52 protein-coding genes and 1 tRNA gene (1 of these 53 only partly in view) are annotated in these 55,625 nt (G+C 66.7%); 28 read left to right on the forward strand and 25 right to left on the reverse strand.

The annotated features are described in order from the left end of the window. Window positions 1-206: 206 nt before the first annotated feature. Both V5F84_RS06750 and rnhA read right to left on the reverse strand, forming a co-directional pair. Complete coding sequence (locus V5F84_RS06750) at window positions 207-971, reverse strand: ParB/RepB/Spo0J family partition protein (protein ID WP_394042192.1); 765 nt, start codon at window positions 969-971, stop codon at window positions 207-209. Beyond that, window positions 968-1,480: a ribonuclease HI gene (rnhA, locus tag V5F84_RS06755; RefSeq protein ID WP_394042191.1), complete on the reverse strand. Its 513-nt coding sequence runs from the start codon at window positions 1,478-1,480 to the stop codon at window positions 968-970. Before rnhA ends, V5F84_RS06750 begins: the two co-directional genes overlap by 4 nt. Window positions 1,481-1,988: 508 nt before the next feature. Here rnhA and V5F84_RS06760 point away from each other — a divergent pair. The 5 genes from V5F84_RS06760 (at window position 1,989) to V5F84_RS06780 (ending at window position 9,566) form a co-directional block, all read left to right on the forward strand. Then, window positions 1,989-3,824: a type I restriction-modification system subunit M gene (locus V5F84_RS06760; RefSeq protein ID WP_394042189.1), complete on the forward strand. Its 1,836-nt coding sequence runs from the start codon at window positions 1,989-1,991 to the stop codon at window positions 3,822-3,824. Continuing rightward, window positions 3,821-5,140: a restriction endonuclease subunit S gene (locus V5F84_RS06765; protein ID WP_394042188.1), complete on the forward strand. Its 1,320-nt coding sequence runs from the start codon at window positions 3,821-3,823 to the stop codon at window positions 5,138-5,140. Before V5F84_RS06760 ends, V5F84_RS06765 begins: the two co-directional genes overlap by 4 nt. Then, on the forward strand, window positions 5,137-6,048 hold the full coding sequence (locus tag V5F84_RS06770; RefSeq protein WP_394042187.1) for a GIY-YIG nuclease family protein: 912 nt from the start codon (window positions 5,137-5,139) through the stop codon (window positions 6,046-6,048). The genes V5F84_RS06765 and V5F84_RS06770 overlap by 4 nt, the downstream gene beginning before the upstream one ends. Before the next feature lie 75 nt (window positions 6,049-6,123). Next, window positions 6,124-6,414, forward strand: a complete 291-nt coding sequence (locus V5F84_RS06775; RefSeq protein ID WP_394042186.1) for a hypothetical protein — start codon at window positions 6,124-6,126, stop codon at window positions 6,412-6,414. A 23-nt stretch (window positions 6,415-6,437) separates the two neighbouring features. Next, the gene (locus V5F84_RS06780) at window positions 6,438-9,566 is read left to right on the forward strand and encodes a type I restriction endonuclease subunit R (RefSeq protein ID WP_394042185.1); all 3,129 of its coding nucleotides are present in this window, start codon (window positions 6,438-6,440) and stop codon (window positions 9,564-9,566) included. Window positions 9,567-9,971: 405 nt separating this feature from the next. On the opposite strand, the gene V5F84_RS06785 is transcribed toward V5F84_RS06780, so the two are convergent. Beyond that, window positions 9,972-11,603 (reverse strand): hypothetical protein, encoded by a 1,632-nt coding sequence (locus V5F84_RS06785; RefSeq protein WP_509277171.1) that lies wholly within the window; start codon window positions 11,601-11,603, stop codon window positions 9,972-9,974. Window positions 11,604-11,788: 185 nt separating this feature from the next. After that, window positions 11,789-11,863: transfer RNA gene (locus V5F84_RS06790), tRNA-Thr, on the reverse strand. 397 nt (window positions 11,864-12,260) lie between these two features. Here V5F84_RS06790 and V5F84_RS06795 point away from each other — a divergent pair. The 6 genes from V5F84_RS06795 to V5F84_RS06820 all read left to right on the forward strand — a co-directional run bounded on the left by V5F84_RS06795 (window position 12,261) and on the right by V5F84_RS06820 (window position 18,100). Then, on the forward strand, window positions 12,261-13,427 hold the full coding sequence (locus V5F84_RS06795) for an ABC transporter ATP-binding protein (RefSeq protein ID WP_394042183.1): 1,167 nt from the start codon (window positions 12,261-12,263) through the stop codon (window positions 13,425-13,427). Window positions 13,428-13,439: 12 nt separating this feature from the next. Beyond that, on the forward strand, window positions 13,440-14,357 hold the full coding sequence (locus V5F84_RS06800; protein WP_394042182.1) for an ABC transporter permease: 918 nt from the start codon (window positions 13,440-13,442) through the stop codon (window positions 14,355-14,357). Then, window positions 14,354-15,172, forward strand: coding sequence for an ABC transporter permease (locus V5F84_RS06805; RefSeq protein WP_394042180.1), 819 nt, complete (start codon window positions 14,354-14,356; stop codon window positions 15,170-15,172). Before V5F84_RS06800 ends, V5F84_RS06805 begins: the two co-directional genes overlap by 4 nt. A gap of 169 nt (window positions 15,173-15,341) precedes the next feature. Beyond that, complete coding sequence (locus V5F84_RS06810; RefSeq protein ID WP_394042178.1) at window positions 15,342-17,288, forward strand: acyltransferase family protein; 1,947 nt, start codon at window positions 15,342-15,344, stop codon at window positions 17,286-17,288. Between the two features lie 131 nt (window positions 17,289-17,419). Further along, window positions 17,420-17,668: a DUF6968 family protein gene (locus V5F84_RS06815; RefSeq protein WP_509277172.1), complete on the forward strand. Its 249-nt coding sequence runs from the start codon at window positions 17,420-17,422 to the stop codon at window positions 17,666-17,668. A 102-nt stretch (window positions 17,669-17,770) separates the two neighbouring features. Beyond that, the gene (locus tag V5F84_RS06820) at window positions 17,771-18,100 is read left to right on the forward strand and encodes a DUF6968 family protein (protein ID WP_394042446.1); all 330 of its coding nucleotides are present in this window, start codon (window positions 17,771-17,773) and stop codon (window positions 18,098-18,100) included. 37 nt (window positions 18,101-18,137) lie between these two features. On the opposite strand, the gene V5F84_RS06825 is transcribed toward V5F84_RS06820, so the two are convergent. The 4 genes from V5F84_RS06825 to V5F84_RS06840 form a co-directional block, all read right to left on the reverse strand. Continuing rightward, window positions 18,138-20,204: a hypothetical protein gene (locus V5F84_RS06825; protein ID WP_394042176.1), complete on the reverse strand. Its 2,067-nt coding sequence runs from the start codon at window positions 20,202-20,204 to the stop codon at window positions 18,138-18,140. A gap of 184 nt (window positions 20,205-20,388) precedes the next feature. Further along, window positions 20,389-23,265, reverse strand: coding sequence for a DUF4159 domain-containing protein (locus tag V5F84_RS06830; protein ID WP_394042175.1), 2,877 nt, complete (start codon window positions 23,263-23,265; stop codon window positions 20,389-20,391). Then, window positions 23,262-24,191 carry a DUF58 domain-containing protein gene (locus V5F84_RS06835; protein ID WP_394042173.1) on the reverse strand — a complete coding sequence of 310 codons (930 nt, stop codon included), beginning with the start codon at window positions 24,189-24,191 and terminating at the stop codon, window positions 23,262-23,264. Before V5F84_RS06835 ends, V5F84_RS06830 begins: the two co-directional genes overlap by 4 nt. 10 nt (window positions 24,192-24,201) lie before the next feature. After that, window positions 24,202-25,203 (reverse strand): AAA family ATPase, encoded by a 1,002-nt coding sequence (locus V5F84_RS06840; RefSeq protein WP_394042172.1) that lies wholly within the window; start codon window positions 25,201-25,203, stop codon window positions 24,202-24,204. 215 nt (window positions 25,204-25,418) lie between these two features. On the opposite strand from V5F84_RS06840, the gene V5F84_RS06845 reads away from it, so the two are divergent. The 4 genes from V5F84_RS06845 to V5F84_RS06860 are packed head-to-tail and all read left to right on the forward strand — an operon-like array spanning window position 25,419 to window position 28,172. Next, window positions 25,419-26,042 (forward strand): DUF1285 domain-containing protein, encoded by a 624-nt coding sequence (locus V5F84_RS06845; protein ID WP_394042171.1) that lies wholly within the window; start codon window positions 25,419-25,421, stop codon window positions 26,040-26,042. Further along, window positions 26,039-26,698: a CoA pyrophosphatase gene (locus V5F84_RS06850; protein WP_394042170.1), complete on the forward strand. Its 660-nt coding sequence runs from the start codon at window positions 26,039-26,041 to the stop codon at window positions 26,696-26,698. The genes V5F84_RS06845 and V5F84_RS06850 overlap by 4 nt, the downstream gene beginning before the upstream one ends. Next, the gene (locus V5F84_RS06855) at window positions 26,698-26,958 is read left to right on the forward strand and encodes a DUF6111 family protein (RefSeq protein WP_394042168.1); all 261 of its coding nucleotides are present in this window, start codon (window positions 26,698-26,700) and stop codon (window positions 26,956-26,958) included. Before V5F84_RS06850 ends, V5F84_RS06855 begins: the two co-directional genes overlap by 1 nt. Continuing rightward, window positions 26,955-28,172 carry a CCA tRNA nucleotidyltransferase gene (locus V5F84_RS06860; protein ID WP_394042167.1) on the forward strand — a complete coding sequence of 406 codons (1,218 nt, stop codon included), beginning with the start codon at window positions 26,955-26,957 and terminating at the stop codon, window positions 28,170-28,172. Before V5F84_RS06855 ends, V5F84_RS06860 begins: the two co-directional genes overlap by 4 nt. A gap of 100 nt (window positions 28,173-28,272) precedes the next feature. On the opposite strand, the gene V5F84_RS06865 is transcribed toward V5F84_RS06860, so the two are convergent. Together V5F84_RS06865 and hemF are read right to left on the reverse strand one after the other, a co-directional pair. Beyond that, window positions 28,273-28,485 carry a DUF2158 domain-containing protein gene (locus tag V5F84_RS06865; protein WP_394042166.1) on the reverse strand — a complete coding sequence of 71 codons (213 nt, stop codon included), beginning with the start codon at window positions 28,483-28,485 and terminating at the stop codon, window positions 28,273-28,275. A 90-nt stretch (window positions 28,486-28,575) separates the two neighbouring features. Next, window positions 28,576-29,460 carry an oxygen-dependent coproporphyrinogen oxidase gene (gene hemF / locus V5F84_RS06870; protein WP_394042165.1) on the reverse strand — a complete coding sequence of 295 codons (885 nt, stop codon included), beginning with the start codon at window positions 29,458-29,460 and terminating at the stop codon, window positions 28,576-28,578. 141 nt (window positions 29,461-29,601) lie between these two features. Between hemF and V5F84_RS06875 the strand changes: the two genes are divergently transcribed. After that, on the forward strand, window positions 29,602-30,843 hold the full coding sequence (locus V5F84_RS06875) for a hypothetical protein (RefSeq protein ID WP_394042164.1): 1,242 nt from the start codon (window positions 29,602-29,604) through the stop codon (window positions 30,841-30,843). Here the strand turns inward: V5F84_RS06875 and V5F84_RS06880 are convergent. The 11 genes from V5F84_RS06880 to V5F84_RS06930 all read right to left on the reverse strand — a co-directional run bounded on the left by V5F84_RS06880 (window position 30,746) and on the right by V5F84_RS06930 (window position 44,885). Continuing rightward, window positions 30,746-31,693 carry a LysR family transcriptional regulator gene (locus V5F84_RS06880; protein WP_394042163.1) on the reverse strand — a complete coding sequence of 316 codons (948 nt, stop codon included), beginning with the start codon at window positions 31,691-31,693 and terminating at the stop codon, window positions 30,746-30,748. The two genes, V5F84_RS06875 and V5F84_RS06880, sit on opposite strands and share 98 nt — an antisense overlap. A gap of 67 nt (window positions 31,694-31,760) precedes the next feature. After that, window positions 31,761-33,362, reverse strand: a complete 1,602-nt coding sequence (locus V5F84_RS06885) for a GMC family oxidoreductase (protein WP_394042161.1) — start codon at window positions 33,360-33,362, stop codon at window positions 31,761-31,763. 45 nt (window positions 33,363-33,407) lie between these two features. After that, a complete protein-coding gene (locus V5F84_RS06890; RefSeq protein WP_394042160.1) occupies window positions 33,408-34,817 on the reverse strand; it encodes an FAD-binding oxidoreductase in 1,410 nt (469 codons plus the stop codon). After that, the gene (locus V5F84_RS06895) at window positions 34,814-37,021 is read right to left on the reverse strand and encodes an alpha-ketoacid dehydrogenase subunit alpha/beta (RefSeq protein ID WP_394042159.1); all 2,208 of its coding nucleotides are present in this window, start codon (window positions 37,019-37,021) and stop codon (window positions 34,814-34,816) included. The genes V5F84_RS06890 and V5F84_RS06895 overlap by 4 nt, the downstream gene beginning before the upstream one ends. A gap of 51 nt (window positions 37,022-37,072) precedes the next feature. Continuing rightward, window positions 37,073-37,852: an SDR family NAD(P)-dependent oxidoreductase gene (locus V5F84_RS06900; protein WP_394042158.1), complete on the reverse strand. Its 780-nt coding sequence runs from the start codon at window positions 37,850-37,852 to the stop codon at window positions 37,073-37,075. Then, window positions 37,849-38,646, reverse strand: a complete 798-nt coding sequence (locus tag V5F84_RS06905) for a shikimate dehydrogenase family protein (protein ID WP_394042157.1) — start codon at window positions 38,644-38,646, stop codon at window positions 37,849-37,851. Before V5F84_RS06905 ends, V5F84_RS06900 begins: the two co-directional genes overlap by 4 nt. Before the next feature lies 1 nt (window position 38,647). Then, window positions 38,648-40,081: an aldehyde dehydrogenase family protein gene (locus V5F84_RS06910; RefSeq protein ID WP_394042156.1), complete on the reverse strand. Its 1,434-nt coding sequence runs from the start codon at window positions 40,079-40,081 to the stop codon at window positions 38,648-38,650. 18 nt (window positions 40,082-40,099) lie between these two features. Beyond that, window positions 40,100-40,804: an ABC transporter ATP-binding protein gene (locus tag V5F84_RS06915; RefSeq protein ID WP_394042155.1), complete on the reverse strand. Its 705-nt coding sequence runs from the start codon at window positions 40,802-40,804 to the stop codon at window positions 40,100-40,102. Next, window positions 40,788-42,623 (reverse strand): branched-chain amino acid ABC transporter ATP-binding protein/permease, encoded by a 1,836-nt coding sequence (locus V5F84_RS06920; RefSeq protein WP_394042154.1) that lies wholly within the window; start codon window positions 42,621-42,623, stop codon window positions 40,788-40,790. The genes V5F84_RS06915 and V5F84_RS06920 overlap by 17 nt, the downstream gene beginning before the upstream one ends. Before the next feature lie 4 nt (window positions 42,624-42,627). Further along, on the reverse strand, window positions 42,628-43,500 hold the full coding sequence (locus tag V5F84_RS06925) for a branched-chain amino acid ABC transporter permease (RefSeq protein WP_394042153.1): 873 nt from the start codon (window positions 43,498-43,500) through the stop codon (window positions 42,628-42,630). A 152-nt stretch (window positions 43,501-43,652) separates the two neighbouring features. Continuing rightward, window positions 43,653-44,885 (reverse strand): ABC transporter substrate-binding protein, encoded by a 1,233-nt coding sequence (locus V5F84_RS06930; RefSeq protein ID WP_394042152.1) that lies wholly within the window; start codon window positions 44,883-44,885, stop codon window positions 43,653-43,655. Window positions 44,886-45,054: 169 nt separating this feature from the next. Here V5F84_RS06930 and V5F84_RS06935 point away from each other — a divergent pair, with 169 nt between their 5' ends. From V5F84_RS06935 to V5F84_RS06950, 4 genes are all read left to right on the forward strand, one after another. Further along, entirely contained in the window at window positions 45,055-46,059 is a 1,005-nt protein-coding gene (locus tag V5F84_RS06935; RefSeq protein ID WP_394042151.1) for an NAD(P)H-quinone oxidoreductase, read from the forward strand. Window positions 46,060-46,130: 71 nt separating this feature from the next. Beyond that, window positions 46,131-46,838 (forward strand): 3-oxoacyl-ACP reductase FabG, encoded by a 708-nt coding sequence (locus tag V5F84_RS06940; RefSeq protein ID WP_509277200.1) that lies wholly within the window; start codon window positions 46,131-46,133, stop codon window positions 46,836-46,838. Window positions 46,839-46,932: 94 nt separating this feature from the next. Further along, a complete protein-coding gene (locus V5F84_RS06945; protein ID WP_394042149.1) occupies window positions 46,933-47,673 on the forward strand; it encodes an SDR family NAD(P)-dependent oxidoreductase in 741 nt (246 codons plus the stop codon). A gap of 192 nt (window positions 47,674-47,865) precedes the next feature. Next, complete coding sequence (locus tag V5F84_RS06950) at window positions 47,866-48,606, forward strand: FadR/GntR family transcriptional regulator (protein WP_394042148.1); 741 nt, start codon at window positions 47,866-47,868, stop codon at window positions 48,604-48,606. 60 nt (window positions 48,607-48,666) lie between these two features. Here V5F84_RS06950 and V5F84_RS06955 read toward each other — a convergent pair whose 3' ends face one another. Both V5F84_RS06955 and V5F84_RS06960 read right to left on the reverse strand, forming a co-directional pair. Then, window positions 48,667-49,068, reverse strand: coding sequence for a response regulator (locus V5F84_RS06955; protein WP_394042147.1), 402 nt, complete (start codon window positions 49,066-49,068; stop codon window positions 48,667-48,669). Window positions 49,069-49,151: 83 nt separating this feature from the next. Then, window positions 49,152-49,868 carry a Crp/Fnr family transcriptional regulator gene (locus tag V5F84_RS06960; RefSeq protein ID WP_394042146.1) on the reverse strand — a complete coding sequence of 239 codons (717 nt, stop codon included), beginning with the start codon at window positions 49,866-49,868 and terminating at the stop codon, window positions 49,152-49,154. 167 nt (window positions 49,869-50,035) lie between these two features. Here V5F84_RS06960 and V5F84_RS06965 point away from each other — a divergent pair, with 167 nt between their 5' ends. The 4 genes from V5F84_RS06965 (at window position 50,036) to V5F84_RS06980 (ending at window position 51,326) form a co-directional block, all read left to right on the forward strand. Further along, window positions 50,036-50,305, forward strand: coding sequence for a CsbD family protein (locus V5F84_RS06965; protein ID WP_394042145.1), 270 nt, complete (start codon window positions 50,036-50,038; stop codon window positions 50,303-50,305). Between the two features lie 134 nt (window positions 50,306-50,439). After that, on the forward strand, window positions 50,440-50,640 hold the full coding sequence (locus V5F84_RS06970) for a hypothetical protein (protein WP_394042144.1): 201 nt from the start codon (window positions 50,440-50,442) through the stop codon (window positions 50,638-50,640). A gap of 142 nt (window positions 50,641-50,782) precedes the next feature. Further along, window positions 50,783-51,004 carry a hypothetical protein gene (locus V5F84_RS06975; RefSeq protein ID WP_394042143.1) on the forward strand — a complete coding sequence of 74 codons (222 nt, stop codon included), beginning with the start codon at window positions 50,783-50,785 and terminating at the stop codon, window positions 51,002-51,004. A gap of 103 nt (window positions 51,005-51,107) precedes the next feature. Further along, a complete protein-coding gene (locus V5F84_RS06980) occupies window positions 51,108-51,326 on the forward strand; it encodes a hypothetical protein (RefSeq protein ID WP_394042142.1) in 219 nt (72 codons plus the stop codon). 115 nt (window positions 51,327-51,441) lie between these two features. Here V5F84_RS06980 and V5F84_RS06985 read toward each other — a convergent pair whose 3' ends face one another. Beyond that, complete coding sequence (locus tag V5F84_RS06985; RefSeq protein ID WP_394042141.1) at window positions 51,442-51,672, reverse strand: GCG_CRPN prefix-to-repeats domain-containing protein; 231 nt, start codon at window positions 51,670-51,672, stop codon at window positions 51,442-51,444. A 605-nt stretch (window positions 51,673-52,277) separates the two neighbouring features. On the opposite strand from V5F84_RS06985, the gene V5F84_RS06990 reads away from it, so the two are divergent. Next, on the forward strand, window positions 52,278-53,000 hold the full coding sequence (locus tag V5F84_RS06990) for a GntR family transcriptional regulator (protein WP_394042140.1): 723 nt from the start codon (window positions 52,278-52,280) through the stop codon (window positions 52,998-53,000). A 278-nt stretch (window positions 53,001-53,278) separates the two neighbouring features. On the opposite strand, the gene V5F84_RS06995 is transcribed toward V5F84_RS06990, so the two are convergent. Further along, window positions 53,279-54,406 carry an NAD(P)-binding domain-containing protein gene (locus V5F84_RS06995; protein ID WP_509277173.1) on the reverse strand — a complete coding sequence of 376 codons (1,128 nt, stop codon included), beginning with the start codon at window positions 54,404-54,406 and terminating at the stop codon, window positions 53,279-53,281. Between the two features lie 214 nt (window positions 54,407-54,620). Between V5F84_RS06995 and V5F84_RS07000 the strand changes: the two genes are divergently transcribed. The 3 genes from V5F84_RS07000 to V5F84_RS07010 form a co-directional block, all read left to right on the forward strand. Then, window positions 54,621-55,022: a (R)-mandelonitrile lyase gene (locus V5F84_RS07000; protein WP_394042138.1), complete on the forward strand. Its 402-nt coding sequence runs from the start codon at window positions 54,621-54,623 to the stop codon at window positions 55,020-55,022. Between the two features lie 63 nt (window positions 55,023-55,085). Then, window positions 55,086-55,502, forward strand: a complete 417-nt coding sequence (locus tag V5F84_RS07005; protein ID WP_394042137.1) for a hypothetical protein — start codon at window positions 55,086-55,088, stop codon at window positions 55,500-55,502. Further along, window positions 55,495-55,625 carry the 5' portion of an alpha/beta fold hydrolase gene (locus tag V5F84_RS07010; protein ID WP_394042136.1) on the forward strand. 712 nt of this gene lie beyond the right edge of the window, so only the first 131 of its 843 coding nucleotides appear in the window; the start codon lies at window positions 55,495-55,497; the stop codon falls past the right edge of the window. Before V5F84_RS07005 ends, V5F84_RS07010 begins: the two co-directional genes overlap by 8 nt.

Here is a 55,625-nt window from a genome sequence, read left to right on the forward strand (position 1 = left end):
CCGACCGGGGGGACGGGGGATGTACCGCGCGTTGGGTTCTATCGAGACGGCTTCACGGATTTCCGGCGAATTTGGCCGGGGTGGTGCGGGACGGCGCCGGTCAAGGCCAGTTCGGGGCAAATCCCGATGAGTTGTTGAGCTGCAAGGGCCGGCGGGCCATTCTGGTGTCTAAGGTGTTCAATTTGAACAGCCCGCCGGTAAGTCGTTCAGAAGTCGGGGTTTCCGTCCTCTTCGCTATTTTCTGTCGGCTCCCACGGCCTACCGTCCGGGATCTTGGCCTCGATCTCGCGAAGGTGCCGCAACAGCTCCCGGCGATCCTCCTCGTTCAGCGCCCGTGCCTCCGCCGCCGCTTGGTCCAAACTGGCCTTGGCGCGGGCAAGGGCGGTGATGGCCGGGATGCCTTGCGCTTCTCCGGCCTCCGCCCGCCCATTGTCCTCGCCCATGGCGCGGAACACAGAGGGAAAGTCCTGCTGCATCCAGTTCCTTATCGTTGTGTGGCCGACGCGATGGGCGTGATCCGTGGCGATCTCCCGGTACGATTTGAACCGCCGGCCATCCCTGTGCTGGCGGCTCCTGACATAGGCGCGGAAGACGGTGCGAACCTCGCGGGTCTTGAGGGGCTGGCCATGGGAGAGGTTCGCCCGCGCCGCCGCCCATTGCGCCTCTTCCTCGCTCATGTCGGTGACTTCGGCGCAGATGAAGGCCTCGCCGTTGAGCTTAGCGGCCTCCAGCCGGTGCCAGCCGTCCACGAGATAGAGGGCGCCGTTGATGCGGGCGACTTGGATGGGCGGCAGCGTGCCGCCGGTGCGCGTGACGGTGGCGTAGCTGCGCACGATGCCGGGATCGATCTGGGCGCGGACCTGCCAGTCCGAGCGGGTGACGATATCGGCGATGTCCAGGATGGTGGCGATGGGCGCGGGGGCGGCGGCCGGCGGTTGCGGGCCGTCGAGAAGATGAAGTTCGTCCGTCACCGCGCCGCCCCTTCCGTCCGACCGAAGGGGGCGGGTTCGAGGGGCGACGATACCGGCGGATGGGCGCGGAGTGCCAGCTTGGCCTTTTCCGCCTCCGCCCGTGCCAGATGATCGACGGTCTCGTTCATCGCGTCGCCGTCATGACCCCGAACCCACCGCACATCGGCGTTGGGCTTGGCGTCCTTGGCGGCATAGAGGAGGCGCCAGAGGTCGGGATTGGCGACGGGCTTGCCTTGGGCATTGCGCCAGTGCCGCCGCTCCCAGCCCTGCCGCCAGATATTGACGCCCTTCACGACATATTCGCTGTCGCAGAACAGCACGGACGGAACGTCGGCGGGCAAGGCCCCGAGTGCCGCAATGGCAGCCGTCAATTCCATCCGGTTGTTCGTGGTGTCGGCATCGGAGCCGGTGAGGGTTCGGGTGGTGCCGTCCTCACTGACGATCACCACCGCCCAGCCGCCGGGGCCGGGATTGCCGAGGCAAGAGCCGTCCGCATGGGCGATGATCATGCCAGCGCTCCCGTCATCTTGAGGAAGGTGGCGGCGACATAGGGGGCGAAGACCGCCACGGGGGGAAGGCTGCTGACGAAGAGCCAGGAGGTGAGGGCGTCTCGGATTTTTCGGCACAATGAGGCCGTGCCCCGCCGAGCAGCGGAGGCGCAAGAATGGATCATGGGTTTCCTCATGGGTTGGGTCGGTGCCCACAGCGCACGGCCGCCCGCGCCGAAGCCGAGGCAGGCGTGAACGGGGTGGTGGGGCTCAGGGGTGGAGGCGCAAAACCGGCCGGCAGCGCTGAAGGTGGCCGGTTAGGCGGGTGTGCAACAAAACCCGCCTGCCAGAGCCGTTGCCTGATAAGCTCTGGTGCCCCTTAAGCCCTGGTCATCCCGAGGACGCGGCGCACCGCACCGCCGCGTATCGGCGGGTGCATTTGGCTCCCGGTTCCCATATGGCGCGAACCTCGCCCCCTGTGCGATACCTAGCGGAACAAGTGCGTCGCGTGCCGTTCTGGGGGAAGTTCGTGAACCAACAAGCGCTGTCCAGCTTCATCTGGTCCGTGGCGGACCTCTTGCGCGGGGATTTCAAGCAGTCGGAATATGGCAAGATCATCCTGCCCTTCACCGTCCTGCGGCGGCTGGACTGCGTGCTGGCGCCCACCAAGGCGGACGTGCTTGCGGAATTCGAGTTGCGCAGCACGGCGGGGCTGAACCCGGCGCCGTTCCTGCTCAGAAAGGCGGGGCAGGGCTTCTACAACACCTCGCTGTTCGACATGAAGCGCCTCATGGGCGATCAGGACCATATCGCCGCGAACCTCTACGCCTATGTCCAGGGCTTCTCGCCCACCGTGCGGGACATATTCGAGCATTTCAGTTTCCAGCAGCAGATTGACCGGCTCGCCAAGGCGGGGCTGCTCTACCAGGTGGCGGAGAAGTTCGCCCATATCGACCTGCACCCGGACAAGGTCAGCAACAGCCAGATGGGGCTGGTGTTCGAGGAGCTGATCCGCAAGTTCGCGGAAATCTCCAACGAGACGGCGGGCGAGCACTTCACGCCGCGCGAGGTCATCCGCCTGATGGTGAATCTCCTGTTCGTTGAGGATGATGCCATCCTCTCCAAGCCCGGCGTGGTGCGCTCCATCTATGATCCCACGGCGGGCACCGGCGGCATGCTTTCGGTGGCCGGCGAGCATCTGGCGGAGCTGAACCCGAAAGCCCGCCTCACCATGTGGGGGCAGGAGCTGAACCCGGAATCCTACGCCATCTGCAAGGCGGATATGCTCATCAAGGGGCAGGATGCGGACCGGATCGCCTTCGGCAACACGTTCTCGGACGATGGCCACCCCCACGCCACCTTCGACTACATGCTGTCCAATCCGCCGTTCGGCGTGGAGTGGAAGAAGGTGGAAAAGGAAATTCGCAAGGAGCATGAGACGCAGGGCCATAACGGGCGGTTCGGCCCCGGCCTGCCGCGCGTCTCCGATGGCTCGCTCTTGTTCCTGCTGCACCTCATTTCGAAGATGCGCCCGGTGAAGGATGGCGGCAGCCGCTTCGCCATCGTGCTGAACGGCTCGCCCCTGTTCACCGGCGGGGCCGGGAGCGGGGAGAGCGAGATTCGCCGCCATGTGCTGGAGAATGATTTTGTGGAGGCCATCATCGGCCTGCCCACGGACATGTTCTACAACACCGGCATCTCCACTTATGTGTGGGTGCTCACCAACCGCAAGCCCGAGCACCGCAAGCGCAAGGTGCAGCTGATCGATGCGTCCAGCTTCTGGCAGAAGATGCGCAAAAGCCTGGGCTCCAAGCGCAAGGAGCTGAGCGACGACCATATCGCCACCATCACCCGCCTGTTTGGGGATTTCACTGAGGCGCAACTGGCCACGGTTCTGGATGCGCAGGGCAAGGAGCTGTCCCGCGCCGTGCTCACCGCCAACGATGCCGCCCCTGTGGCGCCGGAGGGTGGCAAGGTGAAGCTGGCGCCGCTCTCGCGCCTCTTCGCCAATGCGGATTTCGGCTATCGCACCATCACGGTGGAGCGGCCGTTGCGGGATGCGGCGGGCAAGATCGTTCTGGGCGAGCGAGGCAAGCAGAAGGGCAAGCCCCAGCCGGACAGCGCCTTGCGCGATACGGAGAATGTGCCGCTGGCCGAGGATGAGGAGACCTATTTCCAGCGCGAGGTGCTGCCCCACGCGCCGGACGCCTGGATCGATCCCGAGAAGACCAAGGTGGGATATGAAATCCCCTTCAACCGGCACTTCTACGTGTTCGAGCCGCCCCGTCCGCTGGTCGAGATCGACGCCGAGCTGAAGGCGGTGACGGACCGCATCAAGGCCATGATCGAGGGGCTGGCGGCATGAAGCGCTATCCGACCTATAAGCCATCTGGCGTTAAGTGGATGGGCGAGGTCCCTGAGGGATGGAAGCTTGTTCCTCTTTGGGCAATGTTTCGCCGCGTGAAGCGCACAGACTACCCAGACGCAGAGCTGTTATCGGTATATCGCGATTATGGAGTCGTCCCTAAGTCAAGTAGGGATGATAATTTTAACAAACCATCTGAAGATTTAAGCCAATATCAGTTGGTCGAGCCAGGCGATCTTGTAATTAACAAAATGAAGGCCTGGCAAGGCTCCGTCGCAGTATCTAAATATCGCGGCATCGTCAGTCCCGCGTATTTTGTTTTTACGCCGAAGCATGATCAATGTGATCGCTTTCTGCATTATCTCATGAGGTCTGCAGAATATACATTTTCTTATCTCACGGTGTCGAAAGGCATTCGCCCCAATCAATGGGATTTAGAACCGCAGGAACATTCGCAGATGGCAGTCCTGCTCCCACCCCCGTCCGAACAAGCAGCCATCGCCGCCTTCCTGGACCGCGAGACGGCGAAGATTGATGCGCTGGTGGAGGAGCAGCGGCGGCTGATCGCCTTGCTGGCGGAGAAGCGGCAAGCCGTCATCTCCCATGCGGTCACCAAGGGCCTCGATCCCACGGTTCCGATGAAGGATTCCGGCGTGGAATGGCTGGGCGAAGTGCCGGCGCATTGGGGAATATCGCGCGTGAAGAATGCTGCATCCCATGTTGTGGACTGCCTCCACACCACCCCAGCCTACGATGGTGATGTTGAGTTCCCTGCCGTGCGCACTGCGGATCTGCAGCGGGGGAAATTATTGCTCCATCAAGCGCGACTAGTTTCGCACGAAGTTTATCTGGATCGGATTCAGCGTCTGCCCCCTATCGCAGGAGATGTCCTTTATTCGAGGGAGGGCGAGCGTTTTGGTATGGCCGCGTTGGTGCCTGCTGGTGTCGATCTATGCCTAGGTCAAAGAATGATGATGTTCAGGATCAAGGCAACTTACCATTCCGGGTACGTAATGTGGGCATTGAACAGCGAGGCGGTTTTTCAGCAAGTTCTCGCCAAGGTTGCTGGAGCAACATCTCCACATGTAAATATAACAGATATCGTAAATTTTCACATCCCGACACCGCCCCCTTCTGAGCATGCCAAGATTTACGATTATATAAATGAGCAGATCATTCGGATTGACAATCTGACTGATGAAGCCGAATCCTCCATCACCCTCCTCCAAGAACGCCGCGCCGCCCTCATCTCCGCCGCCGTCACCGGCAAGATTGACGTGCGTGGCCTTGTGCCCGCCGTGGAGGAGGCCGCATGAGCGCCATCGGCGAGGGGCGATCCCTGGAGCTGTATTTCATCGACGGGCGGCCGGATGGCATGCTGACGGCGGAGGTATTCAATTGGACCGGCCATGTCCTGATGGCCCCCCGGACGCAGATCACCGCCGCGCTCGCCCGCAAGGAGGCCCGCTATACCGGCGTCTATCTCCTGCTGGGGGAGAAGGACGGCGAGCCCTGCGCCTATATCGGCGAAGGCGAAGACATCTCGGACCGCATCCGCAACCACGACACCCGCAAGGACTGGTGGACCACCGCCATCCTCGTGACCTCCGCCGCCAACAACCTCCACAAAGCCCATGTGAAGTATCTGGAAGCGCGGCTGGTGGAAGAGGCCCGCGCCGTGGGCCGGGTCATTCTCGATAATGGCAACACGCCGCCCCGGCCCGGCCTGTCGGATGCCGCGCAGTCCAACATGGAAGCCTTCCTCAATTATCTCTTCCTGGTGCTGCCCGCTTTGCGCATCGACATGTTCATCCGCTCCACCCGCCCGGCGCCCCGAGCCGCCCTTATGCCGGGAGAGCCCGTCGCGCCCCGCTTCGAGCTGGTCAACCGCAGGTATGAGCTGACGGCACATGCCGCGCTGGAAGACGGCGAGTTCGTGGTGGAGGCCGGCTCCCGCGCCCGCGCCAAATGGGAGGGACAGAACACGCAGAACAGCAGCTATGCCCAGCTTCACGACGAGCTGAAGCGCATGGGCGTGCTCCAGGAGCAAAATGGCCATTGCGTCTTCACCCAGAACTACGCCTTCAAAAGCCCCAGCGCCGCCGCCTCCGTCGTGCATGGCCGTCCCTCCAACGGGACCATCGAGTGGAAGCTGAAGGGCAGTGCCGGCGTCACCTACAAGGATTGGGAAGCCAGCCAGCTTGCGCGGCAGGAGGGGGCATGAGCACGGATCAGATGGGCAAAGACCGCAACCCGCGACATCCTCAAGCTGCTGGGCTTTGAAGAAGATTGGAAGGCCATGGCTGATGAACAGCCAGGGTATCTCGCCAATCTCGGCAACATCACGCTCAAGGCCAATCAGGTGACGGGGTTTTCATTCCGCTCTGTCTTCCTGTTCACCGGCACGGCGTCCAACGGTCGTTCCATGAAGATGATCCAGTTCGAACTGCCGCTTCATGTGGAGAGCTTCGAACAGGGCGTGGCTTTGATCGTTCGCGGCATCGGCCCCGAGTTCGAACCTTCGAAGCCCTCGCCCTGGTTTGCGCTCGGCCGTGAATGGGAAGATCGTCTGCCCGCCTTTGTAAAGTAACGCCTGCGTCGGGAGCATCGGTCATGACCCTCCACAAGGAGATCAGCTTCAAGGGCGAGATTTGCGCCTTCCTCGGCGCTCATGGCTGGCTCCATGCGGAGGGCGATGCCGCCCGCTATGACCGCGCCCGCGCTCTTTTTCCGCCCGACCTCATCGCATGGGTGCAGGAGACGCAGCCGCAAGCCTTCGAGGCCCTCGCCAAGACAAACGGCGCGGCCACGCAAACCCTGCTGCTGGACCGGGTGCGCCAGCAGATGAACACGCGGGGAACCCTTGATGTGCTGCGCCACGGGGTGGAAATGATCGGCCTGCGACAGCCCTTGATGCTGGCTCAATTCAAGCCGGCGCTGGCGCTGAATACGGAGATTCTTGCCCGCTATGCCGCCAATCGCCTGCGGGTGGTGCGGCAGGTGCGCTATTCCCTCGCCAATGAAAACGCCATCGATCTGGTGCTGTTTCTCAACGGCATCCCCGTGGCGACGGTGGAACTGAAGACCGACTTCACCCAATCCATCACGGATGCCATCGACCAATATCGCTACGACCGCGACCCCAAGCCCAAGGGTTCGGCGAGCGAGCCTTTGCTGAGCTTTCCCAGCGGGGCGTTGGTCCATTTCGCCGTCAGCAACAGTGAAGTGCACATGGCGACCCATCTCAAGGGCCTCGCCACGGTGTTCCTGCCCTTCAACAAGGGCAATGACAATGGCGCCGGCAATCCGCCGAACCTGCATGGCCACCGCACCGCTTATCTCTGGGAGGAGATCTGGGCACGGGACAGCTGGCTGGAGATCCTCGGGCGCTACATGGTGCCCCAGCGCGACGCGAAAAAGCAGATCACCAAGGTTCTGTTCCCGCGCTACCACCAGCTTGACGCCACGCGAAAGCTGCAAGCCGCCGTGCTGGCGGACGGTCCGGGCGCCAAATACCTGATCCAGCACTCCGCCGGCTCCGGCAAGACCAACTCCATCGCATGGTCCGCGCACTTTCTCGCCGACCTGCATGACGGCGAACACCGCAAGATTTTCGACACGGTGCTGGTGGTGTCCGACCGTAACGTGATCGACAGCCAGTTGCAGGAGGCCATCTTCGCCTTCGAGCGCACCACCGGCGTGGTGGCCACCATCAAGGGCGAGAGCGCCAGCAAGAGCGGTGAACTGGCGAAGGCGCTGGAAGGCGGCAAGAAGATCGTCGTCTGCACGATCCAGACCTTTCCGTTTGCCCTTCAGGCGGTGCGGGAACTGGCAGCGACCAAAGGCAAGCGCTTCGCCGTCATCGCCGACGAGGCGCACAGCTCGCAGACCGGAGAAGCGGCGGCCAAGCTCAAGGAAGTGCTGTCCGCGGAGGAGATTGCGAGCCTGGGCGACGGCGGCGAGGTGAGCGCGGAAGACATTCTGGCGGCACAGATGGCAGCCCGTGCCAGCGACGCCGGCATCACCTATGTGGCCTTCACCGCGACGCCTAAAGGCAAGACGATGGAGCTGTTCGGCCGTCGCCCGCGCCCGGATGAACCGGCGAGCGACACCAACAAGCCGGAGGCGTTCCACGTCTATTCCATGCGGCAGGCCATCGAGGAAGGTTTCATCCTCGACGTGCTGAAGAACTACACCCCCTATCGGCTGGCGTTCCGCCTAGCCAGCGCGGGCGAGGAATGGGACGAAACACAGGTGGAGCGCAGCGCGGCGCTGAAGGGGATCATGGGGTGGGTGAAGCTCCACCCCTACAATATCTCCCAGAAGGTCCAGGTGGTGGTGGAGCACTTCCGGGGGCTGGTGGCGCCCCTGCTGGACGGCAAGGCCAAGGCCATGGTTGTGGTCGCCAGCCGCAAGGAGGCGGTGCGCTGGCAATTCGCGATCCAGAAATACATCAAGGATCAGGGCTACAAGGTCGGAACCTTGGTGGCGTTCTCCGGCGAGGTGGAGGACCCAGCGTCAGGTGACGAGCCGTTCACCGAGGCAAGTGGCCTTCTGAATCCCGGCCTCAACGGGCGCGATATCCGCGACGCCTTCAATACCCCAGACTTTCAGATCCTCCTTGTAGCCAACAAATTCCAGACCGGCTTTGATCAGCCCTTGCTGTGCGGGATGTATGTGGATCGCCGCCTTGCGGGGATCCAGGCTGTGCAAACCCTGTCGCGGCTGAACCGCGCCCATCCCGGCAAAGACACCACCTATGTGGTGGATTTCGTCAACAGCGCCGACGACATCCTTGCGGCCTTCAAAACCTATTACGAGACGGCTGAACTGGCGGCCGTCACCGACCCCAATCTGGTGTTCAACCTCCGGGCCAAGCTGGATGGCGCCGGACACTATGACGACTACGAGGTGGAACGTGTCGTGCGGGTGGAAATGGACCCCGCGTCCCGGCAAGGCGATCTCGTGGCGGCCCTGGAGCCAGTCGTGGACCGCATCCAGAAGCGTTATCGGGACGCACTGGAGAATTTCACGGAAGCGCAGGCGCAGAGCGTGAAGGAGGCCATTTCCGAGGCCAAGGACGAACTCGACGCCCTGGTTCTGTTCAAGGGCGACATGGCCGCTTTCCTGCGCCTATACGCCTTCCTGTCGCAGATCTTCGACTACGGCAACACCGAGATCGAAAAGCGCTCCATCTTCTTCCGCCGCCTCCTGCCGCTGCTGGATTTCGGGCGGGAGCGCGAAGGCATCGACCTGTCGAAGGTCACCCTGACCCATCACAGCCTGAGGGGGCAAGGCGCCCGGACGCTTGCGCTCGGCAACGGTGACAGGCCGCAGCTCCAGCCCATCACTGACACCGGCTCCGGTTCTGTGCAGGAGAAGGAGCGGGCACGCCTCGCCGAAATCATCGCGAAGGTGAATGACCTGTTCGAGGGCGACATCACGGACAACGATCAGCTCGTGTACGTGAACAACGTGCTGATGGGGAAATTGCTCGAATCCGAAACCCTGGTGCAACAAGCGTCCAACAACACGAAGGAGCAATTCTCCAACTCGCCCGATCTCTCCAACGCGATCCTGAACGCGGTCATGGACGCCCTTGAGGCGCACAGCACGATGAGCCGGCAAGCGCTGGACTCTGAGCGCGTGAGGGCTGGTCTCAAGGATGTGCTGCTGGGGCCCGCGCAGCTTTACGAGACTTTGCGCCAGCAGGCCGGCGAAGGACGAATGCCAGCGGCTTGATTGCCGAGGCGAACGCCATTACCCGTCGCTCGTGACCATGAATCTGTGACGCGATGAGCCTCATCCACAACGAGCGCACCAAGCTCACCGCCAATGCGCTGGATCGCGCGTCCACCGCCTGCTTGACGGTGGGGGCCTTGGGTCCGGCGGTGGCGTCCCTATATGGGTTGGGGAATGCCGGGGCCGCGTCCCATGGCGTTCTCGTCGCCGTCGGAAGCATTTTTTGGCTGATGGCGGCTGCCGTGCTACATTTCATGGCGCGAAGCGTGCTTGGACGACTGATATGACCGGCCTTTGGCTCTATGCCTATGTGGTGCTTCCCGTCGTGGTGATCGCGATGGGCTATGCCGCCGTGCGCCTGACCGAGCCCAAGCGCCCGCCCCACGCTGGCCCTGCCGAATAGGCTCATTCCACGGCGAAGGCCGGGATTTTCGTCAGCTCCCGATGCAGGAATGCCGGCGAGGCATCGCCATAGCGCTGTCCCACGTCGCGGGCGGTGTGGCCCACCATGAAATAGCGGGCCTCTTCCTGGACACCGTGCGTCCGGCATAGCGTCATGAACAGGTGCCGCCAGCCGTGGTTCGGTTGGATGTTCGGATCTGTCACCCCGATATCCCGGACCCATTCGGACAGGCGCCCGGCGACGGTTTTAGCGGGGTGGCTCTTGGCGCTCCGCACTCGGGCGCGGCGCTCATCATAGAACAGTGGCCCTTCATCCCGCGCCTTCACGAAATCCAGCAGCCCTTGCCGGATCAGATCGGGGTGCACCGGAACCGTGCGCGGCTTGTCGGCCTTCACCGCTCCCGCCTCGGGGGAAATGTGGATGACCCAGACCCCTTGCTCCTCCCGGAAATCCTGTGCGCGAAGCTGGGTGATCTCCGCAACGCGGGCGCCCGAATAGGCGCACAGCCACGGCACCCACCGCCGCGCGGCAAGAGTCTCCGGGGCGTGGCGCCCGCTTGTCTGTGGTGCCCCGAGCGCCGCCCGCAGGATGATCTTGGCCTCCGCGTCGGTGAAGTCGCGGGAGCGGATGCGAGGTGGCGCCTTGCCGGTGCAGCGTATCCCCTGGGCGGGATTGCCGGCGATGCGTCGGTTCGCCTTGCCCCAGTTCAGCACCGTGTTCAGCGGGGTCAGATATTTCGCATTGATGGTCTTGGCGGCAAGGCGGCCCTCCGCCACCAACTTGTCCTTCCAGGCGACCACGTTCTCGGGTGTGACCGCGCCGGCATCATCCTCCCCCACGAAGTCGGCGAACGCCTTTACCACCCGGCGGTGCTCTTCCAGCGTCTTGGTGCGAGGCTTGCGCTCGGCGCCCCACGCGTCGGCAATCCCCGTAAGCGAGCTTGCCGTCCGTTGCGCTTTCGGCCGTGGAGGCGGCGGGGCGGGAGAGGCAGGGACGGGCGTCCAGGAGGGAAAGCGCTGCGCGGCCGGGTCGGGGCTGTAATCCCCACTCGCGGCCCGCTTCAGGCGCCACGCGGCGTCTGTGGCGGCCTGCTCAACGGCATCAAGCAGCCGAACGCGGCTCATGCCGTCCGTGACCACGCCGTGGGTGGCCAGAACCCAATCCGCGAGCCAGCCGAACCGGGTTTCCATGGCCTCCAGGCGGTTGGCGGTGTCGCGGGGCAGGGCGTTGATGGCGCCGGTGAGGTCCGGTTTCCAAGAAGCGGCGGCGGCCTCGTGCTTCTCCACCTCATCAGCGGACAGGCGCGGAGCTGTGGCAACGCGGCCTTCCTTGGTCGCCCGGTTGAACGCTTTCACCGATGCCCACATTTCTGGGGTGCCGGGGTTCTCTTCGAACCGATCCACGAACAGACGGTACACCTCGCCCGAAAGCGCGATGATCTGGCGATGGCTGAGCGCCTTCGGCCCGTTGCGGATGGCGCTCCACTGCTTTTCGAGGTGCGCCAGGGCGATGCCGTGGCGGGACTTGGCGACGGACGGGTCGCGGGTGCGCAGGGAGAACTTCACTTCGTCCCCGGCTGTGGCGAAGACGACATGCTCGCGCTCGCCTGCCTCGGCGGGGAAGGGAAAGGCCAACGTTCGGCCCCGTGCCGCTTCCATCACGTCAGCGGGAACGCGGGCGCGGAAGATGTGGAAGCTGGACTCAGGGCGGCGGGTCGGGCGGGGCATGAGAAGGGCCATTGTGTACCGCTCCTGTGTACCAGTGGAGCGGCCTGAAGTCCCTGTAGCGCAACGATGTGAGGCTGGTCAACGCTTTGAGATGGTGCTGCGAGAGAGGATTGAACTCTCGACCTCTCCATTACCAATGGAGTGCTCTACCACTGAGCTACCGCAGCATCCTGGTGGTTCCGGCCGAAGCGACCTCGGGGCGAGGAGGCTTTGGGACCATGCGCGCATCGCGCGCAGGTGACAGAACCGAACCGGCGGCGGAGTGGTCCGCCGCGAGTGGGGGGTTCCTTGCCACAAGCCGGCTGAGGGTGCAAGCCCATGGGCGATCGGATCTGTGGTCAACCTTGCAACGGGGACATAAAGGGCCCGAAAACCGCTCGGGCTGCGACGTGGCGCTTCCGCTGGGACCAGCCAAGGTGTGGGCGGCAGCGGCGGCGCCCGGCAAATCGGGCGATTTGCCGCTTCTTTGGGCGCACTCCTTCTGTTTTTTGCGCGTGCACAAGACTTGAGCGACGCCGGATTGATGCTAGCCTTGCCACAGGCATAGGCGGACCGGGGGAGCCGATGGCAACCGAAAAGGCGCGCACGCAAACCATCGGAGCCGTGAGACGCTCCTTCGCGCCATGGACCGATCCGGCGGCAACGCCGCTGATCCGGTTTGAGAATGTGGTCAAGCGTTTCGGCGAATTCACCGCCATCGACCATGTGAGCATCGACATTTACGAGCGCGAGTTCTTCGCGCTGCTCGGCCCCTCCGGCTGCGGCAAGACCACCTTGATGCGCATGCTCGCCGGCTTCGACGAGCCCACCGAGGGCCGCGTTCTGCTGGCCGGACAGGATCTCGCCGGCGTGCCGCCCTACAAGCGGCCGGTGAACATGATGTTCCAGTCCTACGCGCTGTTCCCGCACATGACCGTGGCCGACAATATCGCCTTCGGTCCCAAGCAATTGGGCATGCCCAAGGGCGAGATCGCCGGCCGTGTCGCCGAGATGCTGAAGCTGGTGAAGCTGGAGAAGTTCGCCCAGCGCAAGCCGCACCAATTGTCCGGCGGCCAGCGCCAGCGCGTGGCGCTCGCCCGTTCGCTCGCCACCCGCCCCAAGGTGCTGCTGCTCGACGAGCCGCTGGGCGCCCTCGACAAGAAGCTGCGCGAGGAGACCCAGTTCGAGCTCATGGACCTGCAGATGGACCTGGGCATGACCTTCCTGATCGTGACCCACGACCAGGAAGAGGCCATGACGGTCGCCGACCGCATCGCCGTGATGAACAATGGCGTGCTGGTGCAGGTGGCGCCGCCCTCCACCATCTATGAGGCCCCCGCCACGCGCTATGTCGCCGACTTCATCGGCGATGTGAACATGCTGGAATGCAAGGTGGAAAGCTGCACCAACGGCGACGTCCGCCTCACGTCCAGCGTGACGCCGGCGCCGATCGAGATCGCCCAGAGCGTCGAGGCGGCTTCCGGCGACACCGCCTGGCTCGCCATCCGCCCCGAGAAGATGCGGATCTCGCTCGACGCGCCCGCGGACATGAGCCGCAATTGCTTCACCGGCGAGATCTGGGACATCGGCTATCTCGGCGATCTCTCCATCTATCACGTGGAACTGCCGTGCGGCACGCGCATCAAGGTGTCGCTGCCCAACCAGTCGCGCGTGGTGGAGCGGCCGATCTCCTGGGAAGACAAGGTTTTCGTCACCTTCGCGCCGAGCGCCGGCGTGGTCCTGACCCGCTGAAGGAGACGCACCATGCCCATGGCCGGCGAAAAGGGAAGCGGACGGCTCATCGTCATCGCCATCCCCTATCTGTGGTTGCTCGCGCTGTTCCTGGTGCCGTTCCTGATCGTCGTGAAGATCAGCCTGTCCCAGGATATCCTCGCCTCGCCCCCCTATACCCCGTTGCTGGATCTTTCCCAGGGCTGGGCGGGGCTGAAGGATTACGTCTCCCAGCTGTCCTTCGCCAATTACTTCTATGTGCTGAGCTTCGATAACGAGTTCATCGGCGCCTATGGCTCCAGCCTGGTCATCGCCTCCATCTCCACCGTGCTGCTGCTGCTGGTGGGTTATCCCATCGCCTATGCCATGGCGCGGGCGCCGCGCTCGATCCAGCCGACGCTGCTGATGCTGGTGATCCTGCCGTTCTGGACCTCGTTCCTGATCCGCGTCTATGCCTGGATCGGCATTCTCTCGCCGGAAGGGCTGCTGAACCAGGCGCTGATGGGCATGGGCGTGATCGATACGCCGCTGGAGATCCTCAACACGGATCTCGCGGTCTATATCGGCATCGTCTATTCCTATCTGCCCTTCATGGTGCTGCCGCTCTATTCGGCGCTGGAAAAGCTCGATCCGACCTTGCTGGAGGCGGCGGAGGACCTCGGCTGTCCCTCGGCGCGGGCGTTCTGGCTCATCACCTTCCCGCTCTCCTTGCCCGGCGTCGCGGCAGGCGCGCTTCTGTGCTTCATCCCGGCGGTGGGCGAGTTCGTCATTCCCGACCTGTTGGGCGGGTCGGACACCATGATGATCGGCAAGTCGCTCTGGACCGAGTTCACGGTCAACCGCTCCTGGACCTCGTCCTCGGCGGTGGCGGTGCTGCTGCTGCTGCTGCTCGTGGTGCCGATCGTGATCTACCAGAACATCCAGGCGCGCCAGCTGGAGGCGGGGAAATGAACAAGAACCTCTCCTGGTTCAACGTCACCTCGCTGGTGCTGGGATTCGCGTTTCTCTACATCCCCATCCTGCTGCTGGTGATCTATTCCTTCAACGCCTCGCGCCTCGTCACCGTCTGGGCGGGCTTTTCCTTCCAATGGTACGTGTCGCTGTTCCAGAACGAGCAGCTCATCGATGCCGCCTGGGTCACGCTGCGCGTGGCCTTCATCTCGTCCATGGCGGCGACGGTGCTCGGCACCATGGCGGCGCTGGCGCTCACCCGCTACGGCCGGTTCTTCGGGCGCACGCTGTTCTCGGGCATGACCTATGCGCCGCTGGTTATGCCGGAAGTCATCACCGGCCTGTCGCTGCTGCTGCTGTTCGTGGCGGTGGGCTTCGAGCGCGGCTTCTGGACCATCACGCTCGCCCACATCACCTTCACCATGTGCTTCGTGGCGGTGGTGGTGCAATCGCGCCTCGTCACCTTCGACCGTTCGCTGGAGGAAGCCGCGCTCGACCTCGGCTGCCCGCCGTTCAAGACCTTCTTCACCATCACCTTGCCGCTGATCCTGCCGGCGGTGCTCTCCGGCTTCATGCTGGCGTTCACGCTCTCGCTGGACGATCTCGTGATCGCGAGCTTCACCACCGGGCCCGGCGCGACCACCTTGCCGATGCGCATCTATTCCCAGGTGCGCCTCGGCGTGACGCCGGAAATCAACGCCGCCTGCTCGATCCTGATCGGCGTGGTGACGGTCGCGGTGCTGATCGCCTCCATCGCCACAAAGCGGGCGGAAAAGCTGCGCGCGGCGGAAGAACGGGCGGCCGTGCGGGGGTGACAGGGGCGGTGGCTGTTCATTAAAAGGGGCGCGGGTGGGAGGCGGTTAGAAGCCTCGGGGTGGGCCGAGCAGCGGTTCGTGCGCCGAGGGCTGTGCTTGGCCTGCCGCCCGCATGTTCCGCCGCGACGGCCCTCAAAGCCTGGGCGGCCGCCCAGGATTTAGCATACGCATGCAGTACAGAGCAGACATCAGCGGCCTGCGCGCGCTCGCAGTGGTGCCGGTGGTCCTCTATCACGCGCACGCCGCCCTGGTGCCGGGCGGCTTTGTCGGCGTAGACGTCTTTTTCGTCATCTCCGGTTATCTGATCACATCGATCATTGCGGCGGATCTCGAGAGGGACCGCTTCAGTTTCATCACCTTCTATGATCGACGGGTTCGGCGCATCGTGCCCGCATACGCGCTCGTGGCTCTGGTCACGACACTTGCGGCTGTCGCGACCCTGCCGCCAGCAATGCTTGTCGCTTTTGGGCAGTCGTTGGAATATGCATCGGTCTTCATGGCCAACCGCTATTTCGTGGCGGTCTCTGGCTATTTCACGCCGGGTGCGGAAGAGCAGTTCTTTCTGCACATGTGGTCGTTGGCTGTGGAGGAGCAGTTCTATCTGTTCTTCCCACTGGCCCTGATCGTCTTCTCACATCCCCGCTTGAAACGCTTTCGCGGTCTTTTCATCTGGGGGATTCTGCTGGCCTCGCTCTATCAAGCGACCAAGAACACCTTCGTTCGGCCGAATAGCGCCTTCTTCAATTTCACCTCTCGGGCCTGGGAGCTCTTGCTGGGTTCCGTGCTGGCTTTGAGGCTTGTGCCGCCGGTGCGGGGGCGTTTGGTGCCCGAGGTGATGGCGGGGGTCGGACTGGCGATGATCGTCGCCGCCATGGCGCTGTTCGATCACAATACCTTGTTCCCCGGCCTCTCCGCGCTGCTCCCGACAGGCGGCGCGCTCTTGGTGATCTGGGCAGGGGAGCACGGCCGAACGACACGGATCGGGCGGTTTCTGGCGTTGCGACCGATTGCCGGCGTCGGGCTTATCTCCTATTCGCTTTATCTTTGGCACTGGCCGATCTTCGGCTTCTTTAAGTTTCACACCGGTAACGATCCAGGGAGGGTGTCCGGCGTCCTTCTTGTGGGCGCGGCTGTTGGCGTGTCCTTCCTCTCTTGGCGATATGTGGAGAGCCGGTTCCGCCGCCGTGGCCCCGCCGGGCGCCGTTCGGAATGGGCCAGCATTGGCGCGGGGCTGCTCGCGCTGGCCTGCCTGGCGGGTGCGGGATTTGGGCTGGCGGCTTCGGGCGGATTGCCCGGCCGCGCAAGCCCGGCGTTCCTCAAGGCGCAGGCCGCGTTGGACGACATGTGGCGCGGCACCCGAACCTGCCTTCAAGGGGCGGGGCTCGCGCCGCCGGGCGTCCAATGCCGATTCGGCGACCTAGCGCCCGACGCACCCCTGATCGCCCTATGGGGGGATTCGTTTGCCAATCACCATGCGCCTGCGCTCGATGCCATCGCTCGCGACAGCGGCTACGGCTTGCTTCAGGTGACCAAGGCGAGCGCTTTCCAGCGGGGGGAGGGGGGCAATCGGTTTGCCGCGCGTGAAGCGGCGGATCGGGCAGCCTTTCGCACCCAAAGCATGGCGGCGCTGGTCGCGGATCCACGGGTGCGGGTTGTCGTGATCGCCGGCAATTGGGCGAATGACGAAACTCTGCCGGCGTCCATCGCCTCCGTGAAGGACGCCGTGCTGCAACTGACCACCGCCGGCAAACGGGTGATATTGGTGGGGCCGCCGGCAGGCTTCGCCCGGGAGGCGGGAGCGCGCTGCGTCATACGCAAACGCTTCCTGGGCCTGGACGAAGGCAGTTGCAACGCCGAGTCCGTCCAAGTCGCCGAGGCTGCGGCGCCCGTAGAGGCGGGCTTGAGGGGAATCGCGGAGGAGACCAAAGGCGTCGAACTGGTGCTGCCGCGACCCGCGTTCTGCGACGCGTGCGTTTGTCGCCCGACCCTGCCAAATGGCGACCTCGGGTATGTCGACACGGGTCATCTCAATGTCGCCGGTTCCATTCATCTGCTGCCAATGCTCCGGGCGGCGGTGGAGCGGGCAGTGCAAACGGAGACGAAGCCGCAGCCTTGAGGGGCGTCTCAATGAGACATTTTTCATTGCACTATGGTCGCAGTTTTATCCTGCCATATACACGCTTCGGAAAGATACGCGGCGTGCTTATCCCGGAGGCCCATTCCTCCGCTGAGCTATTGAGGTGGGACATGTTTATTGATCGCATATTGCAATTGAAAATGCCGGGGGACACGTTCGAAATTTCGATCAGGGTCTTTTTCCCGGAAGGAGCCGATAATAAGTGGAGATGTCGCTATGAAATCGACTGGCCGGAGGGCAGGCAAGCGATTTCGGCCACAGGCACCGATGGTGTTCAGGCGCTTTCCAATGCCTTATGCATGATTGGCGCTGATCTTTATACAAGCAGCTACCATAAAGAGGGTCAAATTCAGTATTGAGGGGATTGGAAGGGTTACGGATTTCCCGTGCCCGCCGTCATCCGTGACCTGCTTGTCGGAGATGACGCGACGTATTTCTGACGAACAAAATAAGGCTTGAACATGATCGCAGAGCGGAAGCTGAAGTTGCGCACCCCGGATGGAGTTGTTGACGTTCCCGTTCGCATTTTTGCGCCGCGGGGGACGAACGGCGCGTGGCTGTGCCGTTATGAAATTGGCTGGCCGGGGGAACTCCAGGTCAAGCAAGCCGGCGGCGCCGACTCGGTACAAGCTCTTTTAATCGCGCTGCAGATGATCGCGGCAGACATCTACACCAGCAGCTATCATGAGAGTGGCGCTCTCAGTTTGCTTGCCGATCGCGAAGGATATGGGTTCCCCGTCGTGCCTTCGATGCGCAATATACTGGTCGGCGACGACATTCTTTATACTTAGAGAAATGTCCAAACGACGGTGAGGGCAAACTCCTCTCTCACCGCCCCTCCCGCACCCACATCGCGGCGATGAATCCGAGCATCAGCAGGAGGCCGGAGAGCCCCGCGAACAGCGGGAACAGGCCGATGCCGCGCACCACCGAGACGTCGCGGGTGCGAAGCCCCATCCAGTCCTCGCCGGCGAGGCGCTCCCCGGTGCTCAAGGTGACGACGCGCGGCACGCCGCCATTGAGATCGGCGAGGCGCCAGATGCCGCCGCCGGTGGCGGAGGAGATCGGCGCCAGGACCTCGCGGGTCGAGGTGACCTCGGCGAATTCCTTCGGGTTCAGCGGGCCGATGTTCACCAATGCGTTCAGGGTGCCGTTGGCGGCGCGCCACAGGCCCAATTGATCGGCAGGGGTCGTCGCACGCCACAGGCCGGGCTCGACCTGGGAGAGGGTGAGCGTGCGCGCGGCGCCCGAGGGCGGGGTGATCACGGCCGGCGGCACGCTGTCGCCCATGGTCTGGCGCTCCACCACCAGGTCGCGGCCGGAGGTGGAGAGCTTCAGGCGCTCCTCCTCAAGGTCCGGCTCCTTCATCAGCCAGTGGGAGAGGCGCCGCAGCAGGTCGATATAAGGGCCGCCGCCCTCATAGCCGCGCGCCCACAGCCAGATATGGTCGGAGAGCAGCAGCGCCACGCGCCCTTCGCCCACCCGGTCGAGGATCAGCACCGGCTTGTCGCCGGGCGCCCCCAGCACCGCCGTGCCCGACCGCACGCTGGAATCGATCACGCGGAAGAAACGGCTCCATTGCGGCGGCTCGGTCTGCGAGCCGGGCAAAGCCCGCGTCACCGGATGGCGCTTGCCCGGCTCGGTGAGCGCGGCGCGGAACGGCGCTTCCGTGGTGTTGCCGGTGGGAATGCCGGGCAGGATGGCTTCCAGCGGCGTGTTGTAGAGCGAGCCGGGATCCACATAGTCGGTGCCCGCCGCCACCAGCACCGCGCCGCCGCCGCGCACATAGCGCACGATATTGTCGAAATAGATCTGCGGCAGCACGCCCTGCTGGGAATAGCGGTCGAAGATGATCAGGTCGAAGTCGCGGATCTTGGTCTGGAACAGTTCGCGCGTCGGAAAGGCGATCAGCGAGAGTTCGTTGATGGGCGTGCCGTCCTGCTTCTCCGGCGGGCGCAGGATGGTGAAGTGGACGAGGTCCACATTGGCGTCGCTCTTCAGCAGGTTGCGCCAGGTGCGCTCGCCCACGTTCGGCTCGCCGGAAACCAGCAGCACCCGCAGCTTGTCGCGCACGCCGTCGATGGAAATGGCAGTGCGGTTGTTCACCTGCGTCAGTTCGTCGGGAAGCGGGGGAACCTCGATCTCGATGATGTTCGCCCCGGCATGGGTGATTTCCACTTCCATGCTGGCGGTGCGGCCGGCGGTGACGATGGGCATGCCGATCACCTCCCCGTCGCGCCGCACGGTGGCCGGAACGCGGGCGCCGGCGGGCGCGCCTTCGTCGGTGACGCGGAAGGTGATGGTCTGCTTCTGCCCGACGATGCCGAAGCGCGGCGCCTTGTCGAACGCCACGCGCCGGTCCCGTTCGCCGGCCTTACCGGTGATCAGCGCATGCACGGGGGCGGAAAAGCCCAGCGCGGCGACATCCGCCGGCACGTCGTGGACGCGTCCGTCGGTGATGAGGACGGCGCCGGCGACGCGCTCGGGCGGCACGTCCGCGAGGCCCGCCGAAAGGGCGGAGAACAGGCGCGTGCCGTCAGTCTCGCCGTTGCGGGCATCGGCCTCGATGGTGCGGACTTCCAGATTGGGGATGCGGGCGAGGCGCTCGGCGAGCGCGGCGCGGGCGGCTTCGGTCTGGGCGTTGCGGTCGCCGAAATCCTGGCTGGCGCTCCTGTCCACCACCATGGCGACCACGGAGGAGAGCGGCTCGCGCTCCTCGCGCGTCAGGGAAGGGTTGGCGAGCGCGAGCAGCCCCACCAGCAACGCGAGCGCACGGAACGCCGCGCCGCGCGTGCGCGAGGCGAGCAGCAGCCCCGCGAGCACCACCGCCGCCACCGCGAGGGCAAGCAGGATCGGCAGCGACACGAACGGTTCGAAGGCGAGGCCGTAGCTCATGCGGCGTCCTTAAGGTGGCGGGCGCGGTAGGCTCCCTCCCCCGCAAGCGGGGGAGGGCTGGGGAGGGGGCAGATGCAGCCTCTCCTCTTTCCCAGCCTTCTCCGGCCTGTGGTCGGCCCCCGCCCTAACCCTCCCCCGCAAGCGGGAGAGGGGATGGCATCGCGCGCAACGGAAAGGAGCGCGCTCATTGGCCGAGCCGCTCCAGCAGGGCCGGCACGTGCACCTGGTCGGCCTTGTAGTTTCCGGTCAGCACATACATGGCGATATTGGCGCCGGTGCGGAAGGCGAACTCGCGCTGGCGCGGCTCGCCGGGGGTGAGCGGCAGCAGCGGATCGCCGTCCGGCCCCACGGCCCAGGCGCCGGCGAGATCGTTGGAGGTGATGATGACGGGGGACACCCCATCGCCCGCCCGCGCTGGGCGGTCCTCGCCCTCCTGCGCGGCCGGCAGCGCCTCGACCCAGGTGGTGCCCCCGGCGAAGCGGCCGGGGAAATCCTTCAGCAGGTAGAAGGCCTTCGTGAGCACATGATCCCGCGGCACCGGCTCCAGCTCGGGAATGTCGAGGCCGGAGAGCAATTCGCGCAGGCGCGCGGCGGCGGGGGAGAGGGGCGCGCCCGGCCCCTGCGGGCTTTCCAGCGCGTCGCGGGTGTCGAAGATCACCGTGCCGCCCTGCTTCATATAGGCATCCACGCGCGCCAGCACGGCGGCGGGGGGCACCGGAGCATTGGCGCGCACCGGCCAATACAGCAGGGGGAAGAAGGCCAGCTCGTCCTTGGCGATGTCCACGCCCATGGTCGGTCCGGCCTGGAGCGCGGTGCGCTGGCTGAGGAAATTGGTGAGCCCGTCGAGCCCGGCGCGGCTGATTTCGTCGGTTTCCGCGTCGCCCGTCAGCACATAGGCGAGGCGCGTCTGGGACGTCGCCTTCAGGGCGAAATCCTCGTCGGCGGCGAATGCGGGGCCGGGCTGGGCGACCAGGGTGAGGCCGCCGAATGCGGCGAGGAACGCGAGCAGCGCCGCCGTTCCCGCCTTCGCGGAGGTCTTGCCCGCGCCCAAGCCGGTGCCCGCGCCCTTGCGGGGGCCGAGACGGCTGAGGCCGCGGCCGAGCAGCAGCACGGCCAGCGCATCGAGCAGCAGCAGCACCATCGCGGCGATCAGGATCGGCCCGCGCAGGTCGCGCGGCGCGGTTTCCCGCAAGGGTTCGACCGGCGCGCCGAGGGCGGAGAGGTCCAGCGGCGCGAGGCGGTCGGCCGGCAGCAGGGCGTTGACGGCGATCAGCCCATCCGGCGGGCCGTAGAATCCCGGCGGATGCTCGGCGGAGGCGCGGCCGGAGAAAGTCGCGGGAATGGGCCGGGCCGTCGCGCCGGGGGGATGGAAGGTGCCGAAGCCGTCCAGCACCCGGCTGGGCGGCACCACGGTCGGCGCCGGCGCGGCACCCGCGAGGCCGACCGGCACCCCTGCCGCCGCCGGCTCGGCGGCCAGGGCGCTGGTGTCGGCGAGTGCGAGCACGCGGCGCAGCATCTCCACGAAGGTGCCGGAGAGGGGAAGATTGGACCAGGAGGTATCCGCGGTGACGTGGAACAGCACGATTTCTCCCTTGCCCCATCGGGCGCCGGTGACGAGGGGCGTCCCGTCCTTCAGCGCCGCCCAGGTGCGCTCGCCGAGCGCGCCGTCCGGCTCGGCCAGAACCTGGCGCGTCACCACCACGTCGCCGGGCAAGGCGAGGTCGCGGAACGGCCCGTCGGGGCTGAGCGCACCCAGCGCCTGCGGCGTCTCCCAGGAGAGCGAGCCGCCGAGCACCCGCCCGCCGCGCCGCAGATGGACCGGCAGGAGATCGTCCTGGGCATTGGCGAGCCGGGGGCCGGCGAAGCGCACCAGAACGCCGCCGTCCTCCACGAAACGGGCCAGCCGCGTGCGGGTGGCGGGCGGGATCGTGCCCACATCGGTCAGCACGATCACCGGCAGGCGCTGGTCCAGGAAGCGGTTGATCGCCTCCGCCGGGGCGCCGCTGTCGGCGAGGCGTACATCGGCGAACGGGCCGAGCGCGCGGGAGAGGTAATAGGTGGGCGCCAGGAGCGGCTGGCTGGTGTCGGTGCTCGCGCCGGAAACCACGCCCACGGTGCGGCGGCGCCAGCGCTTGTCGAGCAATTGCACCGCGCCCGCCGAATGCTGGCCGACGATTTCCAGGCGCGCGATATCGTTGCGCATCTCCACCGGGAGTTCGAATCGCGCCTCGGTCTCCGTGGCGTCGGGCGCGAAGGCGAAATTCGCCTCGCCGAGACTGAGGCCCTTGAGGTCGCGCGCCTCCACCCGCCCCGCACGCCCGGCGCCGACGCTCGCGCGCAGCACCTTGACGGTGAGGGCGCCGGCGGCGTTTTCCGTCGCGGCCAGGGCGAGCGGGGCGTCCACCCCGCCCGAGATCACCAGCGGCGGATGCGCCGGCTTCAGCGCCGCGAGATCGGCCGCAAGGTTTTCGTCGGCCTTCAGGTCCACGCCGTCGCTGATGAAGATCAGCCCCGCGTCGGGTTCGGCGGCCAGGTGCCGCCCGGCGAGGGCCAGCGCTTCCTTGCGCGGCGGGGCATAGGGCACCGGCTCCAGCGAACGCAGCTTGTCGCGCGCCTGTCCCGGGCGCAGCAGGGTCACGTCCTTGGGCACGTCGGCGGTGGGGATGAGCGCGACCCCGCGCCCCCCGCTTTCCGCCTCGTCGATGAAGCCGGCGGCGGCGGCCTTGCGCGCCTCCCAGCTTGCGGCGGCGGGCCAGCCCTGGTCGAGCAGCAACACCATGGGGCCGCTGGCCGACGGGGTTGTGGCGGGCGGGTTCCAGATCGGGCCGGCGGCGGCGAAGATCACCAGCGCCGCCAGCAGCAGGCGCAGCACGGTGAGCCACCAGGGCGTGCGCGCCGGCGTCTCTTCCTTCGGCTTGATGTCGAGCAGCAGGCGAATGGGCGGAAAGACGATTTCGCGCGGCTTCGGCGGCACGACGCGCAAGACGAACCACAGCAGCGGCAGCGCCAGGAACGCGGTGAGGATCAGCGGCGCGGAGAAGGCGAGGGGAAGCCCCATCATGGCGCGGGGCTCCTTGCGCTGTCGGTCTTCGAGGCGGCGGCGCCGAGGATTTCCCCGCTGCCCATGCGCGAATGCAGGGTCAGCAGGATCTCGCTCGCCGGGCGATCGGTGCGGTGGACGGCGAAGGCCCAGCCCATGCCTTCCGCCGCCGCGCGGATGGCGGCGCGATGGGCGGCAAGGCGGGTCTCATAATCGGCGCGCCAGGTTTCCGCGCGGCCGACCGTGAGCGAGAGCGCCTCGTCCGGGCCGTGGAATTCCACCCGGCCGGAGAACGGGAAGGTCTCTTCCGCCGGGTCGACCACCTGCACCACATGGCCGTGCGCGCCGGTGCCCGCGAGCTCGCGGATCCGCGCCGTCACGGCCTCGGTGGGGCTCCAGAAATCGCCCAGCAGCACCAGTTCCGACAAAGGCGAAGGGTTGAACGCCGGCGGCAGGGCCGGCCGCTCGGGCGCGTGCAGCACCGCTTCCGCCATGCGCTCGACGATGCGGCGGTTGGCGGAGGGGCGCATCAGATTGGGCATGCCCACGCGCTCGCCACCCTTCACCAGCAGGTCGGCGAGGGCGAAGGCGAGGACCAGCGCGCGCTCGCGCTTGGGCGCCAGGCGGGGCGAGGCATAATCCATGGAGGGCGAGAGATTGGGCCAGATCCACACCGTGTGGGCGGCTTCCCATTCGCGCTCCCGCACGTACAAATGGTCGTCGCGCGCCGAGCGGCGCCAATCCACCCGCGCGGCCGGCTCTCCGTCCGCGAAGCGGCGATATTGCCAGAAATTCTCCCCCGTGCCGACGCGACGCCGTCCGTGCAAGCCATGCTGCACGCTGGAGGCGATGCGGCGGGCCTCCAGGACGAGACGCGGCATGGCGGCGGCCAGCGCGGCGGAATCCTGCGAGGCGCGGGCGACCGAGCGCTGGGTGGTGTCCTCCACGCGCCGCGCCTCAGCCGAGCCGGCCGGCGAGCCGGCGCACGATGCGCGGCACGGTTTCGCCTTCCGCCCGGGCGGAGAAGGTCAGCGCCATGCGGTGCTTCAGCACCGGTTCGGCGAGCGCGATCACGTCGTCCACCGAGGGGGCATAGCGCCCATCCAGCAGCGCGCGGGCACGCACCGCCAGCATCAGCGCCTGCGAGGCGCGCGGGCCGGGGCCCCAGGCGATCAGCTTCTGCTCCGGGCCTTCCGCATTGGGACGGGCCGAGCGCACCAGGGTGAGGATGGCTTCCACCACCGAATCGCCCACCGGCAGACGGCGCACGAGGCGCTGGGCGGTGAGCAGGTCTTCCACGCTCATGGCGGCGCGCGGCTTGGTTTCTTCCGCGCCAGTGGTGTCGAACAGGATGCGGCGTTCCGCATCGCGGTCGGGATAATCCACGTCGATTTCCATCAGGAAGCGGTCGAGCTGGGCTTCCGGCAAGGGATAGGTGCCTTCCTGCTCCAGCGGATTCTGGGTGGCCAGCACATGGAAGGGCTTGGGCAGGTCGTGCCGCTCGCCGGCGACGGTGACATGATATTCCTGCATCGCCTGCAGCAAGGCGGATTGGGTGCGCGGGCTGGCGCGGTTGATTTCGTCGGCCATGAGGAGCTGGGCGAAGATCGGCCCGCGGATGAAGCGGAACGCACGCTTGCCGCCGGCGCTTTCCTCCAGAACCTCGGCGCCGAGGATGTCGGAGGGCATCAGGTCCGGCGTGAACTGGACGCGGCGCGCATCGAGGCCGAGCACGGTGCCCATGGTTTCCACAAGCTTGGTCTTGGCGAGGCCCGGCACGCCCACAAGAAGCCCGTGTCCGCCGGCGAGGATGGTGATAAGCGCATGGTCGATCACGGCTTCCTGACCGAAGATCACCGAGGCGATGGCGGCGCGCGCGGTGCGCACGCTGGCCGCCGCGGCCTCCGCATTGCGGATGATCATCTGGTCCAGATCGAACGTCTCGCTAGCTGCCGACATCCACGCTTCTCCTTTGGCGGGGCATCTTCCCGCCCAAAGACGGCAAGACGAGGCCCGCAAATCCACCTTTCCCACGCTAAAGTTCGCGGAGGCCGGAACGACCAGCTTACGATATGTTCGCGCCGCGTCGAACCACAGCTTCGCATACGCACATATTCGCATGCTCAACTCATCGCGAGGAGCCCATGACAGACAGCCGCGATGCACCGCCCCAAATGCCATCCCAAGCGCCGGCGGAGATCGCCTCCGCGCCCGGCGAGTCGGGGCGGCTCGACGCTCTGATGGCGGCGGCGTCCGCTGCCGGCGGGCGGGGGCCGGCCCCGGTTGAGCTTTGGAATCCGCCCGATTGCGGCGAGATCGACATGCGCATCGCCGCCGACGGCACCTGGTTCTATGCCGGTACCCCGATCGGCCGGCCGGCCCTGGTGCGGCTGTTCGCCTCCGTGCTGACGCGGGAGGACGGGCGCTTCGTGCTGAAGACGCCGGCGGAAAAGGTCGGCCTGACGGTGGAGGATGCCCCGTTCCTGGCGGTGGATTTCGCGGAAGAACGGACGGAAGACGGGAAGGTTCTCGTGTTCCGCACCAATCTGGACGACCTCGTGCGCTGCGGCCCGGGGCATGATTTGCGCTTTGCCCCCGGCGAGGGGATTGGCGAAGTGCGTCCCTACCTCCATGTACGGCGCGGGCTCGAAGCGCGCCTCACCCGCGCCGCGTTCGTGGATCTGGTGGAGCACGGCGAGGTGCGGGAGGTCGAGGGCGTGCCCATGTTCGGCATCGCCTCCGGCGGCTGTTTCTATCCCATGATGGCGGCGGACGCGCTGGACCGGGCCTCGACATGACGGAGTTGCTGAAGACGCGCATGGATACGTTCGACGATTTCGCCGCCCGGGCGCGGACCCGGCTGCGGGCGGCGCCGCCGCCGCCCTTTTCGGCCGAAAGCGCGGCCGGCCTCAATGGGGACCATGCGCTTGCCTCCGATCCGGCCGCCGTGCTGCCGCAGCGCGCGCCGCGCCATGCCGCCGTTCTGGTGCCGATCGTGGCCCGCGCCGAGCCCACGGTGCTGCTGACCCTGCGCTCGCCGCACCTGTCCCACCATGCCGGGCAGATCGCCTTTCCCGGCGGCCGCGTGGACCCGGAGGACAAGGACGAGGTGGCGGCCGCGCTACGCGAGGCGAACGAGGAGGTGGGCATTGCCGCCCGCTTCATCGAGCCGCTGGGCTTTCTCGACGGCTATCTCTCCAGCACCGGCTTCTGGATCGCACCCGTGGTGGCGCGGCTCGATCCCGCTTATGGCATGACGCTGAACCCCGGCGAGGTGCAGGAGGCGTTCGAGGTGCCGCTCGCCTTCCTGATGACGCCGGCCAACCACCTGCGGCAATCCGGCGAGCGCAATGGCGTGCTGCGCCATTTCTATGCCATGCCCTATCGCGAGCGCTTCATCTGGGGCGCCACGGCGGGAATCCTGCGCAATCTCTACGACCGGGTCTATGGCTGATGCTGCGTTCCCTGCTCATCGAAGGCGGCCTGTTCCTCACGCCGTTCGTTCTCTATGCCCTGCTGCTGCTGGTGACGCGCGGCTCCATTCTGCCGGCGGAATGGTCGCCGCGCATGATGGGCGTGCTGTCGGTCATCGCCATCGCGCTGATGGCGCTCGGCCTGCTCGCGTTCGAGCACGGGCGCGGCGCGCCCCCGGGCACCCGCTATATTCCCGCCGAAGTGAAGGATGGGGTGCTGGTTCCGGGCCGCTTCGAATGAACGCGCCTTCGCTCGCCGATGCGCCCTGGTTCACGGCCGCCCCGCTGCGCCGGGTGCTCGGCGCGCTGGACGGGGCAGGCGAAGAGACGCGGATCGTCGGCGGGGCGGTGCGCAACGCGCTGCTGGGGCGGCCGGTGAGCGAAGTGGATCTCGCCACCACCGGCGTGCCGGAGGAGACCATGCGGCGCGCGCGCGCCGCCGGGCTGAAGGCGGTGCCCACCGGCCTTTCCCACGGCACGGTGACCGTGGTTGCCGACGGCACGCCGTTCGAGGTGACCACCTTGCGCGAGGACATCGAGACCGACGGGCGCCACGCGCTGGTGCGGTTCGGCCGCGACTGGCGGGCCGACGCCGCGCGGCGCGACTTCACCATGAACGCGCTTTATGCCGACGCGCAGGGGCGGGTGATCGATCTGGTGGACGGGCTCGCCGATCTGCGGGCGGGCCGGGTGCGATTCATCGGGGATGCGGAGACGCGCATTCGCGAAGACCATCTGCGCATCATGCGCCTGTTCCGTTTCCACGCCGCTTATGGCCGCGGGCCCATGGATGCGGCGGCACTCACCGCCGCCATCCGCCTGCGGGCCGGCATCCTGCGCCTGTCGCGCGAGCGGGTGGGAAGCGAATTGCTCAAGCTTCTGGTCGTCCAAGGCGCCGCGCCGACCGTGCGGCTGATGGGCGAAACCGGGTTCCTGCCGACGATCCTGGGCGGCGTGCCGGATCTTACTTCCTTCGAGCGCCTCGCGGCATTGGACGCGGACCTTGGCCTGCCGCCCGACGCCGTGCGCCGGCTCGGGGTTCTCGCCGTGCGCATCCTGGAAGATGCAGCGCGGCTGCGCGCGCGGCTGCGCCTGTCCAACGCGGCGTTCCAACGGCTCCAGGGCATGGCGGGGGCGTCGGGCGCGGCAATGGATGCGCGGCAGGCCCGCGCGGCGATCTACCGGCACGGACGCGCGGCGTTCGAGGATCGGCTTCTGGTGGGTGCGGCGCGCGGCGCCGGCGGGGTCGAGGCGGTGGCGGCGCTGCTGGATCTGGCCCGCGCCTGGGCGGTGCCGGCCGCGCCGTTCTCCGCCGCCGATCTCATCGCGAAGGGCTTCACGCCCGGCCCGGCGCTCGGCGCAGCGCTGGCGCGCATGGAAGAAGCCTGGATCGCCGCGGATTTTCCAACCGACGCGGGGCGCCTGCGCGCGCTTGCGGCGCTGGCGCAGCCCTGAAACGGCAAAGGCCCTTCCGGGGAAGGGCCTTCATGTTGAGCGTGCAGACGATCTAAACCGGCGCGAGCCGACCTGCCGGGCGAAGAGCGCGAGGCGAAGATCAGTCTTCCTCGTCTTCTTCTTCGTCTTCGTCGAGGTCGAATTCCTCAATCTCCAGCGCGTCGAGGGCGACGGCGGGAAGCTTCTGGGTCCGGAATTCGACCACTTCCTCGGCGAACCACAACACTTCGACGGTCTCGCCTTCCACGGCGATGACGGTCAAGGCCGGGCTGCCGGACTTGAGTTGAACGATTTCACCGGGCGCGAAGGCCATTGCAGCATCTCCTCAACAGATGCTTCCCGCCTAAACGCCTTCTATGACAGTGCCATCACACAGCCGGGGCGAAGCGGCGCAAAGCGCATTTTAGGGCCATTTTACCTCCGGCGGCATGGAGGAGAGGATGGAGGCGACATTGCCGCCCGTCTTGAGGCCGAAGATGGTGCCGCGATCATACAGCAGGTTGAATTCCACATAGCGCCCGCGCCGGACCAGCTGTTCCTCCCGGTCGTCCTTGGTCCAGGGCTTATCGAAATTGGCCCGCACAAGGCGCGGATAGATGTCCAGGAAGGCGCGGCCCACATCCTGGGTAAAGGCGAAGTCGGCGTTAAAATCGCTGCTGTCCAGCCAATCGTAGAAGATGCCGCCGATGCCGCGCGGCTCATTGCGGTGCTTGAGGAAGAAATATTCCTCGCACCACGCCTTCAGCCGGGCGTAGTCCGCGACCGCATGCGGCGCGCACGCGGCTTCCATCGCCGCATGGAAGGCGAGCGTATCGGGATCGTCCTGGGTACGGCGGCGGTCCAGCACTGGCGTGAGGTCCGCGCCGCCGCCGAACCAGCTCTTGGTGGTGACGACGAAGCGCGTGTTCATGTGCACGGCCGGCACATGGGGATTCCTCATGTGCGCGATCAGCGAGATGCCCGAGGCCCAGAAGCGCGGATCCTCCGCCGCGCCGGGGATCTGGGCGCGGAATTCGGGGGCGAATTCGCCGAACACGGTGGAGGTGTGCACGCCGACCTTCTCGAACAGGCGGCCGCGCATCATCGCCATGGTTCCGCCGCCGCCCGGCGCGCCGCTATGGTCGGTGCGATCCCATGGCGCACGCTCGAAGCGCGCGGCCGATCCGGCATAGAGGGCGGCGGGGGCCTCGTCCTCCAGCGTCTCGAAGGCGGCGATGATGCGGCCCTGCAAGTCCTCGAACCAGGCACGGGCGCGGGCTTTGCGGTCCTCGATATCGGATGGGAGCATGAATGATCCTTGCGCGGCGATGTCCCGTTCTGCGCCCGTGCGCGCGCAAGTTCAACGCGCCGCCCTCGGGCCGGGCCGCGCGGGAGCGATTTTGCCGCGTCGGCCCTTATGATATCTGCCTTGCGTGGAAGGCGGGCGACGATGCGACTATATCTGGGGCAGGCAGCGATGATGCGGTCGGTGCAGCGTGTCGACGTGGGCGATGTTTCCGTGTTTTTTGGGACAGCGTTTCTTTTTTTCGTAATTATGGTGTTCAGGGTCAATATATATTTGGTTCATCCCAGTTTCTGGGCCGAGGATTTGCCGATTTTCTGGTTTTCTGCTTATCGGAATTCGTTTTTCGACCCTTTACTCACTCCATATTCCGGCTATCTCAATTTCATTCCGCGGTTGATTGCCGCCCTGGCGGAACTTTTCCCCTATAAGGTCCATCCGGCCTTTTATGTTTACGCCAGCCTTCTGATGTCGGCATGGACGGCGGCCGTCCTTTCCGTGTCGTCGGGCGCGCGGGCGCAGGGGGTCGTCTTCGGAATGCTTCTGGCGTTGATGCCCCATTCCGGAGAGGTGTGGGCGACCCCGACCAATCTGCAATGGGTCATGGCGTGCGCCTTGCCGATGCTGGCGCTCGGACCCGTCCCGTCGTCCCGGTTCGTCAGGGGCAACCAACTCGCCTTTGTGCTTGCGACAGCGCTGACCGGTCCCTTCATGCTCGTGTCGGCGCCGCTCTGGGCTTGCCGCGCCGCTCACGCGTTTCGCACCCGCGACGGGTTCGGCGCGATTTTGGTTTTGATCGCCTTGTGTGGAGCCTTGGTTCAACTTTATTTCATCGCAACTCAGAACGTAATTGTCTCTCCTCATGGCGAGACTCATATTATCAGAACATCGGTGCAGATTTTACTACGCTGGGTTGAGCCGATTTCTCGTCAGATTGGCGTTTGGAGTTTTGTTTTTTTCGGTCTCATCATATGGGGATTATTTTATGGCCGTCAGAAGGGGCTTAGGACGGGATTAATTTTTATGATATTTGCTACATTTGCATCTGTCTTAATTAAATTCTTAAATACAAAGGACGCGTTCGTCTCTCTGAATGGGGATCGGTACTTTTATATACCGGCAGTGCTTACGGCTTTCAGCTTTGCGTCGCTGATATTCGACGATGTAAATCGTTGGGTGAAGGCCGTCGCCGTGATCCTCCTGTTGCGCATGCTGTTCCTAGCTGCGCAGATCCCTATTCTGCCCCGCGAGCCGGCCGATTTCGCCAGCAACTGGCGCGGCTACGCGCATCTCATCGGGCGGCAGGACGTCTTGGTAACGTTCCCGCCGCAATGGCAGTTTCTAATCGAGGCGAAACAGCCGGCGACTCCTGCGGCGGCCGTTCCGTGACCGCCGCCCATAAGGCTTCGACCGCCGCATTCTGGCGCGCGCGGGGGCGGAACAGGCGGATGTCCATGGCCACCTGATCCTCGGCACTGCCGGCGCGGGTGAGGCGCTCCGCGTCCAGATCGTCGGCGACGAGGCTGAGCGGAACCCAGGCGATGCCGCGTCCGTCCCGCGCCAGCGTCGCGAGCACGCCCGCCAGGTGGGAGGTGAAGGCGGGTTCCCCGCCGGCTTCGCGCGCGTGGCCGGAGGCGGCGAGGATGCGCCCCATGCCGGAGGTGGGAGCATAGGCGAGATAAGGCCCGCCCACCCGCACGCGCGCCGGCGTGCCCACCGGCACCAGCCGGTCTTCGCCGATGGTCGTGGAGAGAAACGCCGGCGCCTCCAGCCGCGTGCGTGCCGCCGGGTGGTGGTGGCACAAGAGCAGATGGGCCTTGCCTTCCACCATCAGGGTCTCGCAGGCGTCCATATGGTCGGCGGCGAGTTCGAACGTGGCGGGGGAAGAGAGCCGTGCTTCCAGATCGCGCAGCCAGGGCGGGAAAAAGGTGAGCGAGAGCACATGGGTCGCGGCGAAGCGGATGGTGGCGCCGCTTGCCTGGGCGGCGGCGAGCGCCTCGTGCCGGCCCTGGTGAAGGCGCCGCAGCGCCTCTTCCGCAACCGGGCGCAGGCGTTCGCCCGCCGCCGTCGGGCGCACCGAATGGGTGGTGCGCTCGATGAGCGGCACGCCGACCCAATCCTCCAGCGCGCGGATGCGCCGGCTGAAGGCCGACTGGCTGACCGCGCGCTTCTGCGCGGCCCGGGAAAAGCCGCCTTCGTCCAGCAGCGCCAGGAAGTCTTCGAGCCAGATCGTATCCATGCCGCACCGGGAAGGAATTGGCCCACCCTAGCGGATGTCGCGGCCCCGGCTCAATCCGTGCCGGGGCTCACCCCTTCGCGTCGGCCTTGATCAGATCGGCGGCCTTTTCCGCGATCATCATCACCGCCGCCTGGGTATTGGCCGAGACGATGGTGGGCATGATCGAGGCATCCACCACCCGCAGGCCGTCGAGCCCGTGCACCTTCAGGCGCGGATCCACCACGGCGGCGGGGCCGGTGCCCATCGCGCAGGTGCCGATGGGGTGATAGATGGTCTGTCCCGTGGTGCGGGCGAAATTGAGCCATTGCGCGTCGCTCTGCACGTCCGGGCCGGGGTTCATCTCATAGGCGCGATAGGGGTCCATGGCCGCCTGCGCGACGATGGCGCGGGCGATCTTCATGCCGCCCACCAGGCTGTCGCAATCCTCCTGCACCGCCAGGAAGTTCGGGCGGATGGAGGGCTGGGCGAACGGGTCCGCCGACTTCACGTGGATCGAGCCGATGGATTGCGGGCGCAATTGGGTGACGCCGATGGTCATGCCCGGCAGATGGTCCAGCGCCCGGTCGGCGGCGTTGGCATAGCTCGCGTGCATGAAGAAATACTGGATGTCGGGCGTCTCTAGCTCCGGCCGGGTCTTCACGAAGCCATGGGCAAGCCCGGTGCCGAGGGTGAGGATGCCCTTGCGGGTGAGGAAATATTGCGCCACCGCGCGGGCGAGCTTCAGGCCGCGCGTCTGCTCGTTGAGGGTAATGGGCAGCTTCACCCGCCAGTTCATGCGGGTGGCGAAATGGTCGCGATAATTATTGCCGACTCCGCTCAGCGCATGGAACACGGGCAGGCCGGCGGCTTTGAGCGTGTCGGGATGGCCGATGCCGGAAAGCTCCAGCAATTGCGGCGATTGCACCGCGCCGGCGGTGAGGAGGATTTCGCCGCGTGCCCGCGCCACCACGTCCTGTCCTGCGTGCCGATAGCGCACGCCGGTGGCCCGGCGGCCCTCGAAATCCAGCTTCAGCGCATGGGCGTGGGTGACCACCTTCAGGTTCGGCCGGCCGAGCGCGGGGCGCAGATAGGCGTCCACCACGGTCCAGCGGCGGCCGTCCTTCTGGTTGACCTGATAATAGCCGAAGCCTTCCTGGTCGGGGCCGTTATAGTCCGGGTTGCGGGAATAGCCGGCTTCCTCGGCGGCCGCGATGAAGGCTTCCGAAAGCACCGGCCGCTCGGCCACCCGCACGATGTTGAGCGGCCCCGAGGTGCCGCGCGAGGGGTCGGCGCCCGGCGCGACGAAGGTCTCCATCTTCTGGAAATAGGGCAGCACGTCGGCCGCGCTCCAGCCGGTGGCGCCGCGCTGGGCCCAGCCGTCGTAATCCTGCGGCTGGCCGCGCACGAAGATCATGCCGTTGATCAGCGTGGAGCCGCCGAGGCCCTTGCCGCGCGGCACCACGATCTCGCGGTTTCCGGTGTTCTCTTCCTTCTCGGTGGTGAAGCGCCAGTTGAACGCGGCGCCGCTCAGGAGCTTGGAGAAGCCGGCGGGGATGGGAATCCAGAAGCCGTTGTCCGGCCCTCCCGCCTCAAGCAGCAGCACGCTGCGCTTGGGATCTTCCGAGAGGCGCGCGGCGAGGATGCACCCGGCGGTGCCGCCTCCGACGATGATGTAGTCGAACGTTTCCATGCCATCCCCTTCGGGGTCTCTTCTTGGCGGCCGACCCGTCCGCGCTCAGGGCGCGCGGACGGGCAGGACCTTTCCGGGATTGAGCCGCTGGTGCGGATCGAGGGCGGCTTTGAGGGTCGCGCACAGCGCCGTCTCTTCCGCCGAGCGGCGGCGCAACAGCTCCTCCACCCGATACTGGCCGATGCCGTGCTCGGCCGAGATGGACCCGCCGAAGCTGGCGACCACGTCGTGCACGAGGCGGTTGATGGCGGCGCCGTCGTGGCTGGCGTCCACCAGCACGTTGTAGTGCAGGTTGCCGTCGCCCACATGGCCGAACACGTTCGCCCGCGCCCCCGGCGCCCCAGCTGCCAGCGCCGCGTCGGCGGCGTGGAGAAAGGCGGGAATGTCGGTGGTGGGCACGGAGACGTCGTGCTTCAGGCTCTTGCCCTCGCGCGCCTCGCCTTCCGAGATGTGCTCGCGCAGCGCCCAGAGCTGGGCCGCCTGGGCGCCGGATTCCGCCACCACCCCGTCGAGCGCGATTTCCTGTTCCAGGGCGGCGGAGAGCGCCGCTTCCGCCGCTTCGCGCAGTCCGGAAAGGCTCGCCCCCGCCTCAATGAGGACGAACCAGTCGCCGGCGGCGATCGGCGGCGTCAGCCCGGCATGGCGGCGCACCAGATCGAAGGATTGGGCGGAGATCAGCTCGAAGGCGGAGATGGAATCGCCCAGTTCGTCCTGGGCCAGCTCCAGCAGGTGCAGAGCGGCGGCCGGCGAGGGGACGCTCAGCAGCGCCGTCACCGTGTGCTTGGGGCGCGGGACGAGGCGCAGGATGGCAGCGGTGACGATGCCGAGCGTGCCCTCGCTGCCGATGAAGATCTGCTTCCAGTCGTAGCCGGCATTGTCCTTGCGCAGGCGCCGCATGCCGTTGACGATGGTGCCGTCGGCCAGCACCACTTCCAGGCCCAGCACCAGCGCGCGGGTCATGCCGTAGCGCAGCACGTTCACCCCGCCGGCATTGGTGGAGACGATGCCGCCGATGGTGGCGGAGCCTTCCGCCGCCAGACTCACCGGCAGCAGGCGCCCGGCCTCTGCGGCGGCGTCCTGCGCCACCTTGAGGATGCAGCCGGCCTCCGCCTCGATCGTCATGCCGATCGGGTCGAGCCCACGGATGGCGTTCATGCGGGTGAGGGAGAGCACCACCTGGGCTCCCGAGGCATCGGGCACCGCGCCGGCCGCAAGGCCGGTATTGCCGCCCTGGGGCACGAGCGCCGCCCCCGCCTCGGCGCAGGCGCGCACGATCTGGGAGACCTCGGCGGTGGAGGCCGGGCGGACCACGCACAGGGGTTTGCCGGGGAATTGCCGGCGCCAGTCGATGGCGTAGAGTTCCATGTCGGCTTCGCCGGTGATGAGCCCGGCGGGGCCGACGATCTGCGAAAGGCGCGTCAGCAGCGCGGCGTGGGTGTCGTTCGCGCCGCTCATGATGCGGCCTGCGCCAATGCGGTCGGGGAAAGCGGCGTGCCGCGCGCGGCCATGGCAAGCGCGAGCCCGTCCATCACTTCCGGCGTGCCGGCATAGGCGGCGCGCTCCAGCACCTTGGAGATGGTGGGCGAGGCTTCCTTGCCAGTGACGCGCTGGATCGGCTGGTCCAGCCAGTCCATGTAGCGGCGCTGGATCTCATCGGCGAGGAAGCTGCCATAGGAGGTGCCCACCGACCCCTGCTCGACGATCAGCACATTGTTGGTCTTGCGGATGCTCTCGCCGATCGTGTCCCAATCGAGCGAGGCCCGGTCGAGGGTGCGCAGGTCGATGATCTCGGCATCGACGCCGAGTTGCTCGACCGCCTCCTGGCTGCGCGCCACCATGGCCGAATAGGTGAGGATGGTCAGGTCGCTGCCTTCCCGCACCACGCGCGCCGTGCCGAGCGGGATGATGTAGTCGAGGTCCGCGGCCGGGATCGCGCCCATGGTCTGGTAGAGATCCACATGTTCGATGACGAGCACGGGGTCGTTGCAGGCCAGGGCCGCATTCATGAGGCCCACATAATCGAACGGGGTCGAGGGGGCGACGATGCGCCAGCCGGGCGAGGTGGCGAACACGCCCGCCGGGTCCAGCGAATGCTGGGAGCCGTAGCCGGTGCCCATGGCGATCTTGGTGCGCAGCACCAGCGGCACGTCCACGTCGGCGCCGAACATGTGGCGCGCCTTGCCGATCTGGTTGAACACCTGGTCGGCGGCGACCCACATGAAGTCGGGATACATGAATTCGATGATCGGCCGGTAACGTCCGTCCATGGCAAGCCCTCCTGCGAGGCCGGCGAATGCGCCCTCGCTGATGGGGGTGCCGAATACACGGCCGGGAAAGGCGGCGGCAAGGCCGCGGGTGGCGCCATTGGTTCCGCCCTTCAGGCGATGGATGTCCTCGCCCATGATCACCAGCTTTTCGTCGGTGTCGAAGCGGCGGTGAAGCACGTCGGCGATGGCGTCCACGAACTTGCGCTCGGTGGTGGGGCCGGCGAAGGTTGAAGCCTCTTCCGCGCGCTTGTCCTTCAGCTCGGAGAGGTCGCCGCGAATGCCGGTATCCACGAAGCCGACGTCGGGCCAGAGCGCGGCCTTTATCCGCCGCCGGTTACCGTCCGGCTCCACGAGCCGGGCGGCGACATCGCCCATCAGCGCCTTGCAGCGCTCGCGCAGCGACTCCAGATCACCCTGGCTCAGTTCGCCCCGCTTCACCAGCGCGCGGCCGGTGCGGTCGATGGGATCGCGGGCGCGCCAGGAGGCTTCCTCCTCCTTCGTGCGATAGCCGAAGGCCGAGCCGGGCAAGGGGCCGTTCTGGTGGAAATAGCGATAGACCTCGGCCTCGATCACCGCCGGGCCCTGGCCCGAGCGCATGACGGCAAGGGCCTCCTGGGTCGCGAGATGGACCGCCAGGGGGTCCATGCCGTCCACCCGCCAGGAGGGAATGCCGAAGCCGGGGCCGCGACCGGACAGGCGCGGGTCGCGCGTCGCCTCGGCCACGGTCGTCGCGACCGCATAGCCGTTGTTCTCGATGAAGAACAGCAGCGGCAGGTTCCAGGCGGCGGCCAGATTCATGGTTTCCAGCACCGCGCCAATGTTCACCGCGCCGTCGCCGAAATAGGTGATGGCCACATCGCCCGTGCCGGCGAGCTTGTGGGCCATGGCCGCGCCCGCCGCGAGCGGCACGCCGCCGCCGACGATGGCATTCGTGCCGATGGCGCCGGCTTCCCCCCAGCGCAGGTGCATGGAGCCTCCGCGTCCGTGGCCGAAGCCCGGCTCCAGCCCGAGGATCTCGGCCAGCGACTGGTAGAGCAGCGGCTCGGTGCCTTCCGGGAAATCCGCCTTCGGGTCGATGCCGGGGGCGATATAGGCGAGGGCTTTCGCGAGGAACTGGTGATGGCCGCGATGCGAGCCGTTCACCTGGTCGCCCGGCCGCAGACCGACGATGGAGCCGGCGGCGCCGCCTTCCTGGCCGACCGAGGAATGCGCCGGGCCGTGCACCAAGCCTTCGCCGGCCAGTTCCAGCACCGTTTCCTCGAAGGCGCGGATGAGGTTCATCTGGGTGAGGAGTTCGCCCAGAAGCTTGGGGTCTGTCTGCTGCCAGTCGGCTTCGGTGGTGCGCAGCTCGATCCAGGGCGCCGCGGCTTGCAGCTCGATGCGGTCCGGCATTGTCATTCTCCTCAAGACCGGCCGGTCGGGCCGTTCTCTGCGTCCAAATCTCTAGAGATATCCGTAGGCGGCCCAGCCGCCGTCGACGCCGAGCACCTGCCCGGTGATGGCGCCGGCGTGGTCGCTGGCAAGGAACACCGCCGCCTGCGCCACCTCGTCGGGCGTGATCAGCCGGCCGATGGGGGTGCGCTTTTCCAGGCGGTCGAGGTCGAGCCGGCCGCGCGCGGCGAGATCGTCCAGGAACGGCGTGCGCACATAGCCGGGGGCGATGGCGTTCACGCGCACGCCGCGCGCCGCCCATTCCACCGCCAGCGCCTTCGCCATCATGACGACGCCGGCCTTGGAGACGCAGTAGCCGATGCGTTCCGGCGCGGCGACGACGCCATACATGGACGCCATGAGCAGGATCGCGCCGCGCCCGCGTTCCAGCATCCGCCGGCCCGCTTCCTGCGCGGTGAGAAAGACGCCGGTGAGGTTGATGTCCATCACCCGCTGCCAGTCGGCATCCGTGACGTCGAGGGTCGGCTGGTTGGAGGAAATTCCGGCATTGGCGAGCACGATGTCGAGCCCGCCGAGTTCCTCCGCCGCGTCGCAGGCGCGCGCCACGTCGGCGCGGCTGGTCACGGAGCCCGACACGCAGAGGCTGTCGCCCAGCTCCGCCGCCACGGCCCCGGCCCGGGGGTCGGGATCGAGCAGCACCAGGCGGGCGCCCTCGGCCCGCAGCGCCCGGCTCACGGCAAGGCCGATGCCGGAGGCGCCGCCGGTGACGAGCGCGCAGCGCCCTTCCAGCAGGCCGGCGGCGCGCGGGGCGGATGCGGGCTGCGCGTTCACGACTGCATGCCGACGAAGCGGGACATCAGCTCGAGCTGGCAATCCAGCATCGGCTGGCCGGGCTGGATGCGGCAGCCGCGCGCCTGCGCCGCGGCCAGCAGCGCCGTGGTCACGGGCTGCATGATGATTTCGGCCACCGTCTGGTCGGGCGTCAGGCAGGCGACGTCGAGTGGCAGCGGGTCGCCCTCCTTCAGGCCGAGCGAGGTGGCGTTCACCACCAGGTCGTGGCCGGACGGGTCGGGCGTGCCGATGTCCACCTGAAGGTCCGGGAACGGACCGGCGAGCCGCCCCGCGAGGTCTTCCGCCTTGACGCGCGTGCGGTTGGCGATGGTGAGGCGCGAGATGCCCGCCTGGGCCAAAGCGAAGGCGATGGCGTTCGCCGCCCCGCCGGCGCCGGCCAGATAGGCGCTGCGGTCCTCCGGCTCAATGCCGTTCTGGCGCAGGCCGGCGACGAAGCCGTGCCCGTCCAGCATCTCGCCCACCAGCCGTCCGTCTGCCTCGCGGCGAATGGTGTTGACGGCGCCGATCAGGCGCGCGCTCTCGCTCACCTCGTCGCACAGATCGACCATGGCGGTCTTGTGCGGCACGGTGACGATGAGCCCGCCGAGATTGCGCAGCAGCCGCAAGCCGGCGACCACGGTGGCGAGGTCGTCGGAGCCGGCATGCAGGGGCACCAGCACCCCGTCATAGCCGACCCGCTGCATCAGGGCGTTGAGCGCCTGGGGGGTTTTCACCTGTTGGATGGGATCGGCCAGGATGCCGAAGAGGCGCGTGTGTCCGGTGATTTGAGTCATGTCATCCCGCCAGGGTGTAGGCGGTCTTCACCGCCGTGTAGAATTCGCGGGCATAGGCGCCCTGCTCGCGCGGACCGTAGGACGAGCCCTTCCGGCCGCCAAACGGGGCGTGATAATCCACGCCCGCGGTGGCGAGGTTCACCATCACCATTCCGGCCTGGGAGCGGCGGCGGAAATCGCTCGCATGCTTGAGCGAAGTGGTGCAGATGCCCGAGGAGAGGCCAAACTCGGTGTCGTTGGCCACCGCGATGGCTTCCTCATAATCGCGCACGCGGATCACGCTCGCGACCGGTCCGAAGATCTCCTCGCGGTTGATGCGCATGGCATTGTCGGTCTCGGTCATCAGCGCCGGGGCCATGTAATAGCCCGGCGTGCCGCGCTCCAGGCGCTCGCCGCCGATCACCTTGGCGCCCTCGGCCTTGCCGATGCCCACATAGTCCAGGTCCTGCTCGAGCTGGTCCTGGCTCACCACGGGGCCGATGTCGGTGCCGGCTTTCAGCGCGTCGTCCACCGTCAGGGCCGCGAGGCGCTCGGACAAGGCGGCGACGAAGCGGTCGTGGATCTCGCTCTCAACGATCAGGCGCGAGGAGGCGGTGCAGCGCTGGCCTGTGGAATAGAAGGCGCCGTTCACCGCGGCTTCCACGGCGGTCTTCAGGTCCGCGTCATCGAGCACGACGAGCGGGTTCTTGCCGCCCATTTCCAGCTGGAACTTGGCGCCGCGCGCCACCAGGTCGCCGGCGATGCGGCGGCCCACCGGCACCGAGCCGGTGAAGGAGATGGCGCGCACCTTGGGCGAATTCACCAGCGCGTTGCCCACCTGGGAGCCGGGGCCCATCACAAGATTGAACACGCCTTCCGGCAGGCCGGAGCGGGCGATGATTTCCGCCAGCGCCCAGGCCGAGCCGGGCACCAGCTCCGCCGGCTTGAACACCACGCAATTTCCGTAGGCGAGTGCGGGCGCGATCTTCCAGGCGGGAATGGCGATGGGGAAATTCCAGGGCGTGATCAGGCCGACCACGCCCTCCGGCTCGCGGGTGATCTCCACTTCCACGCCCGGCCGCACGGATGCGAGCTTGTCGCCGGTGAGGCGCAGCGCCTCGCCCGAAAAGAACTTGAACACGCGGCCCGCGCGCGTCGCTTCGCCGATGCCCTCGGCCAGGGTCTTGCCTTCCTCGCGGGACAGCAGCGTGCCGAGTTCCTCCTTGCGGGCGAGGATCTCGGTGCCGATGCGGTCGAGCGCATCGGCGCGCAGTTCCGGGCTCGCGGCGGCCCACGCCGGGAAGGCGGTAAAGGCCGCATCGATGGCCGCCTGCGCCTGCGCGGCGTCGGCGAGCGCGTATTCGCCGACGAGATCATCGAGGTTGGACGGGTTGATGTTGCGGTTGACCCGCGTGCCTTCGACCCAGTCGCCGGCAATGAAGTTCTTATGCAGCATGGCAAGGATTCCGAGGGTTCAAATACCGAGATAGACGGTCTTGATGTGCGGATCGGCGAGCAGGCCGGGGCCGGTGTTCTCGATGGCGATATGGCCGTTCTCGATCACATAGGCGCGGTCGGCGATCTTCAGCGCGTGGAAGGCCTTCTGTTCCACCAGCAGCACCGTCGTGCCCATCTTGCAGATGCGGTCCAGCACATCGAACATCTGCTGCACGATGATGGGGGCAAGGCCGAGCGAAGGTTCGTCCAGCATCAGCAGCTTCGGCGCCGCCATCAGGCCGCGGGCGATCGCCACCATCTGCTGCTCGCCGCCGGAGAGCGAGCCGGCCAGCTGGCTAAGGCGCTCGCGCACCCGGGGGAAGATGTCCAGCACCTCCTCGAACCGCTGGGCGGCGCCGGCGCGGGCCTTCGGGTGGTAGCAGCCCATCAGCACATTGTCCTTCACGGTCATGACCGGGAACAGCTGGCGCGCCTCGGGCACCATGACGAGGCCGCGTCCGACGATCTCCGCCGGGTCGAGCTTGTCGATGCGCTGGCCGTCGAAGGTGATCTCGCCCCGCCCCGGCTTCACGAGGCCCGAGATGGCGCGCAGCAGGGTGGTCTTGCCGGCGCCGTTGGCGCCGATGATGGTGACCACCTCCCCGCGCCCGACGCGGATCGAGACGTCCTCAAGGATGATTGTGCGGCCGTAGCCGGCCGAAATCTCAGAGACCTTGAGCATCGGCATAATCCTCCCCGAGATAGGCTTCGATCACGCGGCGGTCGCGCACCACGTCTTGCGGCGGGCCCTCCGCGATCAGCTTGCCGGAATCGATCACCGCGATCCGGTCCGACAGGCTCATGATGGCCTGCATGTTGTGTTCGATGGCGACCACGGTGACGCCGTGGTCGCGGATGGTGCGGATGAGCTGCACCATGCGCTGGGTATCGGCCTGGCTCTGGCCGGCCATCACTTCGTCCAGCAGCAGGATGTTGGGCTCGGTGGCGAGCGTGCGCGCCACTTCCAGGCGCTTGAGGCCGCCGATGGGCAAGGTGCCGGCCTCGACATCCTTCACGTCGTCGAGCCCCACCACCTTCGCCACCCGCAGGGCGGCGGCGCGCGCGTCCTCCACCTTGGGATGGCGCAGGAAGGCGCCGATCATGATGTTCTCCAGCACGGTGAGCTTGCCGAACGGCTGGACGATCTGGAACGTGCGGCCGATGCCCATGCGGGCGAAGCCGTCGGCGCTCTTGGGGGTCACGGCCACCCCGTCGGGCCCGATGATCGAGACGGTGCCGGAGTTCGGCCACAGGAAGCCGGAGAGCTGGTTGAAGAAGGTGGTCTTGCCGGCGCCGTTCGGCCCGATGATGCCGAGAATCTCGCCGCGCTTGAGGGTGAGCGAGATATTGTCGGTGGCGATCAGGCCGCCGAAGGTCTTCATCAGGTTTTTCGCGATCAGGATCGGCTCGCCGGGCGTGCCGGTGATGGCGGTGAGCGCGGGCGCCTCGCGCACCGGGATCGCGCGGCCGCCGCCGGGCAAAGCGTCGATCCAGCGGCCGACGCGCTTGCCGAACGTGCCCACCAGGCCGCCGGGCAAGGTGAGGGTGATGATCACCAGCACCGTGCCGTAGACGAAGCCGTGCAGGCCGTTCGCCGAGGCGCCGAGCCAGCCGCGCGCCAGTTCCGCCAGCGGCACCACCAGCACCGTGCCGAGCAGGGGACCCGCCACCGTGCCGAGCCCGCCGATGAGCGAGAACATGGCGATCTCGATGGAGGTGGCCAGCGAGAACATGGTCGCCGGTTCGAGGAACGTCATGTACATGGCGTGGAACGCGCCGACGAGCGCCGTCAGCGCCGCCGAGATGGCGATCGCCTGGAGCTTCACCGCGGTATTGTTGACGCCCGCCGCCAGGGCCGCCGGATCGCGCTCGCGCACCGCCGTCAGATAGAAGCCGAGGCGCGAATTGCGGATCAAATAGGACACCGCGATGCACAGCAGAAGCAGGCCGAAGGCGATGTAAAGATAATTGATCTTGTCGCGGAAGATCATCCATGTCCAGCCGAGCTTCAGCGGCACGATCAGGCCCGCCGAGCCGCCGGTGACCTCGTGGAAATGGATCGACAGCAGCCGCACCACTTCCAGGAACGCGATGGTGGCGAGCGAGAAGAACGGGCCGCGCAGGCGGAAGCAGGGATAGCCGATGGCCAGCCCGACGATCGCCGCCAGAGCCGCGCCCACCAGCATGCCGAGCCAGGGCGTGAGGCCGAAATGGGTGATCAGCAGCGCGGTCGTATAGCCGCCGATGCCGTAGAACACCATGTGGCCGAGCGAGAGCTGGCCGGCATAGCCGCCGACGATGTTCCAGGCGGTGGAGAGCGCGGCGAACACGCAGATGGTGACGAACACGTGCACCACGAACGGCGAGCCGGAGGCCAGCGGAATGATGAGGATGAGCGCCAGCGCGATCAGCGCGCAATAGACGCGCGGGTTGGTGAGGGCGGAGAGCAGGCCAGGGCCCTTCTGGTGGGCGGCCGGGGCGGAGGTGGCTTTCACGGTCATGGGATCACTCCGTCCCGCGGCCGAGGCCGAACAGGCCGGTCGGCTTGAAGATCAAGATCAGGATGAAGATCACGAAATAGACGACCTCCTTGAGGTCCGGCGCGATGTAATATCCCGAAAGACTATCCACGATGCCGATGATCATGGCGCCGAAGAAGGCGCCGTACATCGAGCGCATGCCGCCGAGCACCACCACCACGAAGGCGGTCAGCACGAAATAGGTGCCGATGGTGGGCGTCACGGGGTAGAGCGGCATCACCAGCGCGCTGGCAAGGCCCACGCAGGCGGCGCCGAGGCCGAAGGCGATGACATAGATGCGGTCGACCCGCACGCCCATCAGCAGGGCCGCATTGCGGTTCTGCGCCGTGGCGCGGATGGCGCGGCCGAGCGGCGTGGATTGCATGAACAGATGCAGGCCCGCAACCAGCGCCAGGGCGCACACGAACATCACGATCTGGCCGATCACGAGGGTGAAGCCGCCGACGTTGATGGAATGCTGCACCACCGAGGGGGGCACCGAATACAGGTCGGCGCCGAAGATCATCAGCGCGAGGTTCATCAGCGCGGTGGACAGTCCGACCGTGGCGAAGATCTGGATATGCTCTTCGGCGGACAGCAGCGGCTGGATGATGAAGCGCTGCACGAGGGCGCCGAAGGCGAACAGCAGCAGCACGATGGGAATGGCGGACACATAAGGATGCAGGCCGAATTTCGCGGCGAGCAGATAGGCGCCGTACATGCCGACCATCAGGAACTCGCCATGGGCGAAGTTCACCACCCGGACGATGCCGAAGATGAGGGTCAGGCCAACGCTGATGATCGCGTACATGCTGCCCAGCAGAATGCCGTTGATCAGGAGCTGAATAAAAACGTCCATCGCGCGGACTCCAGGCGGACGGGGCGGGCGGAAAGCGCCGTGGGCAACGGCACGGCGAGCGTCGGCTGCCCCTGAGGGGGATGGCCGACGGCGTCTTCTTGAAAAACGGCCGCCGCTTTGGGGCGGCGGCCGCAAGGTGCAAGCCGGGAGGCTCAGTTGGTGCCGACGCCGACCTTCATCTTGGCGACGGCGGCGTCTTCCGGGAACACGGTGACGAGTTCGCCACCCTGCCACTGCATCAGGAAGGGGAGGGCGCGGGTGTTCTGGCCCTGTTCGGAGAATTTGGCGCCCCAGCCGGTGGCGGTGCTGCCGACGGGCAGGTCCACCTTCAGCACCTGGGCGCGGATGTTGTCGGCGGTGAGATCCTTGGACGCGGCGATGGCGTCGAAGAACACCTTGGCGCCCATGTAATTGGCGAGGCTGTGGCCGGAGCGCGGGTCCGTGCCGTACTTGGCCTTGTACTTGGTCACGAACTGCTCGATGCCCGGGGCCGCCTTGGGATTGGTGCGATACTGGGTGAAATCCACGTCCAGCGCGCCTTCCATATTCTCCGGCCCGACCGCCGCCACCGTATCGCGCAGCGAATAGCCGCCGCCGGCGCCGATCACCGCCTTGGGCTTGAAGCCCTGGTCCTTCATCTGGCGGAAGAACAGCACGGTGTCGTTCTGGTAGGAGGTCTGGAGCACCACGTCCACGCCGGCGCTCTTCAGGCGCAGGATCACCGGGGTGAGGTCAACCGACTTGGCGGAATAGGGCAGGGTCTCGACGACGTTCAGCTTCTTCTCGGCGGCACGGGACTTCTGATAGCCCGACATGGTCTGGCCGTAGAGCGAATCCTCGTAGATGATGCCGATCTTCAGCTCTTCCGGCTTCTTGCCGAGGGCCGGCGCGATGGCATCGGGGATCGAATCGACCATGCGGACCGAGAAGTCCTTGGCGGTCGCATTGGTGCGGAACACGTTCTTGAAGCCGCGCTCGGTGATCGGGTCCGAGACCGCGCCGAGCTCGAAATACGGCACGCCCGCGAGCTCCGCCACCTGGGTCGCCGCGAGCGACAGGGACGAGGAATAGGTGCCGAAAATGGCGGAGACATTGTCCACCGAGGTCAAGCGCCGGGCTTCGCCCACGGCCTGGTTGGGGTCCACCGCGTCACCCTTGACGAGGGTGATGGTCTTGCCGTTGATTCCGCCGGCGGCATTGCGCTCCTCGACGGCGATTTCCAGGCCGCGGAAGCTTTCGTCGCCAAGCAGGGCGAGGCCGCCCGAGAACGGATAGAGGGCGCCGAACTTGATATTCTGCTGGGCGGCGGCGGGTGCGAGGCCGGCAAGCGGCGCCGCTGTCAGAACCATAGCGGCAGCCAGCGCTGCCCGCGCAATCTTCCTCATCATTTCCTCCTAAACGCGCCGTAGGCCGACGACATCAGCGGCCGCTCGGGAGCGACCTTCCCGCTAACTTTGCAGATAACCAAGTTGCCTGACAAGTGGGAAATGGCTAACTTCATGTCCGAGTTGTGGTGGCCGCCATTCGATAAGAGCCGCCCGGAGGAAGACGCCCATGCCAGATTTGCCCACCACCATGCGCCAGATCCGTTTCGAGGGGTCGGGCGGGCCGGACGTGATTCGCGTGGAGACCGCGCCGGTGCCGGCGCCGGGTCCCGGCCAGGTGCTTGTGGAAGTGGTTGCTGCGGGCGTGAACCGCCCGGATTGCCTCCAGCGCGCAGGCGGCTATCCGCCGCCCCCGGGCGCGACCGAGATCCCCGGCCTGGAGATCGGCGGGCGCGTTGTTGCGCTCGGCGAAGGTGTCACGTCGCCGAAGATCGGCGATGAGGTCTGCGCCCTGGTGATCAGCGGCGGCTATGCGGAATATTGCGTGGCGGAGGCGCCCCTGTGCCTGCCGGTGCCCAAGCCGCTTTCCCTGCTGGAAGCCGCCGGGCTGCCGGAAAACTATTACACGGTCTATGACAACATCTTCACCCGCGGCCGGCTGGCCAAAGGCGAGACGATCCTCGTCCATGGCGGGTCGAGCGGCATCGGCTCGACCGCGATCCAGCTCGCCAAGCATGCCGGCGCCACCGTGTTCGCCACCGCCGGCTCGCCGGAGAAGTGCGACTTCTGCCTCTCGCTGGGCGCGGATGCCGCCATCGACTATCGCTCCGCCGATTTCGTCGCCGAGGTGAAGCGCCTCACCGACGGCAAGGGCGTGGACGTGATCCTCGACATGGTCGGCGGCCCCTATATCGCCCGCAATCTCTCCGCGCTCGCGCTGGAGGGCCGGCTGGTGCAGATCGCGTTCCTGCAGCCGAGCCGGGTGGACATTGATCTGATGCCCGTCATGCTGCGGCGCCTCACCATCACCGGCTCCACCCTGCGTGCCCGCTCGGTGCCGCTGAAGGCGGCCATCGCCGATCATCTGCGGCGCGATGTGTGGCCGCTGCTGGAGAGCGGCGCGGTGCGGCCGGTCATTCATGCGACCTTCCCGCTGGAGCAGGCGCAGGCTGCCCATGCACTGATGGAATCGAGTGCCCATTCCGGCAAGATCATGCTGGAGACCGGCAAGTGAGCGGGCAGTCCGGCAGCCATCGCGGCCGCGTCGTTCTGGTCACGGGTTCCGGGCGCGGCATCGGCCGCGCCATGGCCGATGCCCATGCCGATGCCGGGGCGGCCGTCGCCTATCTGGACCATGATCCCGCGCTCGCCCAGGAAGCCGCCGACAGCGCCAAGGCGCGCGGCGTGACGGCGGTCGCGGTCGCCGCCGATGTGGCGGATTATGACGCGGTCGCCGCCGCCATCGGGACTGCGACGGCGGCACTCGGACCCATCGACGTGCTGGTGAACAATGCCGGCATCTCGCCCAAGAGCGGGGCCGACAAGCGCCGCGTGGACGCCTTCGCCATGGACCCCGCCGAATGGCGGCGCGTCATCGACGTGAACCTCACGGGTGCCTTCAATTGCACCCGCGTGGTGCTGCCGGGCATGCGGGACTTGGGACGCGGGCGCATCGTCAACGTCTCTTCGGTGGCGGGGCGCACCTATTGCGACATCGTGGCGGTGCATTACGCCGCCTCGAAGGCCGCGCTCATCGGCTTCACCAAGCATTTGGCGGGCGAACTCGGCCTGCTCGGCATCACCGTAAATGCGCTGGCGCCGGGCCGCATCGACACACCGCTGATGCGCGGCACCGCGCCCGAGGCCAATGAGGCCGCCCGCATGGCGACGCCGCTGCGTCGGCTCGGATCGCCGGAGGATGTGGCGGACACCTGCCTGTTCCTGACCTCCGAGCAGGCGAGCTTCGTCACCGGCCAGGTGGTGGACGTCGCCGGCGGCTGGCTGCTGACCTGAAGCGCCGCCCTCGCTCACGCCGGCCTGGCGTGAGCGCCACCCGCCCAGCTTCGCCCCAGGGCGGAAGCTGCCGTCAGATGACACGGATCGCCAGATGTTCGATTTTGCGGGCAAGACCCTGTTTCTCACCGGTGCCAATGGTGGAATCTCGCGCGCGATCGCGCAGACCTTCTTTGCGCTCGGGGCCAATTGCGTGCTGAGCGACCTCGATGCCGATGCAATGGAGGCCTTCGCCCGCACGCTCGACCCGAGCGGCAAGCGTGTCGTGGCCACCCGCCAGGATGCCGCCGATCCTCAGGATGCGGATCGCGCGCTGGCGCTGGTGAAGGAGCGGTTCGGCGCGCTCGATTTCCTCGTCACCTCCGCCGGGCTCTACCGGGCACGGCAGGTGGCGGAGATGGACGACGCCTATTGGCGCCAAGGCATCGCGGTCAATCTGGACGGTGTGTTCTACACCTGCCGCCGGGCGATTCCGCTGTTCTCGCACGGGGCGGCGATCGTGAACCTCGCATCCATGGCGGGCCACCGCGGCAGTTTCGCCCATGCGGATTATTCCGCCGCCAAGGGCGCGGTGCTCTCCTTCTCGCGTTCGCTCGCCATCGAGCTTGCCCCGCGCGTGCGGGTGAACGCGGTTTCGCCCGGCCTGATCGACACGCCCATGGTGCGCGGCCTGATGGATGCCAAGGGCGCGGCGCTGCTGGACCAGACGCCCATGAAGCGGCTCGGCACGGTGGAGGAAATCGCCAAGGTCGTGGCGTTCCTGTGCTCGGATTGGGCGAGCTTCGTCACCGGCGAGACGGTGCATGTGAATGGCGGTCTTTATATTGCGAGCTGAGGCGGAGAGCGCTCCGCCTCAAGGGACCGGGATGAGAGATCGGGCGCCGTCGCTCAGCGGCCGCCGCAACGTTAATCCCGCTCTATCCCTCGCTGGTGGGATGGACTTACGGTTGCAAGGGGATCGCGCAGGCGATCGCGTTGCGGCCCCACCCACGCCCGGGGGTGAAGGGCGCGATCTGGAGTGAAGAGGATGAGCCGGACCCACGACATTATCGGACGCGGTCCCTCCCTGGCGGATACCCTGGCGCAGCGTTTGCGCGAAGAAATCTCCTCGGGCCGCCTGCGCCCCGGCGAGCGGCTGCCGACCGAGCAGCAGCTTGCCGGCACCTATGGCGTCTCCCGCCCCATCGTGCGCGAGGCCGTGGGACGTTTGAAGCACGACGGCCTGGTGCTGACGCGGCAGGGAGCGGGCGCCTTCGTGGCCGAGCCGGGGGCGGTGTCCACGTTCCGCATCGATATTTCCGATTTCCACAATGAAGATGAGATCCGCCACATCGTGGAATTGCTGATGGCGGTGGAATCCACCGCCACCGCCCATGCCGCGGTGCGCCGCACCGCGCACGATCTGGAGCAGATCCAGGCCCAGCTCGACGCCATGCAGGCCGCCATCGACCGGGGCGATCCCGGCGTGGACGAGGATGTCGCCTTTCATCGCGCCATCGTCGAGGCGACCGGCAACCCGTTCTTCCGCGACCTCTCCGATTTCCTGGACCGCCGGGTGCGCACCTTCATCCGTGCGGCGCGCTCGAACACGGCCCGCATGCAGGGCCTGACCGAGGCGGTTCAGCGCGAGCACCAGGCGATTTTCGATGCGGTGGCCGCGGGCGATCCCGAAGGCGCCCAGGCCGCCGCCATCACCCATCTTGAGAATGCCGCCGCGCGGCTCACGCTCTATCTCGCGCCCAGGGGTGCAAAGCCCGCGTCGGAATAGGGTCATCGCGCTTGGGGGTTCGACGCGATTTCAGAAGAGCCGCGTCATGCGGGCTTGAGCCTAGCCGCGCCCCGCCAGGAGGGCCCGCAGATGGCGCGCGATGCTCGCATGATCGAACGCATCGCCCCACACCGGCACGTCGGCCAGCGACGGCGGCACCTTGGCGATTCCGAGCGTCGCCACGAACAGCAGCGGCACCTTCAGCGCCCGCAGCCGCATGGCGATCGGCTCCAGGCGCGGCTGGTGGAGGTGAATATCGATCACCGCGCAGTCGATCTGCGGATCGTCTCGGACGAGTTCCTGCGCCGCCGCGAAGGTGAGCGGCCCGACCACATGGAACGCATGACGCCTGAGGATTCCGGCGATATCGCTCGAGAGCACATATTCGTCGCCGATCAGCAGCACCCGATGCCGAAGCCCGTTCAAAACCCGCCCCATGTCCTGCGCGATCTGCGTTTCCATGCGCCGGTGTGACAGAGGCGGGGGGCGGTGCGAGATAACGCAGGTTAACTTGGCTGCAAAAGTACCGCCCGGAGGCACGCGCTTCAGCGCGGCTCTTTCGACAGGCTGAGATAGGTCGGGTCGAAATCGGCGAAGCTGGAAATCGCGTCCCAATCGGGAATCGTCAGGCGATCTTCCTCCCAGACGATGAGACCCCGTGCGCGCAATTCCTTCATGGTGCGGCTCATATGCACCTTGGAAATGCTGAGTGCATCGCCGAGGTCCACCTGGGTGATGGGCAGGTAATAGCTGTCGCCCGAGGCGAGGCCCACCGTGCGCTTGCGCACCAGGAGTTCGCAGAACAGATGCGCCGCCCGCTTCGCCGCGGAAGCATGGGAGATGGCGAGCCATTGCCGGTGGACCGCCGCGTCCACGAGCGTGCTCAGCCAGAACAGGCGGGTCACGTGCGGATGGTTGCAGGTGATTTCCTTGACCACGGCATGATCCACGCAGGCGAACGCGCAGTCTGTCAGGGCGCCGACGCTATGGTCCATCTTGCGCAGCACGAAGCCGTGCAGGTCCACGAAGTCGCCCGCGATATGCAAGGCCGTGATGCGGCGGTGCCCGTCCTCGGTGAGGTTGTAGCGCGCGCAATGCCCGTCCAGCAGCAGGGTGCTGACGCGCGGCCGATCGCCGTCGCGCACCGCGTCCGTGCCGGCGGGAACCGAGATGACGTGCGTGGTGAGACTTTCGAGGAGGTGGCGTTCCTCGCTGGAAATCTCATCGTAATGCTCAAGCTTGCGCACGAGTGGATTGGTCATCGGGTGCCCTTCGTCTTCGCGTTTTAGCGGCCGAAGGGAGGAGCCACAAGGCGAGCGTTCGGATCTGATCGCCGCAGCCGATGCCGCATGTTTGCGTCATTCTCGGCCGGGCGAGGAACTTGCCGCCCCAGCTTCCGTTTCTCTCCCGGATACGCAAGGAGCGAACCATGAACGAGACTACGCTAAAGGGCGCGGCGACCGAAGCGGGCGGGCGCATCAAGGAAGCCGCCGGCGCGATCGCCGGCAGCGGATCGATGAAGGCGGAGGGCGTCTATGACCAGGTGGCCGGCTCCGCCCAGCGCGCCCTGGGAGACACCGCCGATGCCGTGCGCGCGGGTGGCCGCAAGATCACCCGGCAGGTTGAGGACCAGCCTTTCCCCGCCTTGCTGATGGCCGGCGCCGTCGGCTTCGTGCTGGGATATCTGGCCGCACGCTGACCCCTCGCGCCCGGCCACGCCGGCCGGGCGCATTTCATTTCGTCGGCTTTTATTTGCCGCCAAGCTGGAACGGCCCGGACGAGCCTCGGTTGATCAAGCGGGGAGATTTCCCCTCAACCAAAAGGAAACGTCCCATGGGCAATCCCGACAATCGCAATCCCGAAGATCGCAATCAGACCGATCAGGAGCGCCAGCGCGCGCAGGATGAGCGCAACCGCCAGCAGGGCGGGCAGAAGCCCGGCTCGGGCCAGCAGAGCCAGACCGGCGGCGGCCAGGGCCAGCACGGATCGGACCCGCAGCGGCCCGACCAGAAGCGCAATCCGGACCAGCGCTGAATTTCGCGCTTCCGGCATTTGACGAAGCCCCGTCTCTCCTGCGAGAGGCGGGGTTTTTTCGTGGGCGGAACCGCAGCCGTAATGGCGCGTTTACTTATAGGCCGGCGCGTGGCGCGCGGCGATCGCAAAGGAAGGAACCACGATGGGCTCGTTTTCCCGGACCACGACCGCTCCCGCGTCCCTGCGTCTCGTCATCGGCACCGAGGATCGCGAGGTCGCCTCGCTCGACGAAGCCATCGGCTTTCTGCATGAACAGGACGCGGATGCCTTGGGCGAGTTCCTGCTTTCCGGCCTGGATGCCGACGCGCCCGAGGCCCTGGTGGCCTTCCGCAATCGCCTGGAAATGATGCGCGCCGCCCTGTGAGGCGTGACGCGCATCAGCTGCGCGCGGGTCGCGCGTCTGTTGTGCAACCAATGGGCATCCGCTGCGTTCCTCTGGCATGGCCAATTGGAATCGAAAGCTCGCCTTGCCCATCTCCGTCGCCGGCCACGAAGGCGCTGAGACGCTTGTGACTTTGCGCGATGCCGCGCTCTTCATGATCCGCCGGTTCGAGGGCGTCCGCTCGCAGGCGGTGCGGCGCACCGTGGAAAGCCTGGTGCGAGCGGCCGAGCAGGACAGCGCGGCGGCCTCCGAGGATGCATCCCGCCAGCTCGACCAGTTCCTGTCGTCCCATGGGAGGGATTGAACGCGCCGTTTCGCCCGGCGCCGGCTGGGATGTTTCGCTCCGCCGAAAAAAAGCAGACCCTCTTTCACCGGAGCGTTGAACGGCCGGACGCGATGCGCCGGCCGTCGCTTCGTCGTTACCAGTTGCAGACGCGGCGCGGTCCCCACGGGGTGGCGCGCCACCAGCACCGCCGCACGGCATTGGGGCGGCACCCGCCATAGGGGCCGCGATGCCAGCCGACGCCACAGCCCTGCGCGACAGTGATCACCGTATTCGGACCCGGCTGGCTCGGCTGCGCGGGAAACGCCTCGGCTTCGACGCTGGCGCAGCAGAGCGCCAGGGCGGCGGCGAAGAGAGCTTTACGCATCGCATTCAGTTCCCTGTTGATCGATGCGACGACAATGCATCCCCTTGGCGCGAGGTTCCAGAAACACGGGTTAAGTTACTGTTGCTTACCGGAAATAAGCACGCGAAGGCCGAGCATGGCGCAGCGGAATGTGGCGCCGCAGGCCGTGTGCCAGTGATTCGGGAGCAAAGCAAATGCCTCCATTCGCGCCGAGGGAGCGGGTGCATGGACGCGGGGGTGCGCGCAAGTAAAGCGAAGTTTGCCCTGCGTTAAACCGGACGTCGGCTCAGTGATACCGCCGCGCGCACTGGCCGTTACTTGGCGGGTCCGAGGTGGGCGATGGAGATTTTGGGCGCGGCGACGAGGGGCGTGGATCAGGCCAAGTGATTCCGCCGCAGAAGACGTCGCACGCGTGGCGGTCGCCCTCGGACCGGCCGTCCGTGAGCGAGGGCGAGACCGGTGCACCGCTCCAGATTCTCGGGTATAGGATGGGGTTCAGGCAGACAATCGGTTTGTATTCGCGGGTTCTGGACAGGTGCCGTCAGCGACGCCAATATTTGGTTTAACGGGCTGCGGTGCCGGGGTGGTCCGGCCGCATGGCATGAGACGAGAGAAAAGCGCGGCGGATGAGTGAAGCACGGGAATTCGACAAGGAGTTTCTGGTCGCGCGGCCGGCCGCCCTGCTGCGCCACAGCGTGACCGAGAGCATCCGCCAGGCCATCGCCGCGGGCCGGTTTCGTCCGGGGGAGCGCATGCCCGAGCGCGATCTCTGCGAGATGACGGGCGTCAGCCGCACGTTGGTGCGCGAGGCGTTGCGCCAGCTGGAATCCGAGGGCTTGATCGAGGTCGTCGCCCACAAGGGGCCGGTGGTCGCCCGGATCACCGCCGCCCAGGCGATCGGGGTCTATCAGGTGCGCGAGGTGCTGGAAGGTCTCGCCGCGCAGCTGTTCGCGGCGCACGCCACGGAAGAGCAGCACCGCGACCTGCACGCCGCCTTCGAGGAGGTGAAGACCGCCGAACTGGCGGCCAAGCGCGTGACCTTGAAGAACAGATTCTACGAGTGCCTCATCGCCGGCGCGGGCAATGACGCCCTGGGCAAGGCCCTGTTCATGCTGAATTCGCGCACCATGCTGCTGCGCGCCCAATCGCTCCAGGCGCCCAACCGCTGGAACCAGAGCCTCAGCGAACTCCAGGCGCTGCTGGATGCCCTCGACGAGCGCGACCCCGTGAAGGCACGCGCCATCGCCATGGACCATGTGCGCCGGGCGGCTTCCGCCGCCATGCACACCTTCTCCATGGACGGGCGCGAGGACAAGCGCCGTCGCCGCGCCCCCGCCGCTCACGCGTGACAACGCCGTTCAGAGCGGGGAGCGCCGCGCGCCGCGGGGGAATGGCTCACGCGCTTTGAAGCCTCGGCGCAGCAGGCGCGCCGGCGAGATAATAATTTTGTATGATTGTAATATGCGCGTTTTTCCCGCCGGGTTCGCCCCCGTGCGGGCGCGAGACGTTCGCGTCGCCTTGCGTGCCGGCCGATGCGGGTTCGGTCGGAGCGGATGGCCGGGACTGGTCCGGCCATCACCGCAAACGCCGCTGAAGCGAACCGCGCGGCCCCTTCGCCGCGCCTCGCCTAGGAGGCGCTGCGCACGGTCACTCCGGCCTCGTCTTCCACCAAGGTGACGATCTTGGTGAAGTCGGATTCAAAGCCAAGCTTTTGCGCGGCCTCTTCCCAGAGCTTGGCCACCACCTCGCAGGCTTCCAGGGAAAGGCCCATGGCCTTGGCCTCCTGCATGAACAATTGCACGTCCTTGTTCATGAGCCCGGTGGAGAAGCCGTAGTCGAAGGTCCCCGGCAGGATCGACTGGGGAAATTTCTGAAGCGTGGCAGTGTTGCGACCGCTGCCGGCATTGACGACATTGACCATCACCGAGGCGTCGATGCCCGCCTTCGCGCCCATCACCAGGGCTTCCGAGCTCAGCGCCATGGCGGCCGCCGACAGCAGGTTGTTCACCAGCTTCATGGTCTGGGCGAGACCTTGCTTGTCGCTGATATAGAAGGGTTTTCCAATCACCGTCAGTTCCGGCGTCAGCGCGTCGAAATCCGCCCTGGGGCCGGAGAACATGACCGCCAGGGTGCCGGCCTTGGCGCCCCCGACGCCGCCGCTGACCGGCGAATCCATCCAGCCGATGTTCTTGGCCTTCATCCGTTCGGCAAGGCGTGCGGCCATGTCCGGGCCGGTGGTGGACAGGTCCACGATGCGCTTCACGAGGGCGCCGGCGGCAAGGCCGTTCTCGCCCATGGCGACCGCCTCGACGACGGGCGGCGTCGGCAGGGAGAGGAAGACCGTCTCGGCCTTGGAGGCGACGTCCGCCGGCGACGTGGCGCGCACCGCGCCGCGATCGACGAAGGCCTGGACCGCGCTCTCGCGTGTGTCGAAGACGACGAGCGTGTAGCCGGCGTCGAGCAGACGCCCCGCCATCTGCATGCCCATGTTGCCGAGACCGATGAAGCCGAATGTCTTGCTCAAGGTTTCCTCCAACCCGATTGTTCTCTGCGCCGCCTTCTGGCGGTCGGTGTCGCACGGGGAAGAATGCTGCGCCGGGGCGGCGGACGGGCCGCGATGCGGGACCGTGTGACACCCGCACATTATCGACCTTATTTCGGTAATACAATCATATTGACATCCCGCGGGAGGCGTGATGAGTTTTCGTTCCTTTCCGCCAGGGGCGGGCCCATTTTTCACGCGGCTTTCGCCCATGCCGGGGATGCCTCACCCTCTTCAACAAAAGCCTTTGTCCGTAGCGATTGGGTGGCCCGGTCGCGGGTCCATGCTCAGGACCGCCGCCCGCCTTTTGCCCGTGCCGGGTCGCGCTGGAGCCGGTCGGCCGCCACGCGCGGTGGCCTTCGCGCCGGCTTTCCCGCGCCGCCAGGCCGGGCGACCGCGGCCTTGATACCAAAGGGAGTTCACTGCGATGGAGATCAAACGCGCCGGGTCCACCCCGTCCCGCAGGGCGCCGGCCCAATCCTTCACCGGCACGGTGTGGCAGGACCCCATCATCGAGGCGCCGGAACCGGCCCTGCTGAAGGCCAATGTGGTGATGTTCGAGCCCGGTGCCCGCACCGCCTGGCACACCCATCCCATGGGCCAGACCCTCTATGTCACCGCCGGCATCGGACGGTGCCAGACCTGGGGCGGCCCGATCCAGGAATTCCGCGCCGGCGACGTGATCTGGATCCCCCCGGGCGAGAAGCATTGGCACGGCGCCACGCCCACCAACATGATGACCCACATCTCCATGCAGGAAGGCCGGAACGGCGTGGTGGTGGAATGGCTCGAGCATGTGAGCGACGAGCAATATGACGGCAGCGCCTGATCCGGCGGTCCGTGCGTCGCGGCGGCCCTGCCGCGGCCCGGCCGCTTCCCGCATGCGCGGGCCATGAGCGAGGAGAAAGTGGTGGCTCGATTTCCCGACGCAGACTGGATGGCCGCCTTCGGCAGAAGCATGGCCGAGGATCGCGAGCTGGCCGTCATCGGCGGCAAGTTCGACGTGGACATGGGGATGACCTTCGGCGACCTGCGCTACGTTCTGAAAATCCGGCGCGGGCGGGTGGAGGAGATCGTCCCCTCGCCGCGCTTCGACGTGCGCACCCAGTTCGAGATGCGTGCACCCCTGGAGCTGTGGGAGCGCTTTCTCAGCGAGACCCCGCCGCCGCTCTATCACGACATTTTCGCCATGATCATGCGGGTGCCCGAGTTTCGGCTGGAGGGCGACACGCTCGTCGCCATGCAGAACGCGCGCGCCCTGCATCGGATGATGAACGTCATGCGCAGTGTGGGCTACGGCAATGCCTGATTTCGAACCCATCCTCGGACGCTACCTGAAGGTGGCCATCAAGGGGCGCGCGCACCGGATCTTCGTGGAGGAAGCCGGCGCGGGCATTCCGCTGATCTGCCTGCACACCGCGGGTGCCGACAG

This window comes from Roseixanthobacter liquoris (genome assembly GCF_043195135.2).
GTDB lineage: Bacteria > Pseudomonadota > Alphaproteobacteria > Rhizobiales > Xanthobacteraceae > NCEH01.

Coding starts and splice junctions, on each gene's coding strand:
- V5F84_RS06920 (WP_394042154.1), bottom strand. CDS start 42,623: ATGACCGTGAAAGCCACCTCCGCCCCGGCCGCCCACCAGAAGGGCCCT.
- V5F84_RS06840 (WP_394042172.1), bottom strand. CDS start 25,203: ATGTCGGCAGCTAGCGAGACGTTCGATCTGGACCAGATGATCATCCGC.
- V5F84_RS06845 (WP_394042171.1), top strand. CDS start 25,419: ATGCCATCCCAAGCGCCGGCGGAGATCGCCTCCGCGCCCGGCGAGTCG.
- V5F84_RS06950 (WP_394042148.1), top strand. CDS start 47,866: ATGAGCCGGACCCACGACATTATCGGACGCGGTCCCTCCCTGGCGGAT.
- rnhA (WP_394042191.1), bottom strand. CDS start 1,480: ATGATCATCGCCCATGCGGACGGCTCTTGCCTCGGCAATCCCGGCCCC.
- V5F84_RS06975 (WP_394042143.1), top strand. CDS start 50,783: ATGGGCTCGTTTTCCCGGACCACGACCGCTCCCGCGTCCCTGCGTCTC.
- V5F84_RS06825 (WP_394042176.1), bottom strand. CDS start 20,204: ATGAGCTACGGCCTCGCCTTCGAACCGTTCGTGTCGCTGCCGATCCTG.
- V5F84_RS06865 (WP_394042166.1), bottom strand. CDS start 28,485: ATGGCCTTCGCGCCCGGTGAAATCGTTCAACTCAAGTCCGGCAGCCCG.
- V5F84_RS07000 (WP_394042138.1), top strand. CDS start 54,621: ATGGAGATCAAACGCGCCGGGTCCACCCCGTCCCGCAGGGCGCCGGCC.
- V5F84_RS06780 (WP_394042185.1), top strand. CDS start 6,438: ATGACCCTCCACAAGGAGATCAGCTTCAAGGGCGAGATTTGCGCCTTC.
- V5F84_RS06800 (WP_394042182.1), top strand. CDS start 13,440: ATGCCCATGGCCGGCGAAAAGGGAAGCGGACGGCTCATCGTCATCGCC.
- V5F84_RS06995 (WP_509277173.1), bottom strand. CDS start 54,406: ATGGGCGAAAGCCGCGTGAAAAATGGGCCCGCCCCTGGCGGAAAGGAA.
- V5F84_RS06810 (WP_394042178.1), top strand. CDS start 15,342: ATGCAGTACAGAGCAGACATCAGCGGCCTGCGCGCGCTCGCAGTGGTG.
- V5F84_RS06915 (WP_394042155.1), bottom strand. CDS start 40,804: ATGCTCAAGGTCTCTGAGATTTCGGCCGGCTACGGCCGCACAATCATC.
- V5F84_RS06970 (WP_394042144.1), top strand. CDS start 50,440: ATGGGCAATCCCGACAATCGCAATCCCGAAGATCGCAATCAGACCGAT.
- V5F84_RS06805 (WP_394042180.1), top strand. CDS start 14,354: ATGAACAAGAACCTCTCCTGGTTCAACGTCACCTCGCTGGTGCTGGGA.
- V5F84_RS06765 (WP_394042188.1), top strand. CDS start 3,821: ATGAAGCGCTATCCGACCTATAAGCCATCTGGCGTTAAGTGGATGGGC.
- V5F84_RS06880 (WP_394042163.1), bottom strand. CDS start 31,693: ATGGATACGATCTGGCTCGAAGACTTCCTGGCGCTGCTGGACGAAGGC.
- V5F84_RS06985 (WP_394042141.1), bottom strand. CDS start 51,672: ATGCGTAAAGCTCTCTTCGCCGCCGCCCTGGCGCTCTGCTGCGCCAGC.
- V5F84_RS06815 (WP_509277172.1), top strand. CDS start 17,420: ATGTTTATTGATCGCATATTGCAATTGAAAATGCCGGGGGACACGTTC.
- V5F84_RS06830 (WP_394042175.1), bottom strand. CDS start 23,265: ATGATGGGGCTTCCCCTCGCCTTCTCCGCGCCGCTGATCCTCACCGCG.
- V5F84_RS06910 (WP_394042156.1), bottom strand. CDS start 40,081: ATGCTGCATAAGAACTTCATTGCCGGCGACTGGGTCGAAGGCACGCGG.
- V5F84_RS06930 (WP_394042152.1), bottom strand. CDS start 44,885: ATGAGGAAGATTGCGCGGGCAGCGCTGGCTGCCGCTATGGTTCTGACA.
- V5F84_RS06960 (WP_394042146.1), bottom strand. CDS start 49,868: ATGACCAATCCACTCGTGCGCAAGCTTGAGCATTACGATGAGATTTCC.
- V5F84_RS06895 (WP_394042159.1), bottom strand. CDS start 37,021: ATGCCGGACCGCATCGAGCTGCAAGCCGCGGCGCCCTGGATCGAGCTG.
- V5F84_RS06925 (WP_394042153.1), bottom strand. CDS start 43,500: ATGGACGTTTTTATTCAGCTCCTGATCAACGGCATTCTGCTGGGCAGC.
- V5F84_RS06990 (WP_394042140.1), top strand. CDS start 52,278: ATGAGTGAAGCACGGGAATTCGACAAGGAGTTTCTGGTCGCGCGGCCG.
- V5F84_RS06820 (WP_394042446.1), top strand. CDS start 17,771: ATGATCGCAGAGCGGAAGCTGAAGTTGCGCACCCCGGATGGAGTTGTT.
- V5F84_RS06775 (WP_394042186.1), top strand. CDS start 6,124: ATGGCTGATGAACAGCCAGGGTATCTCGCCAATCTCGGCAACATCACG.
- V5F84_RS06855 (WP_394042168.1), top strand. CDS start 26,698: ATGCTGCGTTCCCTGCTCATCGAAGGCGGCCTGTTCCTCACGCCGTTC.
- V5F84_RS06885 (WP_394042161.1), bottom strand. CDS start 33,362: ATGGAAACGTTCGACTACATCATCGTCGGAGGCGGCACCGCCGGGTGC.
- V5F84_RS06935 (WP_394042151.1), top strand. CDS start 45,055: ATGCCAGATTTGCCCACCACCATGCGCCAGATCCGTTTCGAGGGGTCG.
- V5F84_RS06905 (WP_394042157.1), bottom strand. CDS start 38,646: ATGACTCAAATCACCGGACACACGCGCCTCTTCGGCATCCTGGCCGAT.
- V5F84_RS06850 (WP_394042170.1), top strand. CDS start 26,039: ATGACGGAGTTGCTGAAGACGCGCATGGATACGTTCGACGATTTCGCC.
- V5F84_RS06955 (WP_394042147.1), bottom strand. CDS start 49,068: ATGGAAACGCAGATCGCGCAGGACATGGGGCGGGTTTTGAACGGGCTT.
- V5F84_RS06945 (WP_394042149.1), top strand. CDS start 46,933: ATGTTCGATTTTGCGGGCAAGACCCTGTTTCTCACCGGTGCCAATGGT.
- V5F84_RS07005 (WP_394042137.1), top strand. CDS start 55,086: ATGAGCGAGGAGAAAGTGGTGGCTCGATTTCCCGACGCAGACTGGATG.
- V5F84_RS06940 (WP_509277200.1), top strand. CDS start 46,131: ATGGCCGATGCCCATGCCGATGCCGGGGCGGCCGTCGCCTATCTGGAC.
- V5F84_RS06890 (WP_394042160.1), bottom strand. CDS start 34,817: ATGAGCGGCGCGAACGACACCCACGCCGCGCTGCTGACGCGCCTTTCG.
- V5F84_RS06770 (WP_394042187.1), top strand. CDS start 5,137: ATGAGCGCCATCGGCGAGGGGCGATCCCTGGAGCTGTATTTCATCGAC.
- V5F84_RS06795 (WP_394042183.1), top strand. CDS start 12,261: ATGGCAACCGAAAAGGCGCGCACGCAAACCATCGGAGCCGTGAGACGC.
- V5F84_RS06875 (WP_394042164.1), top strand. CDS start 29,602: ATGCGACTATATCTGGGGCAGGCAGCGATGATGCGGTCGGTGCAGCGT.
- hemF (WP_394042165.1), bottom strand. CDS start 29,460: ATGCTCCCATCCGATATCGAGGACCGCAAAGCCCGCGCCCGTGCCTGG.
- V5F84_RS06965 (WP_394042145.1), top strand. CDS start 50,036: ATGAACGAGACTACGCTAAAGGGCGCGGCGACCGAAGCGGGCGGGCGC.
- V5F84_RS06860 (WP_394042167.1), top strand. CDS start 26,955: ATGAACGCGCCTTCGCTCGCCGATGCGCCCTGGTTCACGGCCGCCCCG.